This is a genomic window from Bacillus sp. ISL-77, assembly GCF_018613105.1.
The window spans coordinates 1-57,168 of record NZ_JAGGQY010000025.1 but is presented as its reverse complement, the minus strand read 5'-3'; the positions used below and the strand labels follow the sequence as shown (position 1 = coordinate 57,168).

General features: G+C 37.7%; 62 protein-coding genes, 1 rRNA gene and 3 pseudogenes (1 of these 66 only partly in view). 19 read left to right on the top strand and 47 right to left on the bottom strand.

The features are described from left to right. The 4 genes from J7E77_RS09730 to J7E77_RS31155 all read right to left on the bottom strand — a co-directional run. Positions 1-429, bottom strand: the 5' portion of a protein-coding gene (locus tag J7E77_RS09730; RefSeq protein WP_214713786.1) for a YoaK family protein. The gene continues 267 nt to the left of window position 1, outside the view; 429 of the gene's 696 nt are visible here — the first part of the coding sequence; its start codon is at positions 427-429; the stop codon falls past the left edge of the window. 311 nt (positions 430-740) lie between these two features. Continuing rightward, positions 741-917 carry a hypothetical protein gene (locus J7E77_RS09725; RefSeq protein WP_214713784.1) on the bottom strand — a complete coding sequence of 59 codons (177 nt, stop codon included), beginning with the start codon at positions 915-917 and terminating at the stop codon, positions 741-743. A gap of 237 nt (positions 918-1,154) precedes the next feature. Beyond that, positions 1,155-2,144, bottom strand: coding sequence for a Gfo/Idh/MocA family protein (locus J7E77_RS09720; protein ID WP_214713782.1), 990 nt, complete (start codon positions 2,142-2,144; stop codon positions 1,155-1,157). Positions 2,145-2,158: 14 nt separating this feature from the next. Next, positions 2,159-3,322, bottom strand: coding sequence for an SEC-C metal-binding domain-containing protein (locus J7E77_RS31155; RefSeq protein WP_285290523.1), 1,164 nt, complete (start codon positions 3,320-3,322; stop codon positions 2,159-2,161). Positions 3,323-3,577: 255 nt separating this feature from the next. Here J7E77_RS31155 and J7E77_RS09710 point away from each other — a divergent pair, with 255 nt between their 5' ends. Both J7E77_RS09710 and J7E77_RS09705 read left to right on the top strand, forming a co-directional pair. Continuing rightward, positions 3,578-4,102 carry a YsnF/AvaK domain-containing protein gene (locus J7E77_RS09710; protein WP_214713780.1) on the top strand — a complete coding sequence of 175 codons (525 nt, stop codon included), beginning with the start codon at positions 3,578-3,580 and terminating at the stop codon, positions 4,100-4,102. Between the two features lie 74 nt (positions 4,103-4,176). Then, positions 4,177-4,581, top strand: coding sequence for a YsnF/AvaK domain-containing protein (locus tag J7E77_RS09705; protein ID WP_214713778.1), 405 nt, complete (start codon positions 4,177-4,179; stop codon positions 4,579-4,581). Positions 4,582-4,651: 70 nt separating this feature from the next. Here J7E77_RS09705 and J7E77_RS09700 read toward each other — a convergent pair whose 3' ends face one another. Further along, on the bottom strand, positions 4,652-6,775 hold the full coding sequence (locus tag J7E77_RS09700; protein ID WP_214713776.1) for a glycoside hydrolase family 3 protein: 2,124 nt from the start codon (positions 6,773-6,775) through the stop codon (positions 4,652-4,654). Positions 6,776-6,996: 221 nt separating this feature from the next. Then, entirely contained in the window at positions 6,997-8,220 is a 1,224-nt protein-coding gene (locus J7E77_RS09695; RefSeq protein ID WP_214713774.1) for an AraC family transcriptional regulator, read from the bottom strand. A 461-nt stretch (positions 8,221-8,681) separates the two neighbouring features. Here J7E77_RS09695 and J7E77_RS09690 point away from each other — a divergent pair, with 461 nt between their 5' ends. Then, positions 8,682-8,993, top strand: coding sequence for a winged helix-turn-helix transcriptional regulator (locus J7E77_RS09690; RefSeq protein ID WP_214713772.1), 312 nt, complete (start codon positions 8,682-8,684; stop codon positions 8,991-8,993). A 158-nt stretch (positions 8,994-9,151) separates the two neighbouring features. Here J7E77_RS09690 and fsa read toward each other — a convergent pair whose 3' ends face one another. The 4 genes and pseudogenes from fsa to J7E77_RS09670 all read right to left on the bottom strand — a co-directional run bounded on the left by fsa (position 9,152) and on the right by J7E77_RS09670 (position 12,213). Beyond that, positions 9,152-9,814 carry a fructose-6-phosphate aldolase gene (gene fsa, locus J7E77_RS09685; protein ID WP_214713770.1) on the bottom strand — a complete coding sequence of 221 codons (663 nt, stop codon included), beginning with the start codon at positions 9,812-9,814 and terminating at the stop codon, positions 9,152-9,154. A gap of 39 nt (positions 9,815-9,853) precedes the next feature. Next, positions 9,854-9,979 (bottom strand): annotated as a pseudogene (locus J7E77_RS09680) (phosphogluconate dehydrogenase (NAD(+)-dependent, decarboxylating)); the annotation flags it as partial. Between the two features lie 392 nt (positions 9,980-10,371). Next, complete coding sequence (locus tag J7E77_RS09675; RefSeq protein WP_214713768.1) at positions 10,372-11,535, bottom strand: iron-containing alcohol dehydrogenase; 1,164 nt, start codon at positions 11,533-11,535, stop codon at positions 10,372-10,374. Positions 11,536-11,622: 87 nt separating this feature from the next. After that, positions 11,623-12,213, bottom strand: a complete 591-nt coding sequence (locus tag J7E77_RS09670) for a class I SAM-dependent methyltransferase (RefSeq protein ID WP_214713766.1) — start codon at positions 12,211-12,213, stop codon at positions 11,623-11,625. 232 nt (positions 12,214-12,445) lie between these two features. On the opposite strand from J7E77_RS09670, the gene J7E77_RS09665 reads away from it, so the two are divergent. The 4 genes from J7E77_RS09665 to J7E77_RS09650 all read left to right on the top strand — a co-directional run bounded on the left by J7E77_RS09665 (position 12,446) and on the right by J7E77_RS09650 (position 15,088). Beyond that, positions 12,446-12,637, top strand: a complete 192-nt coding sequence (locus J7E77_RS09665) for a hypothetical protein (RefSeq protein WP_214713764.1) — start codon at positions 12,446-12,448, stop codon at positions 12,635-12,637. Between the two features lie 126 nt (positions 12,638-12,763). Then, positions 12,764-13,045 (top strand): hypothetical protein, encoded by a 282-nt coding sequence (locus tag J7E77_RS09660; RefSeq protein WP_088088321.1) that lies wholly within the window; start codon positions 12,764-12,766, stop codon positions 13,043-13,045. Positions 13,046-13,227: 182 nt separating this feature from the next. Continuing rightward, on the top strand, positions 13,228-13,908 hold the full coding sequence (locus J7E77_RS09655) for a zinc metallopeptidase (RefSeq protein WP_088088322.1): 681 nt from the start codon (positions 13,228-13,230) through the stop codon (positions 13,906-13,908). 400 nt (positions 13,909-14,308) lie between these two features. Beyond that, positions 14,309-15,088, top strand: coding sequence for a Cof-type HAD-IIB family hydrolase (locus tag J7E77_RS09650; RefSeq protein WP_214713762.1), 780 nt, complete (start codon positions 14,309-14,311; stop codon positions 15,086-15,088). Positions 15,089-15,657: 569 nt separating this feature from the next. Here the strand turns inward: J7E77_RS09650 and J7E77_RS09645 are convergent. The 4 genes from J7E77_RS09645 to J7E77_RS09630 all read right to left on the bottom strand — a co-directional run bounded on the left by J7E77_RS09645 (position 15,658) and on the right by J7E77_RS09630 (position 20,020). Next, a complete protein-coding gene (locus tag J7E77_RS09645) occupies positions 15,658-16,440 on the bottom strand; it encodes a putative protein N(5)-glutamine methyltransferase (protein ID WP_214713961.1) in 783 nt (260 codons plus the stop codon). Between the two features lie 422 nt (positions 16,441-16,862). Next, positions 16,863-17,849 carry an aldo/keto reductase gene (locus tag J7E77_RS09640; RefSeq protein ID WP_214713760.1) on the bottom strand — a complete coding sequence of 329 codons (987 nt, stop codon included), beginning with the start codon at positions 17,847-17,849 and terminating at the stop codon, positions 16,863-16,865. A gap of 290 nt (positions 17,850-18,139) precedes the next feature. Continuing rightward, entirely contained in the window at positions 18,140-19,267 is a 1,128-nt protein-coding gene (locus J7E77_RS09635; RefSeq protein ID WP_374102963.1) for a cysteine desulfurase family protein, read from the bottom strand. A 24-nt stretch (positions 19,268-19,291) separates the two neighbouring features. Beyond that, positions 19,292-20,020, bottom strand: a complete 729-nt coding sequence (locus J7E77_RS09630) for a gamma-glutamyl-gamma-aminobutyrate hydrolase family protein (RefSeq protein ID WP_214713758.1) — start codon at positions 20,018-20,020, stop codon at positions 19,292-19,294. A 161-nt stretch (positions 20,021-20,181) separates the two neighbouring features. On the opposite strand from J7E77_RS09630, the gene J7E77_RS09625 reads away from it, so the two are divergent. Together J7E77_RS09625 and J7E77_RS09620 are read left to right on the top strand one after the other, a co-directional pair. Continuing rightward, entirely contained in the window at positions 20,182-20,319 is a 138-nt protein-coding gene (locus J7E77_RS09625) for a hypothetical protein (protein WP_214713756.1), read from the top strand. A gap of 257 nt (positions 20,320-20,576) precedes the next feature. Then, positions 20,577-21,497, top strand: coding sequence for a DMT family transporter (locus J7E77_RS09620; RefSeq protein WP_251026611.1), 921 nt, complete (start codon positions 20,577-20,579; stop codon positions 21,495-21,497). 71 nt (positions 21,498-21,568) lie between these two features. On the opposite strand, the gene J7E77_RS09615 is transcribed toward J7E77_RS09620, so the two are convergent. Continuing rightward, positions 21,569-22,366 (bottom strand): MBL fold metallo-hydrolase, encoded by a 798-nt coding sequence (locus J7E77_RS09615; protein WP_214713754.1) that lies wholly within the window; start codon positions 22,364-22,366, stop codon positions 21,569-21,571. 177 nt (positions 22,367-22,543) lie between these two features. Between J7E77_RS09615 and J7E77_RS09610 the strand changes: the two genes are divergently transcribed. Further along, positions 22,544-22,780, top strand: coding sequence for a hypothetical protein (locus tag J7E77_RS09610; protein ID WP_168244628.1), 237 nt, complete (start codon positions 22,544-22,546; stop codon positions 22,778-22,780). 61 nt (positions 22,781-22,841) lie between these two features. Here J7E77_RS09610 and J7E77_RS09605 read toward each other — a convergent pair whose 3' ends face one another. Further along, positions 22,842-23,096: a DUF1292 domain-containing protein gene (locus J7E77_RS09605; RefSeq protein WP_214713752.1), complete on the bottom strand. Its 255-nt coding sequence runs from the start codon at positions 23,094-23,096 to the stop codon at positions 22,842-22,844. A 135-nt stretch (positions 23,097-23,231) separates the two neighbouring features. Between J7E77_RS09605 and J7E77_RS09600 the strand changes: the two genes are divergently transcribed. Continuing rightward, positions 23,232-23,609 carry a hypothetical protein gene (locus J7E77_RS09600; RefSeq protein WP_214713750.1) on the top strand — a complete coding sequence of 126 codons (378 nt, stop codon included), beginning with the start codon at positions 23,232-23,234 and terminating at the stop codon, positions 23,607-23,609. Between the two features lie 136 nt (positions 23,610-23,745). Here J7E77_RS09600 and J7E77_RS09595 read toward each other — a convergent pair whose 3' ends face one another. Continuing rightward, complete coding sequence (locus tag J7E77_RS09595) at positions 23,746-24,249, bottom strand: hypothetical protein (RefSeq protein WP_214713748.1); 504 nt, start codon at positions 24,247-24,249, stop codon at positions 23,746-23,748. Between the two features lie 169 nt (positions 24,250-24,418). On the opposite strand from J7E77_RS09595, the gene J7E77_RS09590 reads away from it, so the two are divergent. Next, positions 24,419-25,765, top strand: coding sequence for an MFS transporter (locus J7E77_RS09590; protein WP_214713746.1), 1,347 nt, complete (start codon positions 24,419-24,421; stop codon positions 25,763-25,765). Positions 25,766-25,873: 108 nt separating this feature from the next. On the opposite strand, the gene J7E77_RS09585 is transcribed toward J7E77_RS09590, so the two are convergent. The 9 genes and pseudogenes from J7E77_RS09585 to J7E77_RS09545 all read right to left on the bottom strand — a co-directional run. Beyond that, complete coding sequence (locus J7E77_RS09585; protein ID WP_214713744.1) at positions 25,874-26,032, bottom strand: hypothetical protein; 159 nt, start codon at positions 26,030-26,032, stop codon at positions 25,874-25,876. Positions 26,033-26,109: 77 nt separating this feature from the next. After that, on the bottom strand, positions 26,110-26,364 hold the full coding sequence (locus tag J7E77_RS09580) for a biotin/lipoyl attachment domain-containing protein (RefSeq protein WP_214713742.1): 255 nt from the start codon (positions 26,362-26,364) through the stop codon (positions 26,110-26,112). 47 nt (positions 26,365-26,411) lie between these two features. Continuing rightward, the gene (locus J7E77_RS09575) at positions 26,412-27,710 is read right to left on the bottom strand and encodes a Glu/Leu/Phe/Val family dehydrogenase (protein ID WP_214713739.1); all 1,299 of its coding nucleotides are present in this window, start codon (positions 27,708-27,710) and stop codon (positions 26,412-26,414) included. Between the two features lie 119 nt (positions 27,711-27,829). Beyond that, a complete protein-coding gene (locus tag J7E77_RS09570; protein WP_214713738.1) occupies positions 27,830-28,345 on the bottom strand; it encodes an acyl-CoA thioesterase in 516 nt (171 codons plus the stop codon). 209 nt (positions 28,346-28,554) lie between these two features. Beyond that, positions 28,555-29,469 (bottom strand): proline dehydrogenase family protein, encoded by a 915-nt coding sequence (locus J7E77_RS09565; RefSeq protein ID WP_214713735.1) that lies wholly within the window; start codon positions 29,467-29,469, stop codon positions 28,555-28,557. A gap of 78 nt (positions 29,470-29,547) precedes the next feature. Then, complete coding sequence (pruA, locus tag J7E77_RS09560; RefSeq protein WP_214713733.1) at positions 29,548-31,116, bottom strand: L-glutamate gamma-semialdehyde dehydrogenase; 1,569 nt, start codon at positions 31,114-31,116, stop codon at positions 29,548-29,550. 372 nt (positions 31,117-31,488) lie between these two features. Beyond that, positions 31,489-31,644 carry a hypothetical protein gene (locus J7E77_RS09555; protein WP_214713731.1) on the bottom strand — a complete coding sequence of 52 codons (156 nt, stop codon included), beginning with the start codon at positions 31,642-31,644 and terminating at the stop codon, positions 31,489-31,491. 28 nt (positions 31,645-31,672) lie between these two features. Further along, positions 31,673-33,085: an amino acid permease gene (locus J7E77_RS09550; protein ID WP_214713729.1), complete on the bottom strand. Its 1,413-nt coding sequence runs from the start codon at positions 33,083-33,085 to the stop codon at positions 31,673-31,675. Positions 33,086-33,824: 739 nt separating this feature from the next. Continuing rightward, positions 33,825-34,388: pseudogene (locus tag J7E77_RS09545) on the bottom strand (ankyrin repeat domain-containing protein); the annotation flags it as partial. A 221-nt stretch (positions 34,389-34,609) separates the two neighbouring features. On the opposite strand from J7E77_RS09545, the gene serC reads away from it, so the two are divergent. Continuing rightward, positions 34,610-35,707, top strand: a complete 1,098-nt coding sequence (gene serC, locus J7E77_RS09540; RefSeq protein ID WP_214713728.1) for a 3-phosphoserine/phosphohydroxythreonine transaminase — start codon at positions 34,610-34,612, stop codon at positions 35,705-35,707. 137 nt (positions 35,708-35,844) lie between these two features. Beyond that, a complete protein-coding gene (locus J7E77_RS09535; protein WP_214713726.1) occupies positions 35,845-35,991 on the top strand; it encodes a hypothetical protein in 147 nt (48 codons plus the stop codon). 162 nt (positions 35,992-36,153) lie between these two features. On the opposite strand, the gene J7E77_RS09530 is transcribed toward J7E77_RS09535, so the two are convergent. The 7 genes from J7E77_RS09530 to J7E77_RS09500 form a co-directional block, all read right to left on the bottom strand. Continuing rightward, positions 36,154-37,155, bottom strand: a complete 1,002-nt coding sequence (locus J7E77_RS09530) for an LLM class flavin-dependent oxidoreductase (protein ID WP_214713724.1) — start codon at positions 37,153-37,155, stop codon at positions 36,154-36,156. A 209-nt stretch (positions 37,156-37,364) separates the two neighbouring features. Then, positions 37,365-37,814: an SgcJ/EcaC family oxidoreductase gene (locus J7E77_RS09525; protein WP_214713722.1), complete on the bottom strand. Its 450-nt coding sequence runs from the start codon at positions 37,812-37,814 to the stop codon at positions 37,365-37,367. A gap of 138 nt (positions 37,815-37,952) precedes the next feature. Continuing rightward, positions 37,953-39,053 (bottom strand): FAD-dependent monooxygenase, encoded by a 1,101-nt coding sequence (locus J7E77_RS09520; protein WP_214713720.1) that lies wholly within the window; start codon positions 39,051-39,053, stop codon positions 37,953-37,955. 160 nt (positions 39,054-39,213) lie between these two features. Beyond that, positions 39,214-40,383, bottom strand: a complete 1,170-nt coding sequence (locus J7E77_RS09515) for a DUF3800 domain-containing protein (RefSeq protein WP_214713718.1) — start codon at positions 40,381-40,383, stop codon at positions 39,214-39,216. 101 nt (positions 40,384-40,484) lie between these two features. Then, positions 40,485-41,150 (bottom strand): LbetaH domain-containing protein, encoded by a 666-nt coding sequence (locus tag J7E77_RS09510; RefSeq protein ID WP_251028028.1) that lies wholly within the window; start codon positions 41,148-41,150, stop codon positions 40,485-40,487. Positions 41,151-41,280: 130 nt separating this feature from the next. Continuing rightward, complete coding sequence (locus tag J7E77_RS09505; protein ID WP_214713714.1) at positions 41,281-41,940, bottom strand: PspA/IM30 family protein; 660 nt, start codon at positions 41,938-41,940, stop codon at positions 41,281-41,283. A 28-nt stretch (positions 41,941-41,968) separates the two neighbouring features. After that, entirely contained in the window at positions 41,969-42,316 is a 348-nt protein-coding gene (locus tag J7E77_RS09500; RefSeq protein ID WP_214713712.1) for a lmo0954 family membrane protein, read from the bottom strand. Between the two features lie 306 nt (positions 42,317-42,622). Here J7E77_RS09500 and J7E77_RS09495 point away from each other — a divergent pair, with 306 nt between their 5' ends. Then, entirely contained in the window at positions 42,623-43,210 is a 588-nt protein-coding gene (locus J7E77_RS09495) for a guanylate kinase (RefSeq protein WP_214713710.1), read from the top strand. Positions 43,211-43,262: 52 nt separating this feature from the next. On the opposite strand, the gene J7E77_RS09490 is transcribed toward J7E77_RS09495, so the two are convergent. From J7E77_RS09490 to J7E77_RS09465, 6 genes are all read right to left on the bottom strand, one after another. Beyond that, the gene (locus J7E77_RS09490) at positions 43,263-43,709 is read right to left on the bottom strand and encodes a redoxin domain-containing protein (protein WP_251027059.1); all 447 of its coding nucleotides are present in this window, start codon (positions 43,707-43,709) and stop codon (positions 43,263-43,265) included. A gap of 82 nt (positions 43,710-43,791) precedes the next feature. Continuing rightward, the gene (locus tag J7E77_RS09480; RefSeq protein WP_214713706.1) at positions 43,792-43,938 is read right to left on the bottom strand and encodes a hypothetical protein; all 147 of its coding nucleotides are present in this window, start codon (positions 43,936-43,938) and stop codon (positions 43,792-43,794) included. Between the two features lie 44 nt (positions 43,939-43,982). Then, entirely contained in the window at positions 43,983-44,117 is a 135-nt protein-coding gene (locus J7E77_RS31150; protein ID WP_285290518.1) for a hypothetical protein, read from the bottom strand. A gap of 181 nt (positions 44,118-44,298) precedes the next feature. Further along, positions 44,299-45,900 (bottom strand): long-chain-fatty-acid--CoA ligase, encoded by a 1,602-nt coding sequence (locus J7E77_RS09475; RefSeq protein WP_214713705.1) that lies wholly within the window; start codon positions 45,898-45,900, stop codon positions 44,299-44,301. Between the two features lie 291 nt (positions 45,901-46,191). Further along, on the bottom strand, positions 46,192-46,377 hold the full coding sequence (locus J7E77_RS09470) for a DUF2187 family protein (RefSeq protein WP_088088472.1): 186 nt from the start codon (positions 46,375-46,377) through the stop codon (positions 46,192-46,194). A 117-nt stretch (positions 46,378-46,494) separates the two neighbouring features. Next, positions 46,495-46,776, bottom strand: coding sequence for a hypothetical protein (locus J7E77_RS09465; RefSeq protein ID WP_214713703.1), 282 nt, complete (start codon positions 46,774-46,776; stop codon positions 46,495-46,497). 251 nt (positions 46,777-47,027) lie between these two features. On the opposite strand from J7E77_RS09465, the gene J7E77_RS09460 reads away from it, so the two are divergent. Both J7E77_RS09460 and J7E77_RS09455 read left to right on the top strand, forming a co-directional pair. Then, entirely contained in the window at positions 47,028-47,870 is an 843-nt protein-coding gene (locus J7E77_RS09460; protein ID WP_251028027.1) for an HAD family hydrolase, read from the top strand. A gap of 225 nt (positions 47,871-48,095) precedes the next feature. Continuing rightward, positions 48,096-48,503, top strand: a complete 408-nt coding sequence (locus tag J7E77_RS09455) for a hypothetical protein (protein ID WP_214713700.1) — start codon at positions 48,096-48,098, stop codon at positions 48,501-48,503. A 247-nt stretch (positions 48,504-48,750) separates the two neighbouring features. On the opposite strand, the gene J7E77_RS09450 is transcribed toward J7E77_RS09455, so the two are convergent. The 6 genes and pseudogenes from J7E77_RS09450 to J7E77_RS09430 all read right to left on the bottom strand — a co-directional run bounded on the left by J7E77_RS09450 (position 48,751) and on the right by J7E77_RS09430 (position 53,910). Next, positions 48,751-48,951: a cold-shock protein gene (locus J7E77_RS09450; RefSeq protein WP_007083691.1), complete on the bottom strand. Its 201-nt coding sequence runs from the start codon at positions 48,949-48,951 to the stop codon at positions 48,751-48,753. A gap of 189 nt (positions 48,952-49,140) precedes the next feature. Then, a complete protein-coding gene (gene brnQ, locus J7E77_RS09445) occupies positions 49,141-50,520 on the bottom strand; it encodes a branched-chain amino acid transport system II carrier protein (RefSeq protein ID WP_214713698.1) in 1,380 nt (459 codons plus the stop codon). Positions 50,521-50,864: 344 nt separating this feature from the next. Continuing rightward, on the bottom strand, positions 50,865-51,656 hold the full coding sequence (locus J7E77_RS09440; RefSeq protein WP_214713696.1) for an HAD family hydrolase: 792 nt from the start codon (positions 51,654-51,656) through the stop codon (positions 50,865-50,867). Between the two features lie 137 nt (positions 51,657-51,793). Continuing rightward, complete coding sequence (locus J7E77_RS31145; protein WP_285290517.1) at positions 51,794-52,204, bottom strand: GlgC family sugar phosphate nucleotidyltransferase; 411 nt, start codon at positions 52,202-52,204, stop codon at positions 51,794-51,796. A gap of 1 nt (position 52,205) precedes the next feature. After that, positions 52,206-52,468 (bottom strand): annotated as a pseudogene (locus J7E77_RS31140) (sugar phosphate nucleotidyltransferase); the annotation flags it as partial. A 266-nt stretch (positions 52,469-52,734) separates the two neighbouring features. Continuing rightward, positions 52,735-53,910: a DUF438 domain-containing protein gene (locus J7E77_RS09430; protein WP_214713694.1), complete on the bottom strand. Its 1,176-nt coding sequence runs from the start codon at positions 53,908-53,910 to the stop codon at positions 52,735-52,737. A 286-nt stretch (positions 53,911-54,196) separates the two neighbouring features. On the opposite strand from J7E77_RS09430, the gene J7E77_RS09425 reads away from it, so the two are divergent. After that, complete coding sequence (locus tag J7E77_RS09425; protein WP_214713692.1) at positions 54,197-55,174, top strand: ring-cleaving dioxygenase; 978 nt, start codon at positions 54,197-54,199, stop codon at positions 55,172-55,174. A gap of 156 nt (positions 55,175-55,330) precedes the next feature. Here J7E77_RS09425 and J7E77_RS09420 read toward each other — a convergent pair whose 3' ends face one another. Next, positions 55,331-56,224, bottom strand: coding sequence for a DUF1835 domain-containing protein (locus tag J7E77_RS09420; RefSeq protein ID WP_214713690.1), 894 nt, complete (start codon positions 56,222-56,224; stop codon positions 55,331-55,333). Between the two features lie 251 nt (positions 56,225-56,475). Between J7E77_RS09420 and J7E77_RS09415 the strand changes: the two genes are divergently transcribed. Beyond that, positions 56,476-56,784: a hypothetical protein gene (locus J7E77_RS09415; protein ID WP_098933185.1), complete on the top strand. Its 309-nt coding sequence runs from the start codon at positions 56,476-56,478 to the stop codon at positions 56,782-56,784. Between the two features lie 109 nt (positions 56,785-56,893). Here the strand turns inward: J7E77_RS09415 and rrf are convergent. Then, positions 56,894-57,010, bottom strand: a 5S ribosomal RNA gene (rrf, locus tag J7E77_RS09410). Positions 57,011-57,168 lie beyond the last annotated feature (158 nt).

Below are 57,168 nucleotides of genomic sequence, written 5' to 3'. Positions count from 1 at the left end.
GTAAGCCCACTTGTCGATTTTATTAAAAGTAGAAATTTGTAAAGAGGATACAAATGCGATACATACAGTTACTACGATGTTCGGCACACTTCGTGGTAATAGACCTACAATAATTAATACAAGGCATTCTAAGATAAGAATTGACCTTCTATAGCTGTGTAGAACTTGTCTTACACGAGGAATTTTAGCCATTTCTGATACCAAAACACCTAAGATAAATGCTAAAATGGGCGGGATATAAAGCAGCGAGCCATGCCAATCCCTGTTCGCTGCTTTTACAGCGAGCAGGACCATATTTCCTGTTTGGGCATTGGCAAATACGCCGTCTCTGCTGATAAAAGTATAGGCATCTAAAAAACCTCCAACGACCGCTAACAAAATACCCAAATAAAATGAGTTGGACGATAATGAGGGGATTTTATCTTTCACTATGCGATCTCCTTGTTTCAATTTACTAACCTCAATAGTATTTCCTAGATGGTATAAGAAAACAATATAATGTTAAAGGCAATATTAAATCCTGATTTTCTTAAATATCATGAATTATAATGAAAAGTTCCCTCATTTTTGACAATAAAAGTGAAATTTTTATTATTTTCCTAAAAAATTCAGGCATTTTTGCAGCTTTAGATTTTATGAGCGGATTTTTGCATCTTATGAGCGAGTTTTTATAGTTAATGGGCGAATTTTTGCATTTTATGAGCGAATTTTCGCATTCAATGGGCGAATCGCGAAATCTATCAAAGTTCTGCGATAGCATCTTCAAATTCATGATAAAAAAAGAAAAACGCCATAAGGCGCTTAATAATTGCACTTTGGACAAGGTTGAAAGCGGTGTTTCCCATGTCCGCATTGTCTGCACTTGTCTGAGTATTGTTTACTATTTTTAAACTTCCATTGTTCATACGTGATCCCATAAGAACCTTCATCGTTTAAGTATTTGATATAATCATTCCCATAAGGATAAATCAACAACATCACCTCCAGCGTTCACTATAAATGTATGCGCTTACATCAACTAAAAACACTGAAATAAATAAAAAAATAGTGTCAGGCACCAACTATTTTCTGAAAGGGCCAAACACTTTCGCTGGCTTAAGATGACGGACCTAAAAAATTAGGACCAACCGTGTTAGGTTGATCCTAGTCCCATACTACTGATAATAATTCTTCACCATTTCTCCCATGACCCAGTTCGTTCGGGCTCCTGTCACTCCACTGCTAGGACACTGACCGCTACCACTTGTTATGTCAGCTACAATCGTTTCGACAAGTGGTTGATGGACGTGCTCTGGTCGCTCGAAACTCCATTGCTCCGTTCCGCTCGCTGTCGTTAAAACGATGGGCTCGTTTCTGAAAGTGGAAAAGGTGATTTTCCCAAGGCTCCCCACGATTTCATTCACATCGACATCTTCAAAAGCAGTAAAACACCAATTTCCGACACCATGGACGCCAGATTCAAACTGATATGTACCTGTTACGATATCTTCGGCACGATAATAGCCTGCTTGATTGGAAGCAAATCCTTGCACAGACGTAATCGGTCCAAGTAAAAAATCTAATAGATCAAGCGTATGGCTGGCTAAATCAAAAAATAGTCCCCCGCCTGCCAATTCCGGTTGAACTCGCCATGGAAGATGTTGTGAGTCTAACACATCTTCCGTAGCTTTTTGATATTGTGTTGATGTTACAAACCGTACCTCACCAACTGCCCCATTCTCCAACAGCTCTTTTATTTTTAAAAATCGCTGTTGTGCCCTCCGGTAGTAAGCCACATATAATGGGACTCCTGCCTCTTCACAAGCAGCAATCATTTCCTGGCATTCATCGAAATTGCGGGCCATTGGCTTTTCTACATAAACAGGTTTCCCTGCCTTTGCTGCCTTGATTGTATATTCCTTATGCGAACCAGGCGGTGTTGCAATATAGATAGCATCTACCTCAGAATCGTTTATGAGTTCATCTGCATTATCATACCATTTTGGTACATTGTGCCGGTTTGCATAATCTTTGGCAAGTTCCCCCGTTCTTCTCATAACGGCAACCAACTCAGAATTATTAATTTTTTGGAAGGCTGGTCCGCTTTTCACTTCTGTTACATCACCGCATCCAATGATCCCCCAACGAACTTTATCAAACTTCATCGCACTTAATCTCCTTATTTGCCACAGCACTTTTTATATTTTTTGCCGCTTCCACACGGGCAAGGATCATTTCGCCCTACTTTATTTTCCGTTAAAATTGGACCGTTTTGGGAAATTTCACCCTGCTTGCTTTTATTTCTAAATTCTATTTCTCTTCCAAGTGCTGCTAGCTTCCAATCCATTAGTTCCGGATGTGGCTCGCCTAAAATGGAATAATAACTATAAACAGTCTGTTCAATATCTACGAGGCTTGAGAAGTATTCCTTTTTCATATGATTGCTAATTTCAAGAAGCGCATCTTTAGAAAGATGATGACAGAGCGCTTCGATCAGGATATCCTGGTCTTCAAGTTCAGCTGAATTATGATAAGCCTCTCTTAAAACCTGAACAGCCTGATCTGATTTAATATTTTCGATAACGGAACTAGCAAAAATAATCGAATCCGATTGGTTTAAATAAGGACTAACCGCTTCGACCACCTCATCGGATTGAAAACGAATTAACGCCGATGCAACTTCTTCTAACAAGATATCTTCATCACGGTTTAACAAACTGGCTAGAAATGGGATATGCTTCTCAAGTTTCAGTAATCCAATCATATACACCGTCAAGATTCCATTAAATGAAAACCATTGTTCCTTTAATTCCTCTTGAAGAATCACTTCTACTTCATCTTTAGTGATCCAGCCATTTTGAACGATGCATGCAGCCAGTTTTTTAGCTTGTATGTAAAGTGGATGTTGATAAGAATCGGCTTGGTCAAGAGTATTTATTGTTTTTGCATATTTATTCCAAACTTCTTCTTCCGTACCGTTTACGATTAGCTCATATAATGACCAACGATCCTCACCAATGTATCTTTGCAGTTGCTCTCTATATTTTAGAGCGAGCTTTGGATCAATACGCTCTAACAAATTCACCGCTAAGTGGATCTTGGTCTTGTCCATCTTAGGAATATTTTCTAGTAAAACTTTGACAGCGTCTTCATTGATTTTCATGTTTTCTATGTAGATTAAAATAGAGGATTGCTTGTCCTGGTTTTTAAAGGCTTCCTTCAATAATTCGATTGTCCATTCTTCTGGGACGTTTGGATAATCGTGTAATCCATGAAGCACCGTTTCTTGAATTAATATATCATTGCTAATCAAGTGCGGTTTAATTTTTTCTAAAAATGTCAAAAATGTAATCCCCTCCACAATACAATTGCTCAATCTCAATTTAATTATATTCTTTTTTGTCACCAGCACCAAACAAGATTGCTTCTAATTAAACAAAAATTATGCCATGAAAATATTTCATACAAAGTGAATCTTACATCAGCTCGAATATCATCTTTTCATACCTTTTATTCTAATGATTTTAAAGAATAAAGAACCCTCATGAGTACATTATAAAAAAGGCATGACCATATACAACTTACAAGGGGGATTTTTATGAGCGACTTTTTAGGATTATTCGGTGATGATAAATCACAAACCACTGAAAGTGAAAATAGCCAAACCAATATGAGTAATCAAGGGAACGATCCCAGTACAAGTACCCAGGGTACTCAAACCGACGGCTCTCTCCAGCTTCATAAAGAAGAGTTAGACATTATAAAGAATAATGTCGATGCTGGACAAGTAGTTATTTCTAAAGATGTCGTTGAGGAACAAAGAACTGTCGACGTTCCTGTGATGCACGAGGAAGTTGTCATAAAAAGAACACCCTTGAATAACGAACGTAGCGATAGATCCTCTATATCTCAAGAAACCATTACTATTCCTGTTACCCAGGAGCAAGTTGAGGTAAACAAGTATACGGTTGCGACCGAGGAGATTTCTGCTTCGAAACGTCAAATTGAGGATACTCAGAAAGTCCAAGAGACACTCAGACACGAAGAGGCTCATGTTGATACAACCGGAAGTGTCGATATCGTTTCCGACGGGTCAAGCTTTAACGATATAAATAATAGCTAAAAACAAAAACACCTTTTCATTGCTGGGCAATGGAAGGGTGTTTTCACTACTTTCCAATGGAGGGAGAGATTAAGTTGCCTGAAAAGAAGAATGGCCATCGAGAAGATAAAACGCTCCAACTACATAAGGAAGAATTGCAGGTTAACAAGAAGTGGGTTGAGACGGCTGATGTTAGAGTATATAAGAAAACGTATACCGTGGAGAAACAAATTGTCGTCCCTATATTCCGTGAAGAGCTAATTATTGAGAAAAAGATATTAAATCCAGAAAGTGGAACAACTACACAAATTGAAACCACTCATATTCCTCTAAGCGAAGATCGTATTGAGGTCATATTAAACCCAACTATCCTTAATGATGTAGAAATTTTTAGGAATGAGTTTGAAGAGATTATTCAGATTAACGAAAATGTGAAAGAAGAAAAAGTCCAAATAGATACAATTGGGGATGTAAAAGTAGTGGTTGATGATAAATTGTAGAAAGCTATAATAATGTAAAAACTCGCCACGATAATATTGGCGAGTTTTTACATTATGACTCTTAGCTAAATTAAAATGTTAATCCATGACCAAGTTTATAAATATTCCCGTCGCTATCTTTATAAGCATAGTTAAATCCTTCAGGCATATATTCGTCCTTGACATAACCCGGTACATCATTTCTCGACACGCACTCACCATTTTCATCAACCGCAATGACCGCTTCACTCGCTGGCAATGTCAACGGTAACACACCTACTGGTGAGCTATTGCCCGCCATAACCTCATACTGTGCCTTATAGTAGGTATCATATCCAGCGATCAATGCATCTGCCAATGGTTCAACATTTCCAAGGATCCATGGCAGAATGACATTAACACTCATGATTACTTTTCCACCACGAATATGGATACTGTCGGCCACTTCCTTTAAATGGTTCATCCCACTCAAAGTCGTTTCTTGGTAGGAAGTACCATCCAAAGCAGCTACCGTTTTATCTTCGCATATTTCAAGTTCTAATAGTCCTGGTGTCGCATTGAAATAAGCTCCAGATTTGGGACTTAAAAACAATATAGCTACATCAGCTTCTTCATAGTTATCGGTCAAAGTAAATTGACCAAGCTCTTGACATTCCTGTCTAGCTTTTTCAGTATAAGAAGTTGCTCGTTCGGTCTCCTTTTGGAAAACTTCCACATAAACCTTCTTACCCTCCAGCTTTTCAGCTGTTAAAGGTAAGGTCTGCTTCTGATTCTTAAGCACAGTTACCGATTTTTTATGCGCTTCATAAGCAGCTTCCCAGTTTGCTGGATTTTCCACCACTTCAGCAGCATGGTCGGGTGAAACATACGTACGGTCATCAAATAGTCCTAAAGCAAACATTTCTGTAAGCAGTCGTACATTGGCTTCATTAATCCGCTTCTCACTGATCCATCCCTTTTCGATCGCTTTTTTTAGGTTTTCAATATCATTAGTGTCAGAAATAAGATCTGTCCCCGCATTAATCGCTTTAGCAAAACGTTCCGCCTCGCTTAATGTTTCAACGCCCCAGCTCATTTTACTTGTGACGCCGCTGTCGCTATTTATATAACCTTTGAACCCTAGTTTTTCTCTAAGGATCGTATTTAAGAAATAATGATTAAATGTAAAACCAACCTCTTCGAAAGGAATGTCTTCCCCTTCGAATTCTTGAACCACACTTTTCTTGATACTAGGAATCGAATAATATGGCATCATGGATGAAGTCCCATGTTCTACCGCTGCCCGAAACGGAGGCAGGTGATACTTTTCTAGGCTTCCTGGAGTTGGATACAGGTTCCATTTACCCTCTTCATAATGTGGATCAAATCCATTTTCCCTTGGTCCACCGCCAGGAAAATGCTTGGTCGTCATAGCAATACTATGATTTCCGAGGGTCTTCCCTTGAAAGCCGTCAATGATGCGGCCGATAACATCAGAAATAAATTCTGGGTCTTCACCGAATGTACCATATATCCGCTGCCATCTCGGGTCCGTAACAGTATCCGCCATATACATATATCCTTTTCTTAATCCAACCGCATCCCACTCATCATGTGCGATTTGGGCGAATTGGCTAATAAGTGAGGCATCACCGCCATTTTTCATATCTCCTTTTGCCGCTGCAGCAAGTCCTAACGTTCCAGGCCAAGTGGAAAAAATCCCAGCTGCATCATTCATACCAAAAATGAATTCAGTATTTTCGTTTCTTGAATTCGATGCGATTAAACATGGAATACCAAGACGTGACCCCTCACATACTTCATTCATGGTATTCACCCATTCTGCCATTTCGGATGGGCTCCAATTGTCTCTTAGAATAAAGTGGCGCAAATGCATGTTTTCAATCGTATGCGTGGTACCATATACTTTTGCTAAAGCAAAAATAGTTTCGCCCTTTTCAACAATTCCTTCATCTAACACGCCATCATGGCTTGTCTTACTCTTATCTTTTTGAGAAAGCCCCATCTGACGAGAATTAATAAGCATCATACCGACCTTTTCATCGGTATTCATCAATGAGACTAGGTTGTCCGCACGTTCTTTCGGACTCAAACGCCAATCCTTATATGGTTCTAATTTCCCGCTGTTATTCAGATCTTTAAATTTTAATCCATCAACTTCAATAATGTTCTTGACTCTTACTTCTAAATTCGGTTGTTTATGGTTAACTTCCATGTGAATGCCTCCTTAACTTGTTCATCCCCATCTTTCGGGAAAGTTGGGACAAGTGATAGATTCATGTTAGCAATTTGAGTTCGTTTCCACATCCATTATTGTTAACTTTTATATAAAATTGCACACTATTTTAAAATATTTTTTATAAATAAAATTTATTTAGAGTGAATTTGAATCAAATTTATAAAATTACAAAGATAACGTTAGAAGAGGCAATGATTTTAATCATGCTCCTTTTTTTCTAATGGTTTGCTCCCTTTATACTCTGTAGCTGTCATTCCATTTATTTCTTTAAATACTTTACAAAAATAATTATAGCTGCTAAAACCCACTTGAATACCAATATCTGTAATAGATAAATGCCCCTGTTCCATAAGAAAAATTGCCTCTTCGATCCGCTTTTTATGAATATAATCAATGACACTTATATTCAATTCTTTTTTAAATTTCTTCGCAAGATATGCTCGATTAAATCCAATTTCAGCTGCTACAGATTGCACATTTATAGTTTCCTTAAAGTGGATATTTATATACATTAATGCTTTCCTTACAACAGGACTATATCCATTAACAGCAAAATTCTTAACCGCATCACAATATTCTTCAATCATACTGAAATTTATCGCATCTAAATCGGACATCGCTACCGCTGCCTCAATCTTAAGTGCGAATTTTTCCGAAATAGCATGTAAATATTGAGGTTCAACCCCTCCCTTAGCAGCAGCCAATCTATTCATAGTATTACTTGAAAAGCTAAGATTTTTTTTCGCCCGCAAAGGATTCCCTGGAACTCTATAGGAAAAATCACCTGTGAATTCAATCAAAGCTTTCATTGCATTTTCTTTATCCCCAGTTTCGATAAAATGTAAAAATTTCTTTTCTGCCTCATACCTTAGCTTAACTTCCAAACCATCTTGGCCATAATCCTGCGGCTGTACATCCGGTTGATATTGCTCACTATGCTTTTTTGTCGTACTGAAATGGGAGTCAACTCGTGGATTCGCTAATAGATTCACTAACAAATCGCCAATTGCTATGTATGATTGTCCCAAATAGGGTAAGGATTTATAAAAATTCTCAATTGGTTTTACCCAATTATTTTCAAGATGATTTTCCCTCATCGCATTCCAAATAAAATGGTCAGTGACCCGCTCATTCAAGAAAGGCCCAACCAAAACCATTCCTTGAAACAGTTCTTCCTCGTTTATAGGCATCGCCATATACGATAGTTGGAATGAATCTGTATGAATACAAAAACTGTTCTTATTTGCCTTTTCTAAAGCTTTTTTAAGATCCAAATAGATTTTCTTTCGAGCTTCTGCAAAAATTAGGGGTTCACTATCATCAGATATGTGCAGAATCGTTTGAAATTGATGATCGACCGCTTGTACATCAATATTAAAAGCATTTTTAATTAGCCAACATTTACTTAGCAGTTCATCCACTAATATCACCCTTCAGAATCCTTTAAAACTATGTAATAAAATCAAAGAAAGAATGTAATCCACTGAAAATCCAGCAAAATTTTAATACTATAAACTCATTGCTTGGACTAACTATCTCTCCGAAAACCGCGAAACTATCTTGATTTCAGAGAATTTACTTTTTGTTTTATTATAGAAGTTTATGCGAAATTATCAAACTTCCAATGGATTTGGAAACCATGAAGATACTCCAATCAATGAAATTTTCCAAGTATGGTTGGATTTAAAAATTCTTTTTTCTCATCAACATATATAACCGATTTTAGTCGACATATATTTTTGTCAAATTCGTGAACATATAAGCACAGATACTGTTCGCAAGAAATTTTGTTCCAGTAAACACTTTATTTTAATAACTAATTTTGCTAATATTAACATATAGTTATTAAAAATAACCAAGGAACTATTTGAGGTGTTTATATATGGAGACAGAAAATAAATTATGCAGCAAAGTTGAAGCGTGCTATCATATTATGGGAAAAAAATGGATGGGTTTGATCATCCATACATTAATGGAGGAACCAAAAAGATTTAGTGAAATCCATACCTTTATACCAGATTTAAGTAAAAGAGTATTAAATGAACGTATGAAAGAGCTTGAGGATCTAGGAATTGTGTTAAGAAATGTTATTGCAGACCGTCCTGTACGGACCGAATATTCGTTAACCAAAAAAGGAACGGAACTTGGACGATCTCTTAAAGGTCTTGAGGAATGGGCAGATAAATGGTTATAGATAAAAATACCTCTCCATAATTTATTATGGAGAGGTATTTTTACTGTTTCTTAATGCTGAATGCACTTCAATATAAAAAAAAAAAACACCTTTATCATTTTACTAAGATAAAGGTGCTTAAATAACTCTATTTAGAAATACGTATTAATAATCTGTTTTTAAACAGTCGTTTTCCAGTCTGCAGCAAATTTTTCAATCCCTTGATCTGTTAATGGATGTTTTGATAATTGCTCAATTACCTTGAATGGAATCGTTGCAATATGAGCTCCAGCCATCGCTACACGGGTTACATGATCTGGATGACGAACAGATGCAGCAATGATTTGTGAATTCAAGTTTTGAATCTGGAACATCTTAGCAATTTTTGCGACTAATTCTACACCATCTTCGTTAATATCATCCAACCGGCCTAAGAATGGTGAAACATAAGTTGCACCTGCTCGTGCAGCGAGCAATGCTTGGTTCACACTAAAAATCAAGGTAACGTTGGTTTTTACACCTTTTTTCGTTAGATAACGGCAAGCCTCTAATCCATCTAACGTCATTGGAAGTTTAATGGTGATATTTTTATCGCCACCGTTAATTTTAATAAGTTCGTTTGCTTCTGTAATCATTTGATCAGCAGTCAAAGCATTAGGCGTTACCTCGGCAGATACAGACTCAACCTCAGGTACAGCATTAAGGATTTCAGCAATACGGTCTTCGAATTTTACTCCCTCTTTTGCCACTAAAGAAGGGTTGGTTGTTACTCCTGATAACACACCAATTTTATAGGCTTTTTTGATTTCCTCTAGGTTTGCAGTATCAATAAAAAATTTCATAATCTTTTTCCTCCAATTTTAATAAAATAAATGCTTTTTTTAATTCTTTTCGACAGCATGTCCACCAAACTCATTTCTTAATGCTGCTACAACTTTACCTGTAAAGGTGACCTTCTCCAAGGAACGATATCACATGAATAAAGACTTGGCAATAACTGGCGTAGCAATTAAATCAAAAGACCTTTATTATTTTTCCCTCAAATAGCCCCAATATTTTGTCAGATTTTGTTAAACCATACTTCTTAAGTGATTAGACAAAAGTCATTGAATCCATTTTTATTCCCACATGTTCGTCCTTTCTACCCACGAACTTTTGAGATTATGTTTTTATGACTATCCAAGGTAGGTTTTATCTCCCTTCAACTAAAGCTGGATTCCTCATTATTAATTTGTCCAACTTTCATTGGTTACTTTATGTAACAAGAATATATCTATCCGACAAAAATCGTCAAGTAAAATATCTTGAATTAATGATATTTATTTCATCAGTTAAATTTTCTACAAATAAAATTAACAAAACGAAACCTCGCTACAATGTTGTGAGCGAGGTTTTTTTCTTACTTAGCCAAATGTAAAATCTGTACAACATCAGCTTCATGTAACTTAACAAAATTGCCTAGTGGTCCTCTTTCTGTTCCCTTTTTAGCCATTTCCTCCAAGTGCTCTTCACCAATACCAGCTTCTTTCAATGTTACCGGCATACCGATGGAGCTAAAGAATTGTTCTATTTTCTTGATTCCTGCTAAAGCGGTTTTTTCTAAATTGTTTAAGTCAATTTCTACATCCCAGACTCGATTAGCAAATTGAACAAATCTATTTACATCATGTTTATACACATGTTTCATCCAGGCTGGGAATACAATCGCCAAACCTGCTCCATGTGCAATATCATAAATGCCGCTGATCTCATGTTCAATATCGTGGCTTCCCCAATCACCAACTCTTCCTGTCCCTAACAAATCATTATGCGCAATTGTGCCTGACCACATGATCTCAGCTCTTGCATCGTAATTGGTTGGGTCCTCGATGACTGTATGTGCATTATTTATAATGGCACGTAATGCCCCTTCACACAATCGATCTGTTAATTCTACATTCTTTTCATTGGTGAAATATCTTTCTAAGATATGCGCCATCATATCTGTGATCCCACATGCTGTTTGATAAGATGGTAAGGTGTATGTAAGTACAGGGTTTAGAATGGAAAACTTAGGACGCATGGTCGAATGACCCGTCGATCGCTTATACCATCCATCTTCGTTCGTAATAACCGTGCCCGAGCTAGATTCACTTCCCGCTGCAGGTATGGTTAACACAACTCCGATTGGCAAACAGTCTTGAACAGTAGATTTCCCTTCAAAGAAATCCCAAACATCCCCATCATATTTCGCACCAGCAGCGATCGCTTTGGCCGAATCAATTACACTTCCTCCACCTACAGCAAGAATAAGGTCAATGTTATGTTCCTTACAAAGGGCAACTCCTTCTCTAACAAGGCTGACTCGAGGGTTCGGCTTTACTCCGCCCAATTCAATTATTTCTATGCCCTGTTCAAGCAATGACTGCAGAATCCTATCATATAGTCCGTTAGTCTTGATACTACCTCCGCCATAATGCAAGAGAAGTTTTTTTCCATAAACAACGGCCTCTTGACCTACTAATTGCTCCTGATCTTTACCAAATATTAACTTTGTACTATTTTGAAAAACAAAATCTATCATGTTTATCCCTCCCACACAATATAGTAAACTTTTAAGAGATTAAAAACAATCGCTTTCATTCCTATTATTATCAATGGTGCCTGACACTTAAAGAATGCTCTTATGGTTTCTGACACTTTTTTGTTTCTGACAAAAAATCGTCTGTCGTCCCTCATGTTCATTTTCCTCATAAAAAAGAACTTTCCAATCACTAAACTCAGCCAATAATTCTCCAGGTAGCAGTTTATATTGATCGGATACTCCCTGACTCTCTTTTTTTGGAGACTTATAAAAGGTTTCCATAAAGAAATATCCATTGTCTTTAACGATTGATTTAACCAGCGGAAATAGTGATCGATCAAGATAATACGTGATGACAATCAAACTAAAAGAACTATTATTCAAATTAAGGTGGGTCATTTCCGTCAGATCGCACAAACGAGGAAAAATAGCGAGCTTTTGCTTTCCTGCTATTTCCTCGAGATAGTTGACAGCTACATCTGATATATCAATCGCTTGTACTTGAAAATTTAATCGTGCCAGAAACAGACTGTTTCCACCAAGCCCACATGCAAGATCGAGCGCAGACCCGCCGGTTAAATAAGGTGACAGGATTGCTAATCTCTCATTCGGCATTGGTGCTTCCAATTGATTTATACGTTCTTTATATTTGCTATTCCATTTATTTTTCGGATTCATTTGGAACTCCTTAACTGTGACTGGATAATAATTCGAGATAGTAGTAATCAATAAGTCAAAAGTGGATGGTCAAATTTTTTGTTAATTGGATGGTTATTTTCTATATCATAAACTTTAATATAAGAATCATACATTGAAACTTTAATGAAAAGTCCATAATTTTGGCAAAAAATTATTTATTATTAAATAATTCAGTTTCTTTTGATTATTAATCTTAGTGAGGATGAAACATATGAAGTTTGGTATGGCTCTTATTATTATCGTTTTAGTAGCTGCCCTGATTGGTACACTTGCGCTTACAGGAAAACCTGATGAGGACTATAAAGGTTCAACAAAACAAAACACAGTACGGTTGACGGCTATTTATGTGATTGTCATCTTAGGTGCAATCGGAGGATTGGCTTGGTATATTACGATGAACTAAACATTTATGAGTATCCCCATAGCTGAAGCTAGGGGTTTTACGCTGCTTTTTGATAACTTTTCCTTTAATAGTGATTAATAAATCTATGGCATTTGCACATATTAACCAAAAAAGGTGTGATTGCCGATGGATTTTCCCACTATTAAAACGAATTTTTGGGATGCAATATTTGCTATTCCAATCATTATACTGTTAACTCAACTAATTAAGGTTTTTTTCAAAATACCGAAATGGTTTGTACCTACGATTGCACTTATTTTTGGGCTGGGAATCTCAATTTTTATTAGTCACAAGCACAACACCCTTGGCGGAATATTTATGGGTTGGTTTTATGGATATGCAGCGATCGGAACATATGCTTCATTAAAAACAAATATTATTGCTTTCAGAAATAAACAAAGGAAATAGTATAAATCGCATATCTCTCCATTAAAAAAGCACTTTAGTCTTCTCCCACTTCAATTATTATCTTTCTCCATATCTCATGACATCTTTAGGCCTTAATGAAACAAGCACATTAATACTAAAAAAGTGCACTATAAAGTATAATAATGTATGTAAATTAGACATCTAAAGAAGGAGCATCTTTCATGGGTTTTATTGTTTATTTTGTTCTAATTATGATCATTCCACTATTAGTGCAAATGTACTTGAGAAATACCTATTCTAAATTTTTAAAAGTAGGAGCTTCCTCGGGTTTAACTGGAGCCCAGGCAGCTAGAAGAATCTTGGATCAAAATGGTTTGTATGATGTGTCGGTCGAACAAGTGTCTGGTCATTTATCCGATCACTATGATCCAAAAAGTAGAAGTGTTAGACTTTCCTCCACTAATTACAATGGTACTTCGATTGCATCGATTTCCGTTGCGATCCACGAGGTGGGTCATTGTTTACAGCAAAGGGACCGATATGTACCTTTACGCGTGAGACATGCATTAGTGCCTGTGGCTAATATCGGCTCTAATTTTTCATTTATCTTAATTTTAATAGGGTTACTTCTTTCTTCAGCCAACCTTTTATTACTAGGAATCATAGCAATGGCCGCGGCCGTGCTATTTCAGGTTGTTACATTACCGGTGGAATTCAATGCAAGTTCAAGAGCACTGAATGTAATGATTGGTTCTGGTTTGATTAGAAATGAAGAAGAGTATCGGGCGAGGAAAGTACTAAATGCTGCGGCATTAACATATGTGGCTGCGACTGTAGTAGCTGTAGCTGAATTACTTCGTTTTGTTCTAATGTTTACAGGAATGCGGAATGATGAGGACTAATAAGATAATTGATGTTGTGAATAGTCCTAGTAAATTTTAATCAAGCTTATAGTATCGCTTGTCCTATCTCTTGCATACTATATACTAAGACGATAGGAAGCACCTTTCGTCACCTTAGATTGACTATTTTTAGTCAGTCTTTTTTTAGGTCTACAACCCCAAAACAATAAATGATGTTTTTTCTAAGCCTAATAAGAGTTAGTTTACATAATATTATTACAGTAATAATGAATTGAATATTTCTAGCCAACACAATTTTCATATATATACCCATCTGATAATATTACCAATTGCATTTTAAAATGTATAAGCGTTGCTTTTTTAGGTTTTTTATTCAATATGTTATACTGTGCAGTATACCTGCGTAACAAAGAAAGATTGCATTGTAGGAGTGTGTTATATGAATTACAAGGTTGTCATCTTAGATATTGACGGAACGATCGTCCCGCATGGAAAAACGCTAAGTCCTGCCACAAAGGATGCGATTCAGCGGTTACGAGAGAAAAAAATAAACGTGGTTATAGCAACGGGGAGAGCTCCCTATTTTTCAGAGTCCATCCTTTCGGAAACTGGGGTCGACTCGATGGTCTTTTTTAATGGATCGTATGCCTATCATGAAGGAAAAGAAATATACAAGAATGCGATTGAAAAACATGTTTTAGAGAGAGTACATCTTTTGTCCAATGATTATCAACATCCACTGACTTTTTTGGGAGGTACGAGCTTTAAAGCTACCGATCTAAGCCATCCATTCGTCGTGGAAGCGTACCAACATGATCCGTGGAAGCCCGAACTTGCCCCGCCTCAATTTTGGACCGAACAGGATATTTATCAAATGTTCCTTCATTGTGACGTGGAGGAAGAGGCTTCTTATCAAACAAAGATTCCGGAATTAGATTTCAGAAGATGGAGTTCAGGAGCAAGAACCTGTGACGTGAATTTGTCCAATTCCAATAAAGCAGTTGGTTTGACTAAATTGTTGGAAAGGTTCGGCATTGCACCTGATGAAGCTGTTGCCTTTGGCGATGGTTTAAATGATATGGAAATGCTGTCATTGGTCGGAATGGGAGTAGCCATGGGAAATGCCCGCGATGAATTGAAACAAGTAGCCGATATGGTCACACTCTCCGCCGAAGAAGACGGAGTTCGCTACGGATTAAAGCGCCTCGGTTTAATTTAATCGTCGCGCCCTTTTATTTCCAAGTAGAGCTTAGAAGAAATACATACGGCTAATAGGGACCAAGGAGTGAAAAAATGAATTTGGCCATGAAGTGATCCCAGAAGAAAAAATTGAGTATTGTAGAGATTTATGTAATGAACTCATGACCTATCAAAAATCAAAAGCATACATAACACCGGAATTGTTTGACAGCATGAATTTTGACACACGAATGATTCCTTCTATAAAAAGCGCCTTACACAATTACATTGTGGTAGTGAAAGATGATGAGAAAATCGTCGGTTATGTCTATTCTGTTAGTCATGAGATTTTGGATGGTTTTATTACTGTTTTACGAAGTAAAGAATATAATGAAACTTCCCTATTTTGGAAGATTCTCTGTAACGTATTTTGCATCAAATTTTGTATTTAAAAAATGGCTCAGTTCACTGTTCTGAGCCATTCCTTATTTTAATCTTTTAAAGCTTAATGAACTAAAGCACTTGCACTCTTATGTTGAAGAAGGATTTTTCATTGTGTATCGTACCAAGCAATGATCATATTAGGTTAAGTCTAGTTGTCTATTTACTTTAGATGCCAGTTTTAGTACCGATGATTACCGTGGCGTCCAATTCATCATTTCTGGCTACTTTCGGGATAAGCCCCATACTAGAAAAAATTTCAAAGGTTTGGTATGCTTGCTGTTCGCTCGTTTCTAACAAAAGGTGCCCTCCCGGAGCTAACCAGAGAGGTGCCTCTTTCGCTACCATACGCTGTAGCTCAAGTCCGTCCTTCCCTCCGTCAAGGGCCAGTATTGGTTCATACAGGCGAGCCTCCCGGGGAAGCAGCTTGATCGCCTCGGTAGGTACGTAAGGAGCATTAGCAACTACGATGTTCACACGGCCTTGAAGGGACTGGGGTAGGGCTGTATACAAGTCCCCTTGAAAAACGTGGCCACCAAAAGCTGTTATGTTGCCTCCAGCACAGCTTACTGCAGCGGGGTCGAGGTCAACAGAGTACAAGGCTACCCGTCCTAAAGTTGCTGCAAGAGCTGCACCTACAGCTCCTGACCCGCAACACATATCAACAACGATATCCCCTAAACAAGTTAGGGTTTCTGCCTGACGGACAAGAAACTCTGTTCGTTTGCGAGGCACGAAGACCTCAGAGTCTATCTTTATCCTCAGACCACAGAACTCTGTGTACCCAATGACGTGTTCAAGAGGTATCCCCTCGGTTCGCATTTCGACCATTTTCATAAGGTCATCCAATGTCGGTGCTTCAGATATAAGTAGCAGTGCCTCTTCGTCTGCAAAAACACTACCAGAAGTCCGAAGCTTATGGATGATAATTTCTTCAGTTTGGTCATCCATATAAAATTTAATTTGCTTTACTATTGATACCACCCAATCTTTCCTTATAAGTTGGCTTTTATTTATTCCTTTAAATTCGCAAGAATCTGGAAAATCTGTCCTCTATGGTAGATAACCCACTCAGTTTCTGGTTCAAAATCTGGTAAAGGTAATACCAATAAATTTTTTCTCTTATCTTTTTTCTCCTCTCTTTTAATTCATATATTCTCTGTGAAAGTTAATGTTCCTTCTTAAACTAACGAACCAAAGCTTAAGTAAAAACTTTCACAATCTATTAATAAAAAATGACCATCAATTTAACTTACAATTTGATGGTCATTTTACATTACATTTTTAATGTTTTGCGAGAGTTAACTGAACCTGTTATGGATTTACACCTCTCTTTTCACCTATGCTGCTCCCAAATATCTACCTTCTTCTTATTACAAATTAACACCTTTCATGCCAGCTTCATGGTAACGTTCTCCAGCTGCAACACCCCGAGGAGCAACTTCGTTTATACGTGCTAAGTCAGTTTCTGTTAACGATACATCAAGAGCCCCGACATTTTCCTCTAAGTATTGGACCCTCTTCGTGCCTGGGATTGGAACAATGTCATTTCCTTGACCTAGCAGCCAGGCAAGGGCAAGCTGGGAAGGCAGGCAGGCTTTTTCCCGTGCTATTTCGATAATTTTATTGACCAGTTCCAAATTTTTCTGGAAGTTTTCTCCTTGGAATCGAGGAGAAAAGCGGCGATAATCATCGGCTGCTAAGTCTTCAAATTTCTGAATCTGCCCTGTTAGAAATCCTCTTCCTAATGGACTGTAAGGGACAAAACCGATTCCCAGTTCCCGGCAAGTGGGCAGAATATCATCTTCGACGTCACGGCTCCAAAGGGAATACTCGGTCTGAACAGCGGTAATCGGATGAATAGCAAAAGCACGTCTAATAGTTTGGGAGGCTGCTTCTGACATACCTAGAAAGCGCACTTTCCCTTCCCTAACTAAATCCGACATTGCGCCGATTGTTTCTTCAATTGGTGTGTTTGGGTCGACTCGATGTTGGTAGTATAGATCGATATGATCCACACCTAAGCGGCGAAGGCTAGCTTCACAGGCTTCTTTGACATATTCAGGGCGGCCATTTATTCCCAGAAAAGCTCCATCTTCAGATCTTACATTTCCAAATTTAGTGGCAACAACCACTTGATTCCGACGACCTTTAATTGCCCGTCCGAGTAATTCTTCATTTTTACCTACGCCATACATATCAGCTGTGTCGAGAAGCGTAATCCCCATTTCAATGGCACAATGGATTGTTTTAATAGACTCGTCGTCATCTCTCCCACTGTAAAAATCCGACATCCCCATACAGCCTAGTCCAAGCGCCGATACTTCCAGCCCAGTTTTACCTAATATTCTTTTTTGCATTCCAACACACCTTTCTCCATGTCGTTCCGTATTAAGAACATTATAATACGCTAATTACATTGAGTAAATGAGTTAAAGATACTAGTGAATATAGAAAAGGGGCTCTATTTTACCTATACCCGATAAACTAACTGACTTCGGTATGATAAAGCACCTATTTCTAACCCTAACCCAATAAATTATCTGACATCAGTAAGATAGAGCGATTCTTAATGCTTATGCAAAGATAGGAACCTTTAATCACAGAGAAAAAAGACTAACCGCGAATAGTTAGTCCCTGACCGAAGAAATTACAATATTCCTTTTAACGATTCCATTACTTGATCAATCTCATCTTTCGTCGTAAACCTGCCTAAGCTAAAGCGGATCGCACCCATCCCCACCTCTTCAGGAACATCCATCTCTTTTAATACCGGTGATAATTCAATGCTGCCGGCATGACAGGCTGATCCAGTTGAAGCCGCTAAATATGGGATGGCTGACAACAAGTCTTGACCGATTTTTCTTACAAAACTTACATTTAAAGTATTGGGCAGACGTTCCTCAGGGTGTCCATTCAATACTACCTGGTCTCCAAACGCATCCTGTAATTGCTGCCAAAAATAGTCGGTCAAATCTTTTATGCTACGATTTCCTACCTGTTGTTTAGCAATTTCACTAGCTATTCCTAATCCCACTGCTAGTAAAGTATTTTCCGTGCCGGCACGCAGGCCAAACTCATGCCCAGCCCCATGTATGAGTGGTTCCAATTCGATTCCCTCTCGTATATAGAATGCTCCAATTCCTTTCGGAGCATAGAGTTTATGGCCGGCAATCGTGAGCATATCTACCTTCAAATCATCCACATTAACCGGGACTTTTCCAACCGATTGAGAAGCATCCGTATGAAAAGCTATCCCATACTCTTTAGCTATATCCCCGATCGCTTTGATTGGCTGTAAGGTACCTGTTTCATTATTGGAATGCATAATCGAAATCAGGATCGTTTCCTTAGTGATCGCCTTTTCTATTTCTTCTAGTGTAACTTTCCCAGTCCGATCCACGTCTACATATGTGACCTTTGCCCCAATTTGTTCGAGGAATTTGCATGGATTCATGATCGCAGGATGTTCAATTTTAGAAGTAATGATATGGTTCCCTTTATGCCGATTTTTAAAATAAAAACCTTTTAATGCAAGGTTATTGGCTTCGCTGCCCCCACTTGTGAAAATAAGCTCACTAGAGGAACAACCAATTAACTCAGCAACCTGTTTTCGGGCACTATGTAATAATTCTTTTACTGGTCTCCCCGCCCAATGTAAGGCGGATGGATTCCCATAAAAATCATCTAGCAACGGTTTCATGGACTCTACTACTTCAGGAGCCATAGGTGTGCTGGCATTGTAATCAAGATAAATTTTTTCCATCGATTGATTCATTCCCTTCCACTTCTAAACCGATGATTAAACCATGACCTTCGCACTGTTTTTAATAAATTCTAAGAACAAATTATTCATCTCAGCGTTTGTACTTGCCATGGATTCAGGATGCCACTGAACACCCACAGTAAATGTGGTTGGATGGCTATATTCTACTGCTTCAACGATTCCATCGGATGATTGTGCAACGATACGAAGATCGCTGGCTACCTCACCGATTGCTTGATGATGAAGACTATTCACTCGGATACGATCAGATCCTACTATTTCAAACAATCTACTATTTTTGGAGATGGTCACCCAATGGGTATCTTGACTTCTATCAATCTTCTGAGAGTGTTGGATTGGTTCAATGACTTGACTCGGGATATCCTGAATTAATGTTCCTCCCAAAGCGACATTCAAAATTTGCACACCTCTACAAATCGCAAGAAGGGGAATATCGTTCTCAAGCGCATATTTAACAATCGCTATCTCTGCCAAGTCCCGCTCTGGTGTAGTTGGACCTAAGTGGTGATGTGGATCCTGATTAAAAAGTTTAGGATCGACGTCCTCTCCCCCGCTTAGGATAATTCCATCACATAAACCAAGCGTTTCTAAAGAAATTTCGGGGTTAATATATGGAAGGATAATAGGAATCCCACCATTGGCGACAACACTTTTATGGTAATCATGGTGCACATAAACACCTTCCATATAGTCGTTATGTTTAACATAGGCACCCGTTATGCCGATAATTGGTTTTCTGTTCATCTTTCTTCCCCCTATGACTTTGACACTAATATTGCTATCTTAACACAATAACTTTTCAATACAGCAGTGAAAAAATTTACATAATCTTAAAATGAACTTCATATATTAATCTGTATTGCAAATATACAATAATATTAACATGATCAAAGGATGGAGATACTATGGAGCATGTTCTTTACAATGGAAAGAAATATATTATCCTTTACACGTACGATACTGGATACTGCGAGATTAAAGAAATAGAAAGTGTTCATAATGTACAATTGGTTCATTTATCAGAATTAAAAAATCTAACTTAAAAGATAAAGCTGGAAAAGGAAAAACTCCTTAACCAGCTTTTTTAATGCGTAGATGTGTTAAACTAGGCTGTTGATTTCCGCTCCAATCAACTTGGCTATAAAATCAACAATGACCTTAAACACAGCCTAATGCTTAAAAAGTTGTATGATTTTTTTAATTGATTAAATTATTTAAATATTTTATTAAAAATTATTTCGAAATCCGAAAAAGATGTTAAAATCTATTTATTAAATTGAAATAGATTGTAGGGGATTGGATGAATAAGAATAAAAAGCTATGGCTTATTTATGGGATGTTATTTTTTGCCACGGCTACATGGGGAAGTGCGTTTCTTGCTGGTAAAGTCGCCGTAAAAGACTTTGAACCAGCAACCGTTGCTTTTTTACGTTTTTTGGGGGCTGCTATTCTATTGTTTCCGCTTATGTGGTTGATGGAAAAAAATCGAAAGAGGCCAACTCTCAAAGATTATGGATTATTTGCCGTACTTGGATTAACAGGCATTGCAATTTATAATATTTGTTTTTTTATAGCTACCAAACATGCACCGGTTATTAAGAGTTCCTTATTTATTGCCTCAAACCCAGTACTGATCGTCCTTTTATCAGGATTATTTTTAAAAGAAACAATCACCAAAAACCATGTGATTGGAATGGTGATTGCCCTTACTGGGGTTACCTTCATTATTACCGATGGTCACCTACTCTCACTGTTCCAATACGGTTTTGAGACGATCGACTTTGTTTTACTAGGTGCGGTAATAAGCTGGGCATTGTACAGTGTGGTTGGTAAAGTCGTTTTAAAAAAATTCAGCGCAGTGGAATCCACTACTTATGCTGTTGCTTTTGGTACCATATTTTTATTTCCGTTCGCATATGCGGAAACATCCTGGCACGAAGTACAAAACGCTAGTGTTTCAACCTGGATCGCCATTTCGCATATGAGCATATTTGTAACAGTTGTTTCATTTATCATGTACTATTACGGCATAAAAGAGGTTGGTGCTGCAAAGGCTTCTATCTTTATTAATGTGATGCCGTTATCAGCTGTCTTGATGGCTACCTTCTTTTTAGGTGAGACCTTTACATTGGCTCAAGGAATAGGTGCCGCCTTTGTTTTAACTGGGGTATATATTGGAACCAACACGAAACTATTTAGAAGAAAATTACAAGCAGCATGACTTAAAGGTCAAAACGGCAGTGATTTAGCTAATCACCGCCGTTTTCTTTTTATTTTTATTAATTTCACACCTTAAAAAGATGAAACAATGGAAGAGACGATATGCCGAGAATCCCATTGTCCTTCGGAAAAAGAAATGATTGGATATTTTTTCGGGAAAAGCATTTGAGTAATTTCATCAATCGAGCGACCTTGCTTGTGGAAATTTCCCACTTCACCGGAAAGATTCTCAAGATAATCTAATTTTTGCTTCATCATACTTTTTCCATCCTTAATATAACCAGCATGACAGCAAAACAGGGCTTGAAAGTCAAAGCTGAGCAGCCTGCGAATCGAATCGATAATAACCGGAATGGATTCGCTGTCCATAATGACCTTCGTTTTCGGTGTTACGAATAAATCACCTGAAAATAATCGGCCAGATTCTTCATGAAAAAAAGAGACATGGTCATCGGCATGTCCTGGCGTATAGATGACTTTCCATTCTTGACTACGAGATTGAATCACGTCCTCAAGCGGCAAGGGTTGAAACGGCGTCCGCTTTCCCCAGGTAAGCTTGCGGTACTTAGGATAGGGATAAGGCTCATTACAGATACTAATACCTTTTGGATGTAAATAGATTGGAATTTTTTTTTGCTTCTGAATCCATGGGGCTAAACCAGAATGGTCTTCATGACTATGTGTCAATGTTACTATCTCAAAGTTAAGATTCTCATAAATAGGGATAAGCTCTGTTTCAAGACACTGGGGCCCTGTATCAATTAGCATTCCGTCTACCAAAAAAGAATAAACCGTGCCTAATTTGAGTCCCGACTGTTGAACATTTCCTTCTATACAAAATACGTCCTCATTCGTTAATACGTTTAACATTATCGATTATGCACACCTTTCTTTTTCGAATTTTCAAAATACTCTATTTAACTGTATCGAAAAATGAATGAATAATCAATCATGTTATCCTGATGAAATTTAAACCTACTTATCAAAAGATAAATGCATATTTCTCTACTTTTTTTCAAATTATATGAAAAAAAGGTGGTTATATAAATGAGTAATTGGCATCTCATTTTGTCTGGTATTGCATTGTTAGTATTGATTGGCGGTTTAATTTTTACGTTAGGGACTGGAAGAATGGTCAGTACTAGATCAGGTGAATTTGATACGCAAATCAATGAAAAAACTCAAAGACATCCTTATTTACTGAATCCAGTGTTTCTTGTTTGGATTATCGCCATTGCAGCTATCATTATTTATATCATCTATCTTGGCTTTAATTACTATTGATAAAAAACGCAGCGAAAAAACCCCGCTATTATCCGGTGGTACCTTTCGCTGCGTTATATTTTTATTCTGCCGGAGCATGTTCCACGGCGATTTGGTATGCAGCCAATATCGCTTCACTTTCGGAAGGGTCATTTATACCTACTAAGTCTTGGTTACCTTCCTCACCCTCAATCTTCATTACGATGGTTTCATCCTCTGCATTTAGTAGCGCATAGGACTCGTCCTCCATATCAAACAAGGCTTCAACAGCAAATTCTTTAAGATTCCCGTGGCCATCTTCAATTGTTATATAATCACGTGGTTCATCATGCTTCATCGTCTCTCACCTCAACAAAAGTACTCAGAAATATTGTTCCCTCTACCATCAAAAAGTTCAGTGGAAAAATATTGTTACTACTCAATACGAAATTGGGGAAATTAATATAACAAACTGTAAAAAGGGGGGACTATTATGACAGAAAAAATTATTGAGGTAGTCACACCGCAGATGCAACAAGAAATTGAGCATGTGATAAATGGCATGACTTTTACCAAAAATTTTCGCTCAGCCACAGCTGAAGAGTGGTATGTTTTTTTGCCTGGCTATCAAGATCCTCGAACAGGTGGAGCTGCTGGGAAAGCCATTGTTCATTATGATCTTTACGGAAATCGAGACATTTTTATAAATACCACATTGATTATAGACGATCCTGCTCTATTTCAACCAGATGTCCACCCTCTTGTCTATGCGGTCGCAGACGAGGTGGTAAATAGACTCGTTGGCTACGCTGATACCTTGCTGTCTGTTCATGCCGGCGAAAATTCTTATGATGCAGAGTATATAAAATAAACCAATAGGATTTCCTCATTTCGTTATCAATAAAAATAGTAACTCCAACTTTCCATGAACTTATTGATTGGGTGATGTGTCATTGAATATTAGTTTTGTGAGTTGAAAGGTTAAGTTATAGTGGTTGTTAGCGGGTTTACCAAGAACATTGGTACAACAAATAGTGGGTTTCAAAATTGAAGTGTTTAATGAGGGCTGCTAATAAGGCTTGGGTCTCTTCAATTTCCCTGTAATAATAGGAATCATAAGAGAGGTTACCAAAAAAACAACCAGGTCTTGTTGGTAAAATATTATAAGGAGGTTCCTTTTCCTTTAGAACTTGAAGACATAAGTTATTTAGGTCCAGCAAATTTTCCTTTGTGACTTCTTGTGTGAAAAGAGGGTCATCTTCCCCGTTATGGAGCGTTTCGACAAACCAATTGTGAATTTGATTGGCCTTTCGCCAGTACGCAACTTCTTCATAAATACTCGACCATGAGGAATCATATTCCTTAAAATGCTTAATATGCGGCTTTAGCCTTTCATAGATTTCATCCTGATCTGCTTTATGCTTACTCATTTGTGCACTTGCTAAAACGATTTCATCATAATCCATTCCAGTGATCTTAGGTAAAGAAAATAAATACATATCCAGTCCCATTTTCTAACTCCTTTTTCTAATTTATTAGCTGTAAACATATAGTAATACAACCACTATTATCCTATCATAAAAAATCTCCATAACAGCCCACTTTATATGAACAAATATTGAATTTTTCGACATTTTTCTATATAAACTGCTATTATTTATTGTTAAAATAAAAATCAAAATGAAGAAGGGTTTTCCTTCAGAAAGAGGTTTTAAAGTGTCACATAACCCAGTTAATTCAAAACCAGATTGGTTGAAGAGTTACATAGATTCACCAGAAAAGCAGGAAAAGTTATATCGACGGACATTACTGATTGTTGTCATGTCACAAATTTTTGGAGGGGCAGGACTTGCTGCAGGAATAACTGTAGGAGCACTTCTTGCCCAAGATATGTTAGGGACGGATAGTTATGCAGGGATTCCAGCAGCGTTATTAACGTTGGGTTCTGCTGGGGCAGCTCTGCTTATCGGTCGAGTCTCGCAACGATTTGGACGCCGAATAGGACTTGCGGGCGGGTTCTTGACCGGCGGTATAGGTGCGATTGGAGTAATCGTTTCAGCCATCACAAGTAATATCTTTCTCCTTTTTGCCTCGCTCCTGGTCTATGGTGCAGGCTCAGCTTCAAACTTACAAGCACGCTATGCCGGAACCGACTTAGCAAAACCTGCACAGCGAGCAACATCCGTCAGCATTGCCATGGTATCAACCACATTCGGAGCTGTAGCGGGACCGAACTTGGTCGATGTAATGGGTCAATTTGCCACATCAATCGGTGTCCCTGCTCTAGCCGGTCCATTCATTCTTGGCGCGACTGCCTTTATCCTTGCTGGTTTAATCCTTTTAGCTTTCTTGCGCCCAGATCCTCTGATTGTTGCAGAAGCCATTGCAGTTGGTCAGCGAACCAGTAGTAGTAACCCTTTAGAGAAGCAATCTAGCAATCTAGCAAACAATAAACGAGGAATCGTTGTGGCAGCGACAATTATGGTTTTAACTCAGATTGTCATGACATCCATAATGACAATGACACCTGTATACATGAAACATCATGGGCATGGTCTGAGAGAAGTCGGAATGGTAATCGGCTTCCATATAGGTGCCATGTACCTTCCCTCTCTCATAACAGGTATTCTCGTAGATAAGTTAGGCCGAACTAAAATGGCCATCGCATCTGGTGCCACTCTGCTTGCTGCAGGCATTCTTGCTGGCAGTGCCCCTGCTGATTCCCTGTTGGTTCTTATCATCGCACTAGTTTTGCTCGGGCTTGGCTGGAACTTTGGGTTAATTAGCGGCACGGCACTGATCGTTGATTCAACATCCCCCTCCACCCGGGCTAAAACGCAGGGAACTGTAGATGTTTTGATCGCTTTGGCTGGGGCATCCGGGGGAGCGCTTTCCGGAATGGTGGTCGCACAAACTAGCTACGCTGGACTTTCAATTGCTGGAGGGATCCTTTCCCTACTTCTAATCCCTGTTGTGATCTGGTCTCGTAGCAATCAAACCATGAACTACAACCACTATAGGTACTAGTCGGATTTAAAAAAGATGATCCCTGTTCAATAACAGAGATCACCTTCTTAAGGCAGCGTAGCCTCTTTTTTTAAAATGTCCTTTACAAGGGTACAGATTAAATTTTGCCTACCCTTTTTTTAAATTTTCATGTTCGAGTTCCGAGAAATGCACTAATTTTACGTTGTCTATAGCCGTGTCCCTTCCCATAATCTCACAATACCCTGAATCATACTGGTAAAACAGTGTGTATTCTTTTCCAAGATAAATGACAGTTTTTTCTCTCAAACTATTAACCCCTTTGTATCTTATTTACAACTGATGGTACTATATGTTTTGAGAACAGGAGCTGCTAAATTCTATTATCATTCACTTCCTGTGATTAATAGATCATCTTTTACCTTTACTAACAAAGTATCATTGGTAATACTTTGCTTTTCTATTACTTCTAGTGAAACTATATGACCACTTACACCAGCCCTTACCTCAACTTTATGGTTATCGGGTGTATGAATTAACATCAACTTTTCCCACTCATACACATAAGAATTTTGGCTAACAAATAGGGTCTCGATTTTTCCGCAACAAGGACTATAGATAGGTTCTATAACTTCTTTCAATTTTTAATCCTCTCTTTCACACATATAATTTAAATAAAATTAAAAACTTATAACCAGCCACGAAAACGAGATGCTTCTGCCATCCTTCTTATTCCAACCATATATGCAGCCAAACGCATATCTACTTGGTATCTTTGTGCTGTAGAGAAAACACTTTCAAAAGACTCAACTATTTTATGGTGTAACCTATGGGATACTTCTTCTTCTGTCCAATAAAAACCTTGGTTATTTTGTACCCACTCAAAATATGAAACGGTTACGCCACCTGAACTAGCAAGTACATCCGGTACAAGTAATATGTTACGCTCTGCTAGTATTTTAGTCGCTTCAAGCGTTGTTGGCCCGTTTGCAGCTTCGACAACAATTTCAGCTTGAATATTACGTGCATTTTCACTTGTAATTTGATTGGAAATGGCAGCCGGAACAAGAATTTCACATTCTTTTTCAAGTAATTCCTGATTTGTAATGACGTTTGTGAATAAATTAGTTATGGTGCCAAAGCTATCGCGTCGATCAAGCAAATAATTAATATCAAGCCCATCCGGGTTATACAGCGCCCCATATGCATCAGAAATACCAATTACTTTTGCCCCTGCCTCTTGCATAAATTTTGCAAGGTAACTTCCTGCATTTCCAAATCCTTGGATAATCACGCGCGCACCCTTTAATGGAATCTCTTTTCTTTTTGCTGCCTCTTCGATACAAATGCTGACTCCTGTAGCTGTAGCTGTTTCACGCCCTTGCGAACCACCTAGTACAATCGGCTTTCCAGTAATAAATCCTGGTGAATCAAATTCTTGGATACGGCTATACTCATCCATCATCCAGGCCATAATTTGCGGATTAGTAAATACATCTGGTGCGGGAATATCTTTCGTTGGTCCAACAATTTGACTAACGGCACGTACATATCCCCTGCTTAGACGTTCTAACTCTCGAAGAGACATGCTACGAGGATCGCATATAATTCCGCCTTTTCCCCCACCATAAGGAAGATTAAAAATTCCGCATTTTAAACTCATCCACATGGACAAAGCTTTTACTTCGTCCTCACTGACTTCTGGATGAAAACGTATTCCCCCTTTTGTAGGACCAACTGCGTCATTATGTTGAGAACGGTAGCCAGTAAAAATTTTAATGGAACCATCATCCATTCGAACTGGAATACGTACAGTTAGGATTCTAAGTGGTTCTTTCAACAACTCATACATATCATCGCTATATCCTAACTTTTGAATCGCCTCTTTTATGATAGACTGAGTTGAAATTAATAAATCTAACGTTTCACTTTTCTGATGGTCTGGCTTTTTAACTTGGTCACTATTAGCAAGAGCGGTCGCTTTCATTCTCTACACCTCTTATATTATGAGTTGTCTGCTTTAGAAACATTGTGTGAAGACGATCTATGTTTTTATGTTTTTATGTTTCTTGTTCTTATCCCTAAAAGGTAGTTATCCTTTCAATATTATAGGTTCAAAGGATGATGTAACTTTAAAAACAAGGCCAACTTTTTGCTCTGTTGTTTCCTTTCTTTACGAATTCTCACTCTTTCCGGTGCGGTTTCATGTAGTTTTCTCTCTTCTTCCGTCTCCGGAATGACTTGTGGAACTTCTGTTGGACGTTTATGTTGATCCAGTGCGACAAATGTTAATAGTGCAGTTGCTGCTATTCTCCGATCACCGCTTTTTAAGTCTTCGGCAATGATTTTCACAAAAACCTCCATGGACGTTGTGCCTGTCCAAGTCACATATGATTCAAAACAGACCGAATCTGTAGTATTAATAGGATTTAGGAAGTCAACTGAATCTGTTGAAACGGTTACACATTCCTTACGGCTATGACGTGCTGCAGAAACAGATGCAACCTGGTCCAAATCACTCATTAATCGCCCGCCAAATAACGTATTGTGATTGTTTACGTCGTTTGGAAATACTCGGCTCGTCCGTATAACCCGTGATTCTCTACAATATTTTGCTTCCATACGCCCTTCCTCCCCAAAAACTCTAGACCCACAAACTATCAAGTTACCCTCTTATTAAATGTCAACAATCCAATAAAATAAAAGAGAAAAACAATATAGAATAAACAATGTCTTTTTCTCTTCATCTTCGATACCTAATTATGTTGTCTAGCAACAGGTTAACTTTACTAATGATAGTTTATAGGCCCACCTTCCTGTACGTTCCACAATTACTTGGAGAAGAGTCCCTTAAGAGCAAAGGTTACATTTTGTGGTCTTTCTGCTAAACGGCGCATAAAATACCCAAACCAATCATTGCCGAAAGGTATGTAAACACGCATTTTATATCCTTCTTTAACCAAACTTAGCTGCATATCTGTTCTAAATCCATATAACATCTGAAATTCAAATTGATCACGTGGAATATTATGTTTTTGAGCAAATTCTTTTACTTTGGCAATAATATGATGATCATGGGAAGCAATCGCTGCATAACTTCCGCTTAGCAAATGCTCTTCAATGATTCTCATATAATTTTGATCTACCTCTTCTTTTTCTTGATAAGCGACTTCTGGAGATTCCTTGTAAGCTCCTTTGACTAATCGCAGAGGAATTCCTTTTAATTCTTTCACATCTTGTTCAGCACGGTACAAGTAGGCTTGAATCACGGTTCCTACATTATCATAGGTTTGGCGCAGTTCTCTCAGGATATCTAAAGTGATTTGACAATGTGCGTGATCTTCCATATCGATTCGGACAAAATTATTGTGTTTTTTGGCTGTCTCAAGAATACGGCGCATGTTACTAACGCAAAAATCCCGATCAATATCCAACCCCAACTGGGTCATTTTCACAGATAAATTACTAGTTACTCCAGCTTTGGCGATGGCTTCTAACGTATTTACGTTATATTCTGTTGCTTCTAACGCTTCTTCTCTACTTGAAACGAATTCTCCTAAATGATCCATTGTACAAATCAAGCCTTTTTTATTTAATTCCTGGGCTTTTTTAACGGCACTCTCGATTGTGTCTCCCGCCACAACTTGAGAAGCGCCAAACCGAAGACCCCATTTTTTCGCTGCCTGATTTAAAGCTTTACTTTGGGAAGCGTGAAGAAAAACATTTTTTGATACCTCTGCCAACATTTATATCCCCCCAGATATGTTCCTCTTTTTGAATGATATATTTTATAGCGGGCAACCAAAAAGTTGCCCAACCTATTCTTAAAGTGTTTCGCTAGTTGTTTTCGCTTGCATGTGCAAAATAAGGTAATCGGGGCCTCCTGCCTTGGAGTCCGTTCCCGACATATTAAACCCACCAAACGGATGATATCCAACGATTGCTCCTGTACAACCACGATTGAAATAAAGGTTCCCTACATGAAATTCTTCTTTTGCACGCTTAATGTGATCAGGATTGTTAGAAAGTAACGCACCCGTTAATCCGTAGTCTGTGTTGTTCGCTATTTCCATCATATGATTGAAATCACGTGCTTTACAGAAAGCTACAACAGGTCCAAAAATTTCTTCCTGCATGAGACGTGCTTTTTCATCTACATCAGCAATAATAGTTGGTTGAATAAAGAATCCTTTGGAATCGTCCCCTTCTCCACCTGCCACCAACCGGCCTTCTTCTTTTCCAATTTCGATATATTTTGTAATTTTGTTATAAGAAGCTTGATCAATAACCGGTCCCATATAGTTATTTACATCTTCTGGATTCCCCAACGTTAACGTCTTTGTTAAGGTTATTGCTTTTTCAAGTACTTCCTCATACACATCTTGATGTATTACTGCGCGAGAACCAGCAGAACATTTTTGCCCTGAGAATCCAAATCCAGAATAAACGATAGAAGACGCTGCTAAGTCTAAATCTGCATCTTTATCTACAACGACCGTGTCTTTTCCACCCATTTCAGCAATGACACGCTTTAACCAAATTTGTCCTGGTTGTACCTTTGCGGCACGCTCATAAATACGGCAGCCAATTTCACGAGAACCAGTAAAAGAGACAAAGCGAGTTTTTGGATGATCAACAAGATAATCGCCTACTTCTGCGCCACTTCCTGGAATGTAGTTAAGCACACCTTGTGGAAGACCTGCTTCTTTCATCACTTCAACGAATTTCGCTGCCACTACCGGCGTATTATTTGCTGGTTTTAAAAGAATGGTATTTCCAGCTACAATAGCTGCAGCTGCCGTTCCTGCCATAATGGCTAATGGAAAGTTAAATGGAGAAATAATGATACCTACACCAAGTGGAATATAATTAAATTTGTTTACTTCTCCTTCACGACTTTGTACAGGTACCCCGTCTTTTAATTGCATCATTTGACGAGCATAAAACTCTAGAAAATCAATTGCTTCTGCTGTATCTGCATCAGCTTCTTTCCATGGCTTTCCAGCCTCTTTAACCAGATAACCTGAGAACTCATGTTTGCGACGACGAATAATATCCGCTGCACGGAATAAAATGTTCGCTCGTACTTCTGGATCTTCCTTTTTCCATGTATTGAAGGTGGATAGTGCTGCTTGCATCGCTTTTTCAGCTAATTCTTTATTAGCTTTGGAAACTCGGCCAATGACTTCTTCCTTATTCGCTGGATTAATAGATACTATTTGTTCATCCGTTGTGATAAATTCTTCTCCAATGACAAGTGGATACTCTTTCCCTAGCTCTGAATGTACATTTTCTAACGCTTTTTCAAATTCTCTTTTATTTTCTTCAAGTGCAAAATCGGTAAATGGTTCATGTTTATATGGTTTAAAAGTGTTTTTATATTCTGTTATCATGATTTTCTCTCCCTTTTGAATAATAGTAATTTTTTAACTTTTTCTATTTTTCCATAAAAAGTTTGTGTTGCTGCAATATCGCCACCTTTACCATTGTCGGAAAATTTAAAATCTATGCAATGTTTCGATTTGTGTATAAATGCATTATAAATAATTTGAACAATTTTGTACACCTTTTTTAAAAAAATGTTCAAATTTTTATTTATTAAACATAATTGTTTAATTAATAAATTTAAAATGAACAATTATGTTTAATTGAAGAAGAATCTTTTTCAAAAATAAAACGTTGGAAATACCAGATGCACACAAAAAAACCTCCAATTTACGAAATTGGAAGGTTTTTTGCAAACAGTAAATTTTGATACAGATTCTTTAAACCGCAGCTAAACAGGAATCACTAAAATAAACAACCTCCGAAAGAATTTTGCAGGCTTGGATTTTTTCGAACGCTTCTAGTGCTTCTTTTTTCGTGTCAAATTCAAACATTGTAATATTGTTCGAATTTAGATAGACAGTGATTACCCACATAAAAATACCTCCGAATAAAATATAATTTTTAAACCTTAGCTTTATAACGAAGAGACATTTGCTCCTTTTTCTCCGTTAATAAACCAGTTGATCTTTTATTCTTTGTAAAAAAGAAAGAACCGACAACAAATATAACGATAAGCAGTGTTAAGAAGAATTGTGAACGAAGTGAATCTATAAACGGCATCGCTGCAAAAACGCCAGCGATTGTGATGATCGTTGCATATGTCAAGTAAGGAAATAACCACATTCTTATTTTCAGTGCTTCAGGGTTTTCTTTTTCATATTTTCTTCTCATACGCAGTTGAGAGAAGGCAATCACCAGATAAACAAGAAGCGCTACCCCTCCAGAAGCATTCACTAAAAAGAGAAATATTTTATCAGGAGATAGGTAATTGAATCCCACACTAATGTAGGAAATAACGGTACACCCCAGTATAGCCTGAACTGGCAATCCCTTCTTATCGACTTTTAAAAACACACGGGGAGCATCACCATTTTGTGCCAGTGCAAACAACATACGGGAACTGGTGTAAAGACCAGAATTTAAGCAAGAAAGCACGGCTGTCAGAACAATAAAATTCATTATATGAGCCGCAGCTGGTATGTTCACCATCTCAAGTACGGAAACAAAGGGATTTTTCAGCAGAGTGTGAGAATCCCAAGGGAGAATAGTAACCAGCACTAAAATTGAACCTAGATAAAAAATGATGATTCGATAAATAACGCTGTTTGTCGCAACAGTAATGGCTTTTTCCGGATGCGGTGTTTCTGCTGCTGCAGTTGCTACAATTTCACTCCCCATAAAAGAGAACATAACGAGAGTGACTCCCAAAAATATAGAATGGATTCCATTAGGGATAAATCCTCCTCTATGTATAAGATTAGAAGTCCCAGGTGATTCGATACTGGGTACGAAGCCGAATATAATAGCTCCTCCAAGAATCAAAAATAGGCCAATACTTACTACTTTGATAAGAGAAAGCCAATACTCGAACTCGCCGAACGATTTAACGGAGTATAGGTTAGTCAGAGTCAATAATAAGGTTAGGGCAAGGCTTACTAACCAAGAAGGCAAAGAGGGAAACCAGTATTGAATAATGTTCGCTCCAGCGATTGCTTCAACGGCAATGACAATGACCCAGAAAAACCAGTATAGCCAGCCGATTGTATAGCCAGCCCACGGGCCCAGCGCTTCCCGGGCATACGTGGAAAAAGAACCGCTGGATGGGTTAACCATTGACATTTCCCCCAGCATACGCATGACCAAAACCACAAGCAGTCCCGCCATCGCATAGACGAAGATAGAAGCTGGCCCTGCCATATTAATGAGGGATCCACTCCCAACAAATAACCCAGCCCCAATGATTCCTCCCAAAGAAATCATGGTAATATGACGGACTTTTAACCCTTTATTTAACTCCGTTTGTTGATGATTCATATTTTACCCCTCCTCTAAATATCAAAAATAACCAAAGTAATTTAATTTCCTGAGTATAGGAAAAACAAACCGTGAAAACCCTTTCAATCTTAAACAACACATTCAAAAAGCTATTAACTTCCTTTTGCCTGATTCACTTATTAAATAAAGCGATCGAAAATCCCAAGTTTAGGAATACCAGATTCATTATTTCCTATATTCCTCAAATGCATAATATTTCGACAATTAACTATGAACACATTGTAAACACCTGTGTTCATAGTTGTCAATTATTTGTTTAACGTTATACACTTTTGTTTATTTTTATTAAGGTTTATACTGAGTGTTGTTTTTTAAAAAAACTATGTTTATATATTTTTTAACATAAAATAACAGGCATAAAACAGAAAATTCAAAGATCAACTATTTCCACATAAATCACAGTTAGTAATGAGGACGCTTAAACTTTCTAGTAAGAACATTCGTTTCGAACCTAAACTTCGAACTTAAGCTTATAGAATTAACCTCAATCTTGATATCAATTTGGCTTTTCTAGATATAAATCTTCCTGGAAAATCAGGGCTTGAATTTGGGAAGAATTAAGAAAAGTCAATAAAGATGTGGATATATCAAAAAAAGAACCCCCTACAATTATTGGAGAGGGTATTTTGTCCCTTTAGCCCAGGGTATTGCTAACAATTCCCATGCTTTCTTTGGGGATTATATCTTTTACATGGGCCCCGAAGCTTATCCATTATCATTATTTAACACCTGCAGATAGGAGAATATTTTCAATCCCCACAAAGTCTTTTGCTTTAGCCTGTTCAAGAGGTGTTACACCTTCTGAATCAGGAATATTCACATCTGCTCCATGTTTTTTTAGGAGTTCAAGCGTTTCCTGTTGTTTTTTGCCGCTATCACTAAGAACAATTGCCTCGATTAATGCTGTCCAGCCTAAATTATTAATATGATTCACATCAATGTCTGAATGTTCAAGCAGTTCTTTTACAACGTCAACATATCCGTGCTCGGATGCTGGAATCAGCGCTGTACCACCGTATCTGTTTAAAAGCTTTGGATCTGCTCCAGCCTTAATGGTCAGCTTAAGTACATCTAAATACCCTTCAGCCCCTGCATAAAGAAACGGATCATTTTTTATATTGTCTTGTATATTTATATCCGCTCCGTTTTCAACCAAGATTTGGACAGTTTCTAAATCATTCGCATATGTCACCATCATCACCGCAGTCCTGCCTTGTTGGTCCTGGCTATTTATGTCTATTCCCTGTTCTAATAAAAATAAAAAATTCCACTGCTGCTCATCCCCATCGTTATATGTGCATGCAGCAATAAAAAAATGATTCAAAAAAGCGAATAATATTAATAGAATGTTCGATAATAGGAGTGCCTACCAAAGCAAAATTTAACGCTAAAAAATAGATAACAAAAAAATATCGCTATAATTATTATATTTCGTAATTAAATTTATTTTCGGAATATTATAAGTGTGGTATAGTCAAGGAAAGAAAAAATGGAGTGATAAAAATGAAAGTACAAGTTCACCGGGCCTATAATTTTAATGCAGGTCCATCAGCATTACCTATTTCTGTTTTAGAAAAAGCTCAGGCAGAACTGATTGATTTCCGCGGTACAGGGATGTCAGTCATGGAGCTTAGCCACCGAAGCCGCGCCTATGAGGATGTACATAACCAGGCGATTAGCAGCTTAAAGGAGCTACTGTCTATACCAGATACACATGAAGTGCTGTTCTTACAAGGGGGAGCTAGTCTCCAATTCTCAATGATTCCAATGAATTTCCTACAATCTGGTAAAAAAGCTGGCTATGTCATGACAGGGTCTTGGTCAGAGAAAGCCTTCTCTGAGGCAAAACTATTTGGTGATATTTACCAAATTGCTTCCACGAAAGAAGGTAAGTACCGAAGCATACCAAAGCTTGATCAACTGCAGTACAATCCAACTGACGCCTATGTACATTTGACTTCTAACAATACGATTTACGGTACACAATGGAAGGATTTCCCAGACACAGGAGATATTCCATTAATTGCGGACATGTCGAGTGATATTTTGTCTAAGCCGATTGATGTAAGCAAGTTTGCCCTTATTTATGCAGGTGCCCAGAAAAATCTTGGCCCATCAGGCGTAACTGTTGTCATTATTCGCAAGGATTTACTTGAACAAGCTAATACTACGATCCCGACAATGTTAAAATACAGCACACATTCTAATAACAATTCATTGTATAACACCCCTCCAACCTTTGGCATTTACATGCTGGGTGAGGTCCTAAACTGGGCTCGAGAATTGGGCGGACTGGATGCCATCGCCGAACTGAATGAGAAAAAAGCGAACCTCATTTACGATGCCATTGATACAAGTAATGGTTTTTACATTGGTCATGCAGAACCAGACAGTCGTTCTCTCATGAACCTTACCTTTAACTTAAAATCGGAAGAATTAGAAAAGAAATTCTTAGATCAAGCAAAACAAGAAGGCTTTGTTGGAGTAAACGGTCATCGCTCCATTGGCGGATGCCGCGTATCTGCATACAATGCAGTTCCAATTGAAGCATGCTCAGCATTCCGTGAATTTATGATTCAATTCCAAAAGGCAAATAGCTAAAAATGTTCACCCTCTTATATTCGGAGGGTGATTTTTTTATGATCCATAAATAGTATTCTGCCATTTGACAAGTATCCCTAACGAAAAGCTGATGAATATTTTACTGCGTTTAATAATGAAAAAAAGGTGGTTATTTAATGGATCTCATTGTTGCTGTCGTGATCTGGGTCATATTGCTTGTCGGTTTATTTGTTTCCCTAGGTCGGGTAGAATGGTCAGCACTAGTCATAATGAGTTTGATACCCCAATTAATGAAAAAACTCAAAGGCATCCCTATTTGTTAAATCCAATCTTTCTTGTTTGGATCGCAGCAATTGCACTTGCTATTTTCTATATCGTTTATCAAGGAATTAATTATTATTAGGATCACTTATCCTGATCGGTACTGTTTCCTCCTTCCATACAAAAAGCCATCAATTAAATGATGGCTTTTTTGAGTCCTCATATTACTTCCCGTCAACTACTTCTTTTAATATTTCATACGAACGTTTTTGTTTTTCAGTGTCATAAATATACGATACGGCCATGAGTTCATCGACATGATAATAGTCCTGGAACTTAGTCAACTGTTGGCGGACTGTTTCCTTGCTCCCTATCAACGTCACACTTTGCTTCGATGACGCCATTTCTTTTTCCATTGGGCTCCAAAGCTCATCCAAGTTTTCAACAGGTGGTTGTAGAGGATTTTGTGTACCACGAACAACATTTAGGAAAAACTGCTGCATCGTTGTCGATAAAAATTGTGCCTCCTCATCCGTTTCGGCCGCAATAACATTTAAACAAACCATCATATTTGGTTTATCCAAATATTCAGAAGGCTGGAAACGACTCCGATAGATTGAGATTGCTTCTTCCATATATCTTGGTGCAAAGTGGGACGCAAATACATAAGGAAGACCCAAGCTTGCCGCCAAATACGCTGAATCAGTGGAAGAACCGAGTATATAAATCGGAATATTCGTGTCAACGCCAGGATAGGCTTTCACATAGCTTTGCTGCTCTGCTGGGCCAAAATAAGTAAGCAAGGCTTGGACATCATTTGGGAAAGTATAAACTGGATCATTTTTCGATCGTCTTAGCGCGCTTGCCGTCATCATATCTGTTCCAGGTGCACGGCCTAGACCGAGGTCAACACGATTTGGGTAAATCGTGGCCATAGTACCGAATTGTTCAGCCACTACTAGCGGGGAGTGATTCGGCAGCATGATCCCTCCAGACCCTACTTTAATCGTATTTGTATGTTCCAAAACATGTTTAATTAAAATCGATGTCGCTGAACTGACAAGGGTAGCTGTATTATGATGTTCTGCGATCCAATAGCGTTGATAGCCCATTTTCTCGACCCCTTGCGCAAGGTCGACCATTGACTCGATTGCTTGGCTGGGACTCTGCCCCTTCCGGATCGGAGCTAAATTCAAAACAGATACAGGTATATTAATTGTTGCCATATATATTAGTCCTTTCCCTATAGAGATTACTATTACTACTATAGTAACAATAGGAAGGCAGAAATCAAAAATAAATGCTTAGCAGGGAAAGGGTGTCAGGCACCATGTGAATTTTTCACATGGCGCCTGACACCCTTTCCTTTTCGAAACTTTATTATATTAATTATAAAAAATGACATTTATGTACATAAGTACCAGAACAAGCAGCTTTATTTTATTAACTCTCTCAGCTCTGAAGTCATTTTTTCCACTAATTCAGGTCTGCCATGAAACTGGGCAGGAGTATTTTGAAACAATTGAATACGCCAATCCCCGTTTCTTTTTATAACTACAAGCGTATGATGTGTGTTTCCATTGGGGTTAAGATCTGATTGCTTTGGTGGAACCATTCCAGCTATTGCGCGCAAAATAGCGATCTCTGGACTTAGAAAACGTACATCCTTCACTTTACTTACAAATCGTGCCGTATGATGGTGTTCAAAAATTGGCTTGAGATGTGAAAATATTTCTTGTCTGCCAATGGATTGACTTCCATCAAAGCCAATATTCTCCCCATCACCCGCAAATAATTCTGCCATTCCCTCAGCACTCCGGTCATTCCATGCATCTAAAAGCTTTTTATAAACTGCTTGTACTTCTTTAGAATCAGAATTCATCATAATTTAATAACTCCTCTCATGGCTTTGATATCATCGTAAAACAATCCATTCCTTCTTTTCAACTTTGAGGTCAGGCTCTCACAAATAAAAAAGGACCTTCTCCCACTCCATTAAAAGATGTAGGTGAAGGTCTATTATTTAATTTAGTGCAAACTGAGCAAATTTTTCCGAAAATGACGCTTCTTGTTTCATTTGCATTTCCTGCTGTTCTTTGATTTCAGTTTTCCGAGCCTCTTCAAATATTTTCATTCGCTGAGAAGTTATGTTTTTTTCCAAAAGCGCTTTGGTTAAGATCGGCGCTAGAACATGTGCATCCTTCATCCCACAATTAATGCCTATTGCACCTGTAGGAGTCATTGTGTGCGCTGCATCTCCGATGATGATTAATCCGTCCTTTACCCATGTTTCAGAACGAGAGCTTTGCACTTTTAAGGGAACAAAGTTATTCCAGGTACGTAGATGCTGTAAGACCAACTCTTTCAATTCCGGAAAGCTTTCGATCAATGGTTCAAGAAATGGCTGTAATGATTGTTTTCTTAATGAAGGAAAGGATCCTTCTTCAATATTCCAGCCAATTTGGATGAATCCTCCCGTCTGTGTGAACAAGGCAAGCTGATGTCCATTGACAAGTACCATTCTTGTTGTTGGCTCCCATCCTGCAGGAGCGGGAATTTTGGCCCACAATACGTCATATCCATGCGTCATCTCGATCGTTGGTATCTTCGCAAGCTTTCTGACTGTCGAATAGCGGCCATCTGCACCAACGACAACCGAGCTTGTGATCATTATTTCTTGACTGTCCCTTATCGCTTTTACACCAGTATAGACTCCATGCTCATCCTGCATTAACTCCGTTACTTTTGTGTTATAAAGAAGACGGTAGTTTTTATATTGTTCTGATTCTTGGTTGATTGCACTCAGTAAATGAACTTGAGGAACATGAATTCCTACGTGGTCCTCATCGGTTGAAGGGGTAATTGTTTGAACGATATGTTTACCAGCAAAGAATTCAACTTTTTTCATTTTAAGTATTCCTAGCTCTTCTATCTTTTCAAACAATTGATGTGCTTTTAAAATGGCTTCTGTTTCAGAATTTATATGTTCACCTCTAAATTTCCGATTAACTCCAGTAGAACGTTCTATTAAAATAGTTGATACACCGTTTTTAGCCAATAAAAACCCTAGTAATGTCCCTGCTGGTCCGCCACCCACAATACAAACATCTGCCTGCAGCTTCAATCTATTCACCTTCTGGTTATATTTATTTTTGAAATAAATTATCTTCAAAAGTTTTCTTATAAGAAAAAAAGTTAATTATAGAATAACAAATTTGTCGTATTCAGTCAATCTAAAAAAAGGTCAGTCCCGCACATCTATTGATGTTGTGGGGACTGACCCTTTATTCAGTAACAGCTAATTTTTCCAATTCAATAATTTTTTTAAGATATTCATATTCGTTGTTTTCGAGAATATCAATTTCATTGTTGGTGGCAAGGAGAACTTGATTTCGACACTTGGATATTCTTTGAATCATCGGGTGTATGGTTAGGCTCGATAAATTAACAAAATCATATAAGTCTGTTAAACAAACTGGCAGTTTATATCCCTTATTGCTGCTGGCAATTAACAGCCCGCTATCACGAAGCTTTGAAACGATGTTCGATCTAAAGTAATGGTGATTTATTTTGTTCACTCGGATGGCATTTAGATTATCTAGAATTTCTTGAGTATAGACATATTCATTAGGATTTTCTCTCAAATTAAATAATAGGAACTTGAGTAAATCTATCCTAATTTTTTCATCCGCATCTTCACTCTTTTTATTCTCAAGATATTGAAGGGTTAAATTAACTGATTGTTTAAAAATAACCTCATCAAATTGAGAGTCCTGATTCCTTGATATGTAATCATGTAAATAGTTTTTATAGCTTTGCGGCCATAAATTAATGGCGATGATTTTCTTTTTGATGATTTTATGAAAAAGCGGATAATGTTCCGAGTACTGGGTTTGATCATAACCTTTTGCAATCGTCCCAGCAATAAAATTGGCCAGTTGAAGAAGTAATTCGGATTTACTGTGATTAAATCCAAAGATGGAATAATTAAATAAATCTGGAACACTTTTTTCTGCTATATAGGTTTTAAATTCAGTCATGAATTCTTTCGTTCCTTGTTCCACTAACACAAGATCCAGTTGGTCAAACGTTCGATTTAAGTCATCATAGATTAACCGATTCATAAATTTGATAAACGTCTTTTCAAACGTGATGCCGCTATCTTCTCTGATTTTTCTTTTATCGACGACATATGCATATATATTGAACGGTAAATCTTTCAGTTCATTTAATAGTTGAATTCTTAGATGAGGGTTATTAATTTTATCAGTATGCATTTCGTCGGTTTGAAAGTATTTTTGTCTCACCTTTTCAACTTCCTGTTCTAACAACTCTTTATTTGACTCTTTTGCTAGAATAGAAACGATAATAAAGTGGGTCGAGACATCTTTATTTTCAAAATCAAAACTATAATCACCAGATTCATCAATAAACGCGAATTGGATATCGTTCATTCTCCCACCTCACCCAAAAATTCTTCCTTTAGGTACTTATTTCTACAAAATATGTTTCAAAACCTTCAAAAAGTTAATTTTCCCCTTATAAAATTCATTGATTAGCACGATAAACCGCAAGTACAGCGATTTTTTCCAAAAACAAACGAATAAGCAGATGGAAATTCTTGATTCACCCGCTGTACCTCATGGGCAAATTCCTGTTCATTTTTAGGAACATTTGATAAGGAATCGGCTTTTTTTTGATTATCAATATGAGCTCCTGGTGGAACAAAGCTGCCTGGCTTTAGTGTAACTCCACCTGTAACAACTGCTCCCGAGGCGATGAAACTTCCTTCTCCGACCTGGGCATGATAAACAATTGCCTTAAAACCGATAAATACCTTTTTATCAATCTGACAGGGACCATGGATCAATGCTCCGTGTGCACAGGATACCTCATCGCCGATATAGACTGAATATTTCCTATTATTAACCTCTACATGTTTGTTTTTTAAACCATGAAGGATTACTCCGTCCTGCAAATTACAGTTGCTTCCGATAAAGAAAGGCGTCCCTTCATCTGCGCGGATACTGACGAAGGGACTGACATACGTATTATTCCGAATCGTAACGTCGCCGACAATATAGGTGAACGGGCTCAAAAATGCCGTTTTATTTATTTTTGGAAAAATTGGTGTGGGATTTTCGGAAGTTACCGGATTCGAACCTACAAAGTAACTATAAATATTAAAAGGACCATTTAAATTATTGAGATAATGCCTCAAAATAAATTCCCCTTTCAAATAACGGGATTTTTCATTATTCATACTACATATACGTAGGTTTTCTGAATAAATACCTTTTTTAATGGTCCAAATAAAAGACAGTGATTCCTAAATCACTGCCCTTTTATCATTATTCTTTTGTTAGGTTTACAGGATTATCATCCTGTTCACTTTTTTCTTTTTCTAACTGCTCTATCCGTGCATCAATTGTACTTTGAAAGTAGGAATGGTTCACCTTGTGTTCTAATCGTTCCAGATAGTTTTCAATATCCTTAAACTTTGATGAAAATTGGTCCGTATATGAATTTGACTCTGATACCTGATTTATTTTAATATTAGCCCGTGTTACATTTTCCCGACCCATTAATTCCATCCGGCGAAGATGCATATCCTTTAACTTTTGCTTCATTTCTTCATGCTTTCTTTCTAATTCACGTAACTGCTCAATTACTTGTGCAAGAGATGCATTTAGACGTTGGGCCCGTTCTGAATACTGTTGATGCTCAGCTGATGCAAATTGATATAGCTCTGTTTCTCCAGCTTTTAAAGCAATCTCTGCTTGGTACTTTCTTTTTTCTGCCCGCTCTGTTGCTTGATGATATTCTCTTGTAAATTCTGCCTTTAAGCTAGATTGACGTTCGATAAGCTTGCCAACCTTCTCCGTCTCCTGCTCACATTGGCGAAGGTATTGATTGAGCAAATCAATCGGATTTTGTTTTTCTTTGTGTTGACGCGTTTCATTCAAATCAGCAATAATGAGATCTTTAATTTTAGTTAATAAGTTTGCCATTGTTCTTGTTCACTTTTCCCCTTTTAAATTAATATTTTTTTAATTCATTCCATTGTTTATCAAAATTTACAAATGGATCGGATTCCTTGTTCACAGGCGGCTTTTTGTTTTTATTCCACAGTTTATAAACAAGGAAAAGTACATAAGCTGCTCCGACTCCGATGAGTGCTGGAATATGGTGAATGGTTGCTGAAAGGACAATTAAGCCGATAATTATTAACCCAATTTTCCAACCAGTTGATTCTGCCTTCAGAAACTGTTTATAAATGAAGTAGAGAATCGCTAGACTTACGAGTAACCCTATAATCGGACCAATTGTTTTAAGTAAGATGACCGCTGCAAGTCCTCCTGCTAAAAGTAAACCAAATTTTTTCATGTTATTTACCTCCTTCGTTCTTTATCTTGATTTCATCTTACCTTTTTTCAATCCTTTTCATAATTGCGCTTGAGCTTGATTTTCCCCTCAGACTTAAGACGTAGATGCAATCGGACTGCTTAGTATTGAATATATTTAAGGAACAACGCTTTTCACAAATAAAAATCAGAAAGGTCAAACTTTCCATTCGCTATCTATCTGTTATAATTAAATTATCCCAATCCAACCATTTTATGGTGTAATACTAAAAAGCATTTGCCGTCAGGTAGATTCTTTTTTATATAATCCATTTTCAGGAGGTTATCTATGTATAAAATCAAAAATAAAGAAAAGCTATTCATTTACACAGGACCAGATGGTTCAGGGAGAAAAACGGTTGCCAAAATGGTTGCGACCGCGTTTGATATGGAAACTGTGCTCTCTTACACGACTCGTTCTCCTCGTCATTACGAAAAAAATGGGGAAGACTACCATTTTATTAACGATGAAACATTCAAAAAAATGCAAGAGAACCAGGAATTTCTTGAAAGTGTTGACATCGATGGAATACACTATGGCATTCGCGAAGAGGATATTGTTAAGGCATTTGAATCCCATACCCTTGTCTACCTAACATTAAATCCTGAGGGAACAGAAAAATTAAAACAGATGTATGGTGATCGTGTCATGCGCTTTTTCATTTATGCTGACCGCGATACGGTTATTGAGAGACAAAAGGAACGCGAAGATAATGATCAAGACATTGCCCGCCATATGGCCCATTATGATGAAACCATGAACTATAAAAACAGTTGTGAACATGCCTTTGAAAATTATGATTCGCCTCAAGTTTCCTACCAAATCAGTGAAGTCATTGAAGGTTTCCTTGAAAGAGGTTTCATAGTTACTGATTAATCAGAAATAATAAAGTGTCAGGCACCAAGTTGGTGCCTGACTTTATTTCAATTCACTGGTTTGTTAACTTTCCAAGTTCATTAAAAACCGCTTCATAATCTTCTTTTTTATCAGCTTTAAATGAGGTGTTTATGTAGGTTATCACGCCAGTTTTATCCACCACAAAGACTGAACGAATCGCCGTTCCGCCTTTTTCGTTAAGTACATAGTAACTTTTTACCGTTTGTTTAAACCAATCTGATAATAAAGGATATGGCAGGGTTCCCATACTCGCTGCAAAAACTCTATGGGAGTGGATATGATCCACACTAATAGCTAGTACTTCAGCATCTAATTGCTCGAATCGTTTGTAATCCTCTTTCCAAGAGGATATTTCCTTAATTCAGCCGGGTGTAAAATCCATTCCATAAAAGGCAACAACTATGTTTTTCTTCCCTCGATAATCAGATAAGGCAATCTTTTCTGTTGTCGTCGCCGATAATGAAAAGTCTGGGGCCATCTCGCCAATATTCAAAGACGCTTCCAAGATCTATTCCTCCTTTCTAGTCTAACTAAGAAATTCCGTTCATTACCCTCATAAATTATTTACCTTTATTGCTGGCTGGGTCCTGAATTGGAACATGATTTGGTCGTTTTGGATAGGAAGCCTTCCCTTCATCTGGACCAGTAAGGTCATTTCTCTGGTCTAGAACTTTCCCAGTATATTCAATTGGATTATTCTTTGGCATTGTCTCACCTCCAAGTTAAAGGGGCGATGCACTATGATCGTCCGTTAGCTCTTCTTGTTTTGAGTTTTTAATTTCTGCTCTGCCTCACTCATGTTTGGATTACTTCTGGGTTGACTTTTGCTTAACGCCTTCTTTAATTCAATATTGGCATCATCATCCGTATTATACTTCTGGTCCATACTTCTCCCTCCTTTTTGTTACTTATTATGAACCTTATTAGTAGGTTCATTCGTTCGTTATTTTTTACATAACGGAAAAAGCTTCGTTTTAGATAATCCCTTCTAATCCGTTTGCTTGCTGACAAACGAAAAAAGGGGTCCTTCCCCTTACTAAGGGAAAAGGACTCCAAATTCAGGCTAGTTAATTGACTCTCTTCGGACCGGTCCAATACATTTCTCTTAAACGAAATTTTTGCAATTTACCTGTTGCTGTTTTTGGTAAAGCTTCTACAAATTCAACTGCCTTCGGTGCTTTAAAATGTGCTAACTCTGACCGGCAGAACTGGACTATTTCATCTTCAGTTACTTTCGCCTCAGGTTTTAACACGATAATCGCCTTTGGAACCTCGCCCCACTTTTCATCCGGGATCGCAATCACGGCAGTTTCCAAGACAGCCGGGTGCTTATAGAGAACTCCTTCAACCTCTGTAGAAGAGATATTCTCTCCACCAGAAATAATCAAATCCTTGGCACGATCTCGTATTTCGATGAACCCATCTGGGTGAGTGACAGCCAAATCTCCCGTATGGAACCAGCCGCCCCTGATTGCCGCTGCAGTGGTGATTGGATCCTTGTAATAACCTGCCATGACGACGTTACCACGCGTGATGATTTCTCCTAATTCTTCTCCGTTCCAGGCCACTTCTTCCCCATCTTGATGTACAGCCTTTGTTTCGCCATTGAAAGCAAGTTCAATCCCTTGTCTTGCCTTGATCGCTGCTTGTTCATCAGCTGTCATTGCATCAAATTCTTTTTTCCACTCACAGTAAAGGATGAAAGGAGAGGTTTCCGTTAGACCATAGACATGTATCATATTTAAACCCAGAATTTCTTGCGCTTTATGAATCAGTACTGCTGCAGGAGGTGCGCCGGCTGTCGCCATCCGTGGGTTGGTAGTAATCTTAATTTCTTTTGCCTTTGGCTCATTGACCAGCATATTCACAACCGTTGGCGCACCGCATAAAAGCGTGATTTTCTTCTTTTCAAATAATTCAAGTATAAGGGGCGGGTCAACTTTTCTGAGACATACATGGGTACCGCCTATAGCCGTAATCGCCCAAACACCGCCCCAGCCATTTGCATGAAACATCGGTAGTGTATGGAGATAGACATCATCATGGTTGACACCTAAATGATACATGAAATTAGCAGCATTTAAATAATTCCCTCGATGTGTAAGCATGACTCCCTTGGGTTTTGAAGTCGTCCCGCTCGTATAATTTAAAGTTAGCAGTTGATTTTCATCAATATCCACCTCTGGAAGTGTAACCGTTTCCAAAGTATGTTGCAAAAAATCCTCATAATCGATGCCAATTAAAGAAGTATCCTGTCCCGGTACAGATACGATTATAATTTGTTCGAGGGAAAGATTATCGATTATTTTCTCAATCGGTCCGCAAAATTCTTCATCGACAATTAACATCTTCGCATCACTGTGACGAATGATATACTCTAAGTCATCCGCAGTAAGCCTGTAATTTAGCGGTACCATGACCGCGCCAAGCTGGCAGATTCCATAAAAGCACTCCAGCATATAATGCGTGTTAGGCAACATGACCGCTACATGATCACCTTGGATGATTCCTGCTTGAAGAAGAGCAGCAGAAAGCTGATCGACTCGCTTGCCAAATTCTTGATATGTAAATTCCTTTTCTCCATCGATGACGGCTGTTTTATTCGGATAATACTTCACCGCCCGGCGTTTCCAGTCTAATGGGGTTAATGGGGTTAACGGGGAAAACATATAACCAACTCCTCTTTTATTAAATGAGAGTGATGGGTAAACTTTTCGCGTATTGGTCCCTTTGATGTATACATCACAATTCTATTCTTGTCCCAAAAATAGGGATTTGTCAATTAATAATTTAATTTTTCTGAATTTAGTATTTAACTACCTTTATCACAAAAAAAATCGAGTAGAGACTTAGTCCCTCACTCGAATTTTGTACTTATCATTTTTTCTTTTCACTTGAGTTTTTTCTGGCTTATTTTACATTTAGGGGTTTATATCAAACTATTATGTAAAGCAAGAGGGTCAACTTTTCGACTTCTTAATTTTGTAATTTTTATGGTTTACAATGGTAGTAAGTGGTTCATCCTTATCTTTCGAATAACCATATTGGACCATAACAGAATTTTCCCTAATACCAGAAACGACACCTTCATGATTTTTTCCTTCACGACTAAAGGAAATAACATCGCCAATATTTGCCGTAGCCATTCCATCACCTCGACTTTATATTAACCAATAATTCCCGAAAAAATACTTTCCATCTATAAGGAAAATGATCAAAAAAAAAGCCCTTGAAGGGTCAAAGGCTTCGCTTTATCGGAACAATTAAAGTGCGATCGTACTTTCTAAAATAAGTTCATTAATGGTTTTCCTAAATCCCCAAATAATATCCGATAACATTTCTAATTCAATATCTATTTCTCTAATGTCCCAATAATGTTCGTTTTTTCGGTGATAGGTAAACTTTCCATCAGGATACTTCATAATCGTAAGTGTTCCATTCGGACTGACTGTATTTAAGGTAAGAAAATATTTCGTCCCATCCCAATTAGCATACTTATCAAAATGATTTAGAAATCCAGTAATTTCGCTACTTCTCAAAATCATCACCAGTCACCCCTTAACTTTTAATCGGTAAAAACGATTCGTGAAAAAGGAACGTGAGGATTTTTAAAAAAATACATCCTCCATTAAGTTATTGTTTTCATTATAGAAGATAAAAAAGTTAATTCAACGATCATGGCAAATATCCAAACATCCTTTCGTGTAAAATGGTGTCAGGCACCAACATAAATTTGGAAACACATTTTCGGGTTAAAATCTGCTATAGTAGTTTTATGATGGAATGGAAAGGAAATATGACAAATATGAAATGTATTTCAATCGATTTAGATGGTACCTTATTAAACTCTCAGCATGAAATAAGCGTGGAGAATGTGAAGGCTTTAAACGAATTGAAGGACTCAGGCCACTGCCTTATTTTGAACACAGGTCGTGCTTACGCTGATGTCATTAAATTAAAAGCCGTTCAAAATATGGAAATTCCGATTTTTTGTATCAATGGATCCGTTTTATATTCAGAAACGAGAGAAATGCTGTACGAGGCTACATTAACAGTATCAACCTATAAAAGTATTTTTACGATTTTAAAAGAACTCGGCGTTGGTATTTTGGTTTACACCAATTATGGCGGTTTTCCTTCGACATTGCCTCCATTGCATGGGAAAAGTAAACAAGAGCTCGATACCCTTTTTCAAGAATTCAATTATGATGAAATTCTTGAAAAAGACAATGTAAAAATCTATAAACTTATTGCCTTGGTACACCCGGAGCAAATAGAAATGATAGCAGAGGTTAAAGCGGCATTAGCAGGGAATTTTGATATTTCGATCGCTTCCTCCTTTCCAAATAATGTGGAAATCACTTCAAACGAAGCTCATAAAGGAAAAGCTCTATTACGTTACCAAAAAATGTTGAATCTTTCTTTTGATGAAATAATCGCTTTTGGGGATGGCGGCAATGACCTTGCCCAGTTTGAAGTAGCAACCACTTCAGTTGCCATGAGAAATGCCCCTGTCCATGTTCAGCAAAAAGCCGATATCATCACAAAGACTAATGACGAAGATGGTTTTGCCTATGCTGTTCGAGAGCTTTTACAATTATTGAACACAGAAGAGCAACGAACTATAATTAAAAACTAAAATTTTTCTGCTTAAACAACTGCGTCACCTCAAAATGGGGGACGCAGTTTTTTGTCGTTTAATTTTTATATAGTCTGTAAGGCACGTCCAGTCATTTAAAACCAAGGACTGCATACCCTTCTTACTAAAGGGGGGATTTTCATTAACAGAGAATTTTCGAATAAAACGTCTTCCAAATCTTCCGTTGTTTTTGGAATCATTTTTGGTGTTATAGGGATTGGATTCATGTTTCTCAATATTTGGATCGGTTCGTTTATCTTTGTGATTGGAGTTGTCATTTTTTTGTGGATGCGATACTTTGGCAACGACACCACCGTTTCCTGTCGTGAAAAAGGGTTCACTGTCACAATCATTAATAAGCGAAAAGGAATCTTTGTAAACGACTACGCCTGGGAGCAAGTTACCGAAACCCACTATTACGAAAGAGAATCTGCAGGTGAAAATAACACAACAACACGTTATTTTCAGGTAAAAACCGAAAATGGTGTCGCCTTTAATGTATATGAAATGAAGAATTTTCATGAATTAATAGAAATATTCAATCAAAATACTGTCCACTTGCCTTACTTTTGGGAAAAGCCAACAGGAATCTTAAAAACACGTTATCAAAAACAAACCCGAGTTACTTCTTAAGGTATTGAACCTTCACCTTAAATATTCATCCGATATGAGCTTATAAAGGAATTATAGTTAGTAATTTTCTATCAATTTAAAAAAATTAGGGATTGGAAGGAATGTATGCTATACTTTGTTTACCATTTACTTTACGTTTTCATAAGACCGCCCTACTCAACTGCAGAGTAGGGTTTTTTATTTGCCCTGAATTTTACCAACAAAAAAAGACTCCCATAAAGAGAGTCTTTTTATATTTTGGGTCTTATTATGCTTTACGAACGTTAGTAGCTTGGGGTCCACGTTGACCTTGTTCTACTTCAAATGTTACAGCTTGACCTTCGTCTAAAGATTTGAAACCTTCGCTTTGGATAGCTGAGAAGTGTACGAATACATCGTCTCCTGCTTCGCGTTCGATGAATCCGAATCCTTTTTCTGCATTAAACCATTTCACTTTACCTTGTTCCATTTGTTGTTTCCTCCTCGTGTGCTGTGCACACATTGTGTTACTATCCTTGCTCAGATCTTCAAGACAGAAAGTTTAGCACTTATTATCCTACCGACTAACAAAAATAATTCTCCTTTACTATAACAGAGATTAGTAAGGAATGCAAATAGGTATTTAGGATTAATTTTATTTTTTGATGTTTTTAAAATGCTATAAGGCACTTTCAGTCTTATTCTTTATGCGGTGTGCGGAGAAATTCTGCACACTGACAAAAATCCCTGTTATTAAGATGGTAACCAAAACAGGCAGCAGCCAGCCGAGCCCATTGTTATAAAAAGGCAATACTCGATCATAAAACGCAACAATCTGCGCTAGCCACCCAAAATATTCGATTCCAACCAGCTCACAGAATGTTTTAAGCCCATCGATAATACTAATCATAAAGGTGACTGAAATGGCTGTTACATAAACAATCCGTGAATGGTTAAACAGCTTGGACAAAAAAGTCAGCAGCATTAAGGCAATCGACAATGGATATAAAAACATTAATACAGGTATGGAAAAATTAATGATATTCGCTAAACCAAAGTTTGCGATTACAAACGAAACGAGCGAAAAGAAAAGCACCCACATTTTGTAACTGATTTTCGGTACCAGTGTATGGAAGTATTCGCCGCAAGCTGTCATCAAGCCGATGCTCGTTGTTAGACAAGCGAGTAAGATTATAACCGACAACATAACCGTACCAAATGTGCCAAAATAATAAGAAGATGCCTTCCCCAGAACAGGACCTCCAGTATCAAAAAGTCCGAACACGCTTGTGCTTGACGCCCCTAAATAAGCAACGCCAACGTAGATGATTCCAAGAAAAATGGTCGCAATCAGTCCAGACTTAGCTGATGCTATAAGGATACCTCGTGTAGACGTTACACCCATCGAACGAATTGAATTGATAACGATGATCCCAAATACAAGCGATGCAAGTGCATCCATTGTGTTATAACCTTCCATAAATCCTTTCATGAACGCCCCGCTTGCATATGTTGCTTGTGGTGCCTCAATTGAACCGATTGGCTTGACAATAACCATTACTAATAAGATTAAAATTAGAATGATAATAGCAGGAGATAAGATTTTCCCCACACGGTCCACAAGCTTTGCTGGGTTTAATGAAAACCACAAGGTCACAATAAAAAACAAACCAGTGAATACAAATAATCCAATTTGACCAAAACTTTCACTTACAAACGGTGCGATCCCAATATCATAGGCTACTGCGCCCGTCCTAGGTGCGGCAAAAAATGGCCCAATTGTCAAATAAAGAAGCGATGTGAAAATAACCCCATAGAGCGGGTGGATCCTGCTTGCCAGCTCCTCTAAGTTCTTGCTCCCCGAGAACCCCATTGCCAGGATTCCAAGAAACGGAAGCCCAATTCCGGTAATTAAAAAGCCTGTCACCGCCATCCACACATTTGACCCTGCATTTTGACCAAGTGCTGCTGGAAAAATTAAATTCCCTGCCCCGAAAAACAAGGCAAACAACATTACTCCTATAACGAAATACCTTGAAAATGGTAATTTATTTTGCATATTAGCTACTCCCACCTAGATGTTCTCTTCCTAAATAATTAATTCTAAAAGTATCTATATAATGATATATTCCGAGAATAATATTACTATCCTCTTGAGAAAAATTCAACCTATTTTTGAGATTAGTTAGATAATTTCGAAAGAAGATATGTTTATTTTTCAACCTATTTTATAAGATTTTGGTAAATAGTTGTGAAAATGATATATTTTTCATTTTTCTCATCAATACTTTTCTAGAAAAATAATTACCATAATTATTGCACACCATTTTCATCCATACAAAAAATTGCCGTATATATAGGAAACTCCCTATATATACGGCAATCTTTCAATTAGTTTGTATTTTATTTTTTCTTTAATTCCTCTAATAACGGAAAAAGTTCTTCCAAATGGGTAATCTCATAAGTAGGGATAACTTCATTTCTGGCTTTGTCATGACGGTTAATCCAAACCGTTTTGATTCCTGCCCGATTCGCTCCAAGAATATCTGTCATTAAATTATCCCCCACCATAAGGACCTCATCCTTTTGAACCGACATAAGCGAGAGTGCGTGTTCAAAAATGGTCGGATCAGGCTTCCCTCTGCCGAAATCCCCTGAAATAACAATTTGATCAAAATATGGAACCAGTTCAGGTGTTATCGTTAGTTTTGTTTTTTGAAGATCGGGTGAACCATTTGTTAACAGCAGCAACTGATAATTCTCTTTTAACGTATCAAGAATTTTAAATGATTCCTCATAGACAAACGGCAGGTTTCTACGCTCTTGTGGGAACCGTTCCGCTAACTCGAATCCAAAATCCGTGTCATCCACGCCCAATGATTTCAAACCAGCTGTCCAAGCGTCCTTTCGATAGGTAGGAACCATTTCCTTCATCTTTTTAAAATCATCCTGATCATCTAAAAAATTACCCCATAACCCTTCAAACGGATTAATCCCAATCATTTGCGTAAAAGGGTAAAATTCATAGGAAGCATAAATGTTTCTTGCTGCTTCTCGAACAGCCTCTTCTAGTTGGTCCGCATCGACCCCATACCGTTGCTCAGCTACTTTACAAGTAGCAGCAAAGGCTTCTTTCACACTCTTTTGATCCCATAGCAGTGTATCATCTAAATCAAAAAAAATCGCTTTAATCATCGTAACCTTCCCCTTGTATAAAAGATATTTTTTCTAGTTTACCATTTTAAATATTGAAAATATATAATTGTGAATTTTTTATTCATTTATTTGACAAGTGAACCGATAATCAAGCGGTGAACGCTTCATGGAATTTCTTAGGATGATACTGCTAACACATTGGTTTTGGATCCTACATCGTGAAGCGCCGGGTCGACTGTTACATTATTTCCAACAACCATTAAATGGGTATTAGGATCCTTCGAGACAATGATGACCCCATTCTTGACTACCGTTTGGCTGCCGATGATCGCATTTTCAATCCAGGCGTTCTCTTCAACAATAGTATTTGGCAAGATGACTGCATTTATAATTCGCGCCCCCTTTCCAATCTTCACACCGCTATACACAACGGACTTTTCGATCGTACCGTAAATTTCACAGCCTTCACTCAGTAAACATTGGTGGACCGTGGCTGACTCATCCACAAATAACGGGGGCGCATTACTTTCGACAGTATGGATTCTCCATTCAGGATTCAGAAGGAAGATATTACTATCCCTATTCAAAAGGGAGAATCGTTAGGCCCCCATATCGATTATACAAGTTCCAATAATTGCAATGGCCAAGATGTGAATGCAAAACATAAGGTCTGTATTGCGTTAAAATTCCAACGGTCTCAATTCTGGAATTCTTGCAGTTACTTAAGGCAAAATCAATGATTCGGTATTTCCCACCAAATGGTACTGCTGGTTTAACTAGGGATTTGTAAGCAGGTTTAATCTTGTTCCCCTTCCTCCAGCCAATAGCAAAGCAATCCATTTTTGTTTCATTGTTTCCCTCCTCGTAAAATTTTTTTGAATGAGACTGTCATTGGAACTTCTTATACTCTTATTATCTCCGTTTTCTTCCATTTTTCCGTTTAACCTGTTACAGCTTTGTGAAAATACCCTGCTTTTTTATCGACACTAAAAGTGACGCAAACTCTGTATTTGTCTCGAATTGTCGTAAATTCAAACAATGAAAATATGACCAATATATAAAAAAAACTGCCATTTCTCGACGATTGATCTCATCGGTGGATGGCAGTTTTTATATATTATTCTAGAATTCGTTTTTCCCCTTCAATTGCTTTGATTGGGTCAATATTTTGCGTGAATTCAAGGGTGCCAATGTACTTCCCGTTCTCATCCCGTAAAGCAAAATAACGGATCTTAAAATCTGCCAACAGTTCCTCTACGACATGGACACTTCTAGGCGGGTGGCAGTTTTGAACGGTACGACCAATAATTGCTTTCGTCCGCGCAAAAATTCTTTCTTTTCCGTGTGAAAAATACCGAACCACATCATCTTGGTCAATGAAGGTGATGTCAACGGGTAAATGGTTTAATAAGAGCTCCAGCTGTTTTAAGGAAAGAATACCGGTTTCCATTTTAATATAGCCTTCAGAGATTGCCTTTTCATCTAGTGCTTTTCTTTCAGGCTTCCATTCTACTGCAGGAGCAATCAGACAAAAGCCAATTTCATCACTTTCATGGGCAATTTTGACCCATTCATCTTCTGTTAAATTCTTCAAAGCCATAGGAAAGAGAATGTTTTCTTCTTTATAAATCATTCCCGCTACTTCTTGAATGACATAATTTAAAACCCCGATAACAGACTGCTTGTCGCCGTGATAATGGGCAAGTTTTTGTCTGCCGTCCTTAATCGCGTCTCTGATGAAATCATCGATTCTCCACATATTTGTTGTGGGGCCGTAGATCCCGTACTTTTCTAAATAGGGAAAAATCAAATTCTCTTTTCGGCTATAGTGCTTATCAATATCGAGCAATAGATTAATATCTTCGATTAGCTTATAGATATTTTCAGCTGAATCTTCTTTGACAAACTCCTCTAAATGTACTTGAAGCTTGGTGGTTAACTGCTTATCAACCTCTTGATTTTCGAGTTTAAAGGTATGAATTGGATGACCTGCCTGGTCTTCAGGTCTTCCATTTTGATGGTTTTCTTCTTTAATCGTTCCTTGAAAAATGGCTGAATGCTGCTTGTAGATATGCTTAAGTTCAGCAGCAGAAATACTTCCCTCTTCGACAAAATCATGTTGTAACTGGGTTATTTCATCGACGGTTATTTTCCCGATAAACGCATCAAAATGCGCTTTGACCTCATCAAGATTTCGTCCATTATGAAGATCCATAAAAAGTTGTTTTAGTATATCTACGCGTTCTGTATTTTCACTAGTTAATTGTTCACGGTTATTAATGAATTCACTCATATCAGGATTCTCCTTTGCTATTTCAAAATACTTTTGATATTTGTTCTCATTAATAACTTAACACTTCCTAAACTGATTGTTTGTGATTAACATCATTAGTAACAAGGTAATTGTGAAAATTTTTAGGACGAACTTTTTGACAGCATATTAATTTCATGTTATATTTATCTCGAATTAAAGATAAATAGTTTAAAGATAATATTTCAAATTGGTTTAGAAGATACTTATTAAATAAGTCTATTTGAATATAAATAATCAAAATAGAGGATAAATTGGAGGATTCAAAATGAATGGATTAAAAGGTATGCACCACGTAACAGCCATTACGAGCAGCGCAGAAAAAAACTATGAGTTTTTTACGAATGTATTAGGGATGCGCTTAGTTAAGAAAACCGTTAACCAAGATGATATTCAAACCTATCACTTATTCTTTGCCGATGATATTGGCAGTGCTGGAACCGATATGACTTTTTTTGACTTTCCTGGCATACCTAAAGGGGTCCATGGTACCAACGAAATTTCAAAGACTTCCTTCCGTGTCCCAACTGATGCGGCGATCGAATATTGGGTGAAACGCTTTGACCGTTTAGAGGTAAAACATACAGGAATTAAAGAGCAATTTGGTAAAAAAACACTGTCGTTTGTTGATTTTGATGACCAGCAATACCAATTGATTTCAGATGAAAATAATAATGGTGTTGCAGCTGGTACCCCATGGCAAAAAGGACCGATTCCATTAGACTATGCGATTACTGGATTAGGCCCGATCTTTGTTCGTGTCGCTAATTTTGATTACTTTAAAGAAATGATGGAAAAAGTTCTTCTATTTAAAGAGATTGCACAAGAAGGAGCGTTTCATTTATTCGAAGTAGGTGAAGGCGGCAATGGCGCTCAGGTAGTAGTCGAATATAATGCGGTTCTTCCTCAAGCACGCCAAGGATTTGGGACGGTACATCATGCGGCATTCCGTGTCGACGATCGTTCCGTTCTAGAAGAATGGATTGGACATATGGAGAGCTTTGGATTCCAAACATCTGGATTCGTCGATCGCTACTTTTTCGGATCACTTTATACAAGAGTTGCACCGCAGATTCTATTTGAGTTTGCCACAGACGGCCCAGGATTTATGGGAGATGAGCCCTACGAAACATTAGGTGAAAAATTATCATTACCGCCATTCTTAGAACCAAAACGGGAACAAATCGAGAAATTGGTTCGTCCAATTGATACCATAAGAAGTACAAAAGAATTCATTAAAGAATAATCCTTTTAAAAATAACACACAAAGAGCGTGGCCGTGGGGCTCGCTCTTTGTTATTAACTAGAAAGGGTCAGTCCCCCACTACTTTTAATCACCCTTTTTAATAAGTTTGTTCCCATCCCAAAACCATTTATTCTCTTTTTGGAATACCCCCCCAATTCACCAATCACGTCCCATAAATTCACAATGAACTTTTTGTCCAGTTAAAACATCTAAACCATGGGAAGTTAACCTTAGCTTTGCATTGGGTTCCGGATTTTGATAGTTGGGTAATGGATAATCACATTCCAACAATGGATAGGGTCCCTGCATCAGCTCGTTTAGCATGGCCGCAAAATAAAGATCACTTATCCCATCATTAATTCTTTGCATACTTATCGATTGAAATAATTCTCCAAACGAGCATGTATTTTTATCAAGATAGTTTAAAACTAAGGTTTCTACTACATTTAGACCTGTATGCACTGAGGGAAAGTAGCTTAAGTGTGATTGAAATGCCTGTTTTAAAAAAGGTAATTTTTCTTTTGATGAAGCCATCCATTTTTCAATATCTATCGGATTCTTAGATGTATAAGCTCTCCAGCCAGTAATAGCTTCTATTATTTGTTCATCTGTTACTAGTTGTTTCTTTTGATAATAAAGTCCTTCCAATTGCTGAGATGATAATTGACCAAGGCCATAAAAAGGTTCTACCCCCTCATACTCATCAATAGTCACCAACCATAGGTTTCTAAACTCTTTTTTTGATAATTCGTTTAGCAAATACATTAACATCGTTTGATCATACCGATCGTGCTCAAACCATAGTACAATCTCTTTATCTCTAGGGATTTCATCAAGATATCGATTTTGGTCTTTACAATTCCGACTAAATAACTCAGCAGGAATAGCTAATTTTTCTTCAAAAAAACGGGCCCTGCGATGGATCCATTTTTCCTCCCTAATATCTTCGGATAATGGACCAAAATCATACATTTCCCGCCAAACTAGAACATCTCCAGGAAGATTTCCTAGCTTACTACCCACTACATCCCCATTTACAATGTGAATCATACCGATACCTCATTTCTAGTCATCTCTCTCATTAATCATTTATTTCAATAAGATTAACCAACAGACTTTGCACGATTTATGAACTAGACTTCATTCCAAAGTAGAATCTGATACAAGCATTTATCTATTTTAGCATGAAAATACATATATCCTTCTAATATAAGCATAGACTAATATGTTGCTATTTTAGGTAAGCATATTAGTTTAGTCATTTGCATATCGTTTTAAGACGGGAAAGGAGACGATTGAATATGTATAGTACCGAAGTAAACAAAAAAATTGAAAGTATTGCCCATCCAAAGGTCCAAAATATAATAAGAACATGCGTGGAACAAGGATGCGTGTTCAAACCTCATCCAAGCAACCCTAACTTAGTGAATTTATTTGATCCTGTACTCAGGAAAAATATTATTGGGGACATTAATCTTTTAAGTGAAAGAGGATATTTCACATTGGAAGTGGAAAATGGACGTTTCAAGACTTTTAGAAATGAAGTTATGGGATTGGATATAAATAAGGCAGATTTTGAAGATAAGGTATTAAGAAGATTGAAACGGTAGCCTTCGATATTTCAGGCGTGGAAAAGGGCAATGATTTTTGAGATCATTGCCCTTTTTTGTATATTTAAAACCAATAAAAAGGACAACCTTAAATGGTTATCCTTCGTTTGCCTGGCAACGTCCTACTCTCACAGGGACGCGTGTCCCAACTACCATCGGCGCTGAGAAGCTTAACTTCCGTGTTCGGTATGGGAACGGGTGTGACCTTCTCGCCATTGCTGCCAGACTATTTAATTGAGGAATCATTCCCTCAAAACTAGATAATGCAGAAGAAGTTTGTAAAACTGAGTGTGCCTTAAAATTGTCCAGCTGCGGCTCCTAACTTCTCGGCCGTTTCGATCTGTCCCTCCAAATCCAAAACTAGGATTTGCAGTGCCAGCTCTC

Bases quoted from the DNA above. Each gene is read 5' to 3' on its own strand.
- fsa (WP_214713770.1), bottom strand. From the start codon at position 9,814: ATGAAATTTTTTATTGATACTGCAAACCTAGAGGAAATCAAAAAAGCC.
- J7E77_RS09645 (WP_214713961.1), bottom strand. From the start codon at position 16,440: ATGGATGACCAAACTGAAGAAATTATCATCCATAAGCTTCGGACTTCT.
- J7E77_RS09430 (WP_214713694.1), bottom strand. From the start codon at position 53,910: ATGAGTGAATTCATTAATAACCGTGAACAATTAACTAGTGAAAATACA.
- J7E77_RS09630 (WP_214713758.1), bottom strand. From the start codon at position 20,020: ATGAACAGAAAACCAATTATCGGCATAACGGGTGCCTATGTTAAACAT.
- J7E77_RS09635 (WP_374102963.1), bottom strand. From the start codon at position 19,267: ATGAATCAATCGATGGAAAAAATTTATCTTGATTACAATGCCAGCACA.
- J7E77_RS09415 (WP_098933185.1), top strand. From the start codon at position 56,476: ATGTATAGTACCGAAGTAAACAAAAAAATTGAAAGTATTGCCCATCCA.
- J7E77_RS09625 (WP_214713756.1), top strand. From the start codon at position 20,182: ATGGAGCATGTTCTTTACAATGGAAAGAAATATATTATCCTTTACACG.
- J7E77_RS09700 (WP_214713776.1), bottom strand. From the start codon at position 6,775: ATGGAAGTTAACCATAAACAACCGAATTTAGAAGTAAGAGTCAAGAAC.
- J7E77_RS09610 (WP_168244628.1), top strand. From the start codon at position 22,544: ATGAGTAATTGGCATCTCATTTTGTCTGGTATTGCATTGTTAGTATTG.
- serC (WP_214713728.1), top strand. From the start codon at position 34,610: ATGAAAGTACAAGTTCACCGGGCCTATAATTTTAATGCAGGTCCATCA.
- J7E77_RS09565 (WP_214713735.1), bottom strand. From the start codon at position 29,469: ATGTTGGCAGAGGTATCAAAAAATGTTTTTCTTCACGCTTCCCAAAGT.
- J7E77_RS09655 (WP_088088322.1), top strand. From the start codon at position 13,228: ATGGGTTTTATTGTTTATTTTGTTCTAATTATGATCATTCCACTATTA.
- J7E77_RS09615 (WP_214713754.1), bottom strand. From the start codon at position 22,366: ATGTTAAACGTATTAACGAATGAGGACGTATTTTGTATAGAAGGAAAT.
- J7E77_RS09675 (WP_214713768.1), bottom strand. From the start codon at position 11,535: ATGATAGATTTTGTTTTTCAAAATAGTACAAAGTTAATATTTGGTAAA.
- J7E77_RS09555 (WP_214713731.1), bottom strand. From the start codon at position 31,644: ATGTGGGTAATCACTGTCTATCTAAATTCGAACAATATTACAATGTTT.
- J7E77_RS09465 (WP_214713703.1), bottom strand. From the start codon at position 46,776: ATGATTTTGAGAAGTAGCGAAATTACTGGATTTCTAAATCATTTTGAT.
- J7E77_RS31150 (WP_285290518.1), bottom strand. From the start codon at position 44,117: ATGGACCAGAAGTATAATACGGATGATGATGCCAATATTGAATTAAAG.
- J7E77_RS09575 (WP_214713739.1), bottom strand. From the start codon at position 27,710: ATGAAAGCGACCGCTCTTGCTAATAGTGACCAAGTTAAAAAGCCAGAC.
- J7E77_RS09525 (WP_214713722.1), bottom strand. From the start codon at position 37,814: ATGATGAATTCTGATTCTAAAGAAGTACAAGCAGTTTATAAAAAGCTT.
- J7E77_RS09710 (WP_214713780.1), top strand. From the start codon at position 3,578: ATGAGCGACTTTTTAGGATTATTCGGTGATGATAAATCACAAACCACT.
- J7E77_RS09605 (WP_214713752.1), bottom strand. From the start codon at position 23,096: ATGAAGCATGATGAACCACGTGATTATATAACAATTGAAGATGGCCAC.
- J7E77_RS09620 (WP_251026611.1), top strand. From the start codon at position 20,577: ATGAATAAGAATAAAAAGCTATGGCTTATTTATGGGATGTTATTTTTT.
- J7E77_RS09690 (WP_214713772.1), top strand. From the start codon at position 8,682: ATGGAGACAGAAAATAAATTATGCAGCAAAGTTGAAGCGTGCTATCAT.
- J7E77_RS09725 (WP_214713784.1), bottom strand. From the start codon at position 917: ATGGGATCACGTATGAACAATGGAAGTTTAAAAATAGTAAACAATACT.
- J7E77_RS09505 (WP_214713714.1), bottom strand. From the start codon at position 41,940: ATGGCAAACTTATTAACTAAAATTAAAGATCTCATTATTGCTGATTTG.
- J7E77_RS09660 (WP_088088321.1), top strand. From the start codon at position 12,764: ATGGATTTTCCCACTATTAAAACGAATTTTTGGGATGCAATATTTGCT.
- J7E77_RS09595 (WP_214713748.1), bottom strand. From the start codon at position 24,249: ATGGGACTGGATATGTATTTATTTTCTTTACCTAAGATCACTGGAATG.
- J7E77_RS09460 (WP_251028027.1), top strand. From the start codon at position 47,028: ATGACAAATATGAAATGTATTTCAATCGATTTAGATGGTACCTTATTA.
- pruA (WP_214713733.1), bottom strand. From the start codon at position 31,116: ATGATAACAGAATATAAAAACACTTTTAAACCATATAAACATGAACCA.
- J7E77_RS09570 (WP_214713738.1), bottom strand. From the start codon at position 28,345: ATGGAAGCAAAATATTGTAGAGAATCACGGGTTATACGGACGAGCCGA.
- J7E77_RS09665 (WP_214713764.1), top strand. From the start codon at position 12,446: ATGAAGTTTGGTATGGCTCTTATTATTATCGTTTTAGTAGCTGCCCTG.
- J7E77_RS09670 (WP_214713766.1), bottom strand. From the start codon at position 12,213: ATGAATCCGAAAAATAAATGGAATAGCAAATATAAAGAACGTATAAAT.
- J7E77_RS09475 (WP_214713705.1), bottom strand. From the start codon at position 45,900: ATGTTTTCCCCGTTAACCCCATTAACCCCATTAGACTGGAAACGCCGG.
- J7E77_RS09480 (WP_214713706.1), bottom strand. From the start codon at position 43,938: ATGCCAAAGAATAATCCAATTGAATATACTGGGAAAGTTCTAGACCAG.
- J7E77_RS09530 (WP_214713724.1), bottom strand. From the start codon at position 37,155: ATGGCAACAATTAATATACCTGTATCTGTTTTGAATTTAGCTCCGATC.
- J7E77_RS09420 (WP_214713690.1), bottom strand. From the start codon at position 56,224: ATGATTCACATTGTAAATGGGGATGTAGTGGGTAGTAAGCTAGGAAAT.
- J7E77_RS09640 (WP_214713760.1), bottom strand. From the start codon at position 17,849: ATGCAAAAAAGAATATTAGGTAAAACTGGGCTGGAAGTATCGGCGCTT.
- J7E77_RS09720 (WP_214713782.1), bottom strand. From the start codon at position 2,144: ATGAAGTTTGATAAAGTTCGTTGGGGGATCATTGGATGCGGTGATGTA.
- J7E77_RS09450 (WP_007083691.1), bottom strand. From the start codon at position 48,951: ATGGAACAAGGTAAAGTGAAATGGTTTAATGCAGAAAAAGGATTCGGA.
- J7E77_RS09650 (WP_214713762.1), top strand. From the start codon at position 14,309: ATGAATTACAAGGTTGTCATCTTAGATATTGACGGAACGATCGTCCCG.
- J7E77_RS09495 (WP_214713710.1), top strand. From the start codon at position 42,623: ATGTATAAAATCAAAAATAAAGAAAAGCTATTCATTTACACAGGACCA.
- J7E77_RS09440 (WP_214713696.1), bottom strand. From the start codon at position 51,656: ATGATTAAAGCGATTTTTTTTGATTTAGATGATACACTGCTATGGGAT.
- J7E77_RS09470 (WP_088088472.1), bottom strand. From the start codon at position 46,377: ATGGCTACGGCAAATATTGGCGATGTTATTTCCTTTAGTCGTGAAGGA.
- brnQ (WP_214713698.1), bottom strand. From the start codon at position 50,520: ATGCAAAATAAATTACCATTTTCAAGGTATTTCGTTATAGGAGTAATG.
- J7E77_RS09455 (WP_214713700.1), top strand. From the start codon at position 48,096: ATGTTTCTCAATATTTGGATCGGTTCGTTTATCTTTGTGATTGGAGTT.
- J7E77_RS09535 (WP_214713726.1), top strand. From the start codon at position 35,845: ATGGATCTCATTGTTGCTGTCGTGATCTGGGTCATATTGCTTGTCGGT.
- J7E77_RS09425 (WP_214713692.1), top strand. From the start codon at position 54,197: ATGAATGGATTAAAAGGTATGCACCACGTAACAGCCATTACGAGCAGC.
- J7E77_RS09515 (WP_214713718.1), bottom strand. From the start codon at position 40,383: ATGAACGATATCCAATTCGCGTTTATTGATGAATCTGGTGATTATAGT.
- J7E77_RS09550 (WP_214713729.1), bottom strand. From the start codon at position 33,085: ATGAATCATCAACAAACGGAGTTAAATAAAGGGTTAAAAGTCCGTCAT.
- J7E77_RS09500 (WP_214713712.1), bottom strand. From the start codon at position 42,316: ATGAAAAAATTTGGTTTACTTTTAGCAGGAGGACTTGCAGCGGTCATC.
- J7E77_RS09590 (WP_214713746.1), top strand. From the start codon at position 24,419: ATGAAGAAGGGTTTTCCTTCAGAAAGAGGTTTTAAAGTGTCACATAAC.
- J7E77_RS09600 (WP_214713750.1), top strand. From the start codon at position 23,232: ATGACAGAAAAAATTATTGAGGTAGTCACACCGCAGATGCAACAAGAA.